A 57,671-nucleotide genomic window follows, 5' to 3' on the forward strand; every position below is an offset into this window, starting at 1 on the left:
TCGATGATTTCTTTACCAGTTCCGGCACCAACCACTAAAATGCACGCATCATCGTTCAGCGTGGTTGCTAATTGGGCTGCGGTTGCTTGATGTAATAGTTCATAACCTGGAACTAGGCGCAAAATGCGTTCGTCGTAGTGATTTGCTTCTTCGTGATTAAAAGTTGGCATGCTAATCCTTTAAATAACTGAGATGGTTGAATAACCACCTGGTTTTTTCGCTACATGCACTTGCGTGGCAACGCGTTCGGTCATTTCTGATACGTGAGAAATAACCCCTACTTTGCGGCCTTGTGCTTGCAGAGAATCAAGAGCATCCATCGCGATGCTTAACGTTTCACTGTCCAACGTACCAAACCCTTCGTCGATAAACAAAGAGTTTATCTGTACTTTATTCGACGATAACGAAGCAAGCCCAAGCGCTAGTGCTAACGACACTAAAAATGACTCACCCCCCGATAATGTATTAACAGAGCGCTGCTCATCGGCCATGTCTTTATCGATAATAGCGATATCGAGCGTTTGCCCTATGGCTGTTAATTTGTAGCGTTTATTTAGTGTCTGTAAGTGACTATTCGCGTAGTGCAGCAGTATTTTTAAGGTTTGCGTTTGCGCTAAATTACGCATGGTTTTGCCGCTGGCATCCCCGAGCACCTTATTGAGTAAATGCCAGTGCTCATAGCTTTTTTGCTGTTCAACCAATTGCTTTTGTTTATCAGCCAGCGCTTGGCTATTTTGTTGATGGGTTTTAAGCTCAGTCGCAACTTGCAATAATGCGTTATTCGCTTGTACTTGTTGCTCTGTGGCTTGATTAAGCTGTAATTGCAGCTCATCTTCACCGAGAGCTGGCTTGTCTTTTTGGTGCTGAGCCAGCGCCTGCTGTCGCTGTTTTAAAAGCGCCTCAGCGTCTTTTAAGCTACTCTCGGCGGTGTGGTAATCTGCCAGAGTTTGTTTAATTTCAGTGGGGCTTATCGTTAATAGCTGACTAACGGCTTGCTCATCCAAGCTTGGGTGCTGTGCTTTAAAATCATTAAACCAAAGGCTAAATCGCTCATTAAGCGCCGCTTGCTCAGCGGTGAGCTCTTTTTCACGCTCGTCAATATTGGCGATTTGAATGGCTTGTTCGTCACGCGCCTTCACCGCATTACTATAGTTTGTCTGGGCAAGTTGCAGTGTCTGCTGCGCTGAATCTATCGCCTTTTCAAGCTCTGCTATAAACTCATCTACAGATATCGCTGCGTTACTAAATAAGCCCTCGCGCTTTGATTTTATCTGCGTGAGTTCGTTTTGAGTTTGGCTTAGTTGCTCGTTGCACTGAGTTAAGTAGGTATGTGCTTCGTTTAGCTGCGGAGTTACATGTGCAAGGTGCTGCTCAATGGCTTTTAAGCTAGTTTTAAGCTCATCTGCCGTTTGCAGCGAAGCTTGATAAGCCTCAACGTGCTCTGCAATGTTCTCTAAAGAAATGCTTTGTGTATTGAGTGCCTGCCACCAAGGTGCACTAGTGAACTGTTGATTCAGTGTCGTATAAAGCTGCTGATACTCATCATTGAGCTCGTTTAAGCGTGTTTGCTGATTATTCAGCTGTTGCTGTAATTCGTTTAACTGCTGCTCTTTGTTATGTAGCGCTTGCCCTTGCTGATTATACTCAGCTTGCTTAGCCGAAAGCGTGTTTTGCAGCTGCTGTTGCTGTTCAAGGGTTTTGTAGTACTGCTGTTTTTGCAAGCTTAGCTGTTGCTGACACTCGTTTAACTGATCTTCGGTTAAATCATTTAGCTCAGTACGATTAGCTGCCATGGTTTCTTTGAGGCTCTGTTGTTGAGCGCTCAGTTCTGAGATTTGCCCAGTTAACGAGCTTATCTGCTGGCTGCATGCCGCCAGCTCATTACTTTTAGCTTGCTGTAATGCTTGCTGAGCTTTTAAGTGCTGTTTGGCGTTAGTTAACTGGTTGGTAAAGTCGTTAATAAGTTGACTAAATTGCTCGTTAACCATTTCTTCATGCATAAAGGGGTGCTCTTTTGAGCCACATACAGCACACGGCTCCCCTGCTTTTAAGGTGGCACGTAACTGGCTGACCCCTTCACTGGCTCTTAATTGCACTTGTTGTAAGTTTTGCTCACAAAACGAAACCTGCTGCTGTGCTTGCTCTGCACCTTGCTGCGCATCTTTTAATGCTGTTTGTAGTTGCTGCTCAGTTTGGCTTAATTTGTTTAGCTGGGTTTGCCAATTTTTTAACTGCTGATGATTAGTTTGCCATACTTGGCGCTTTTCAATCAGGTGCTTAATCGCCTCAAGCCCCGCATCAATATCCGCCATTGATTGGGTGTTTAAACTCGATTTAAAGGCGGTATCTTGATCAACTAAGCGCTTAATTTCTTGCTCAAGGGTTTTAAACTGGTTTTTGCACTGCTGCGCGGCTGTTTGCTGTTCATCAATTTTAGGTTGAAGAGCTTTTACGTTTTGCTGTGATTGGCTAATTGTGCGTTGTTGCTGGCTAAAGCGGCTTAACTCACTTTTAAAGAATGACCAGTCCTTTGCTAATGGTTGCCATTGTGCATGTGTTTCTAAATAGCTATTTATTTGCGCTTGTTGATCGAGCTGTTTTTGCTGCTCTGCTTTATGGCTATTTAGTTTATTAGTCAGCTCTTGATGATGGTGTTTCGCTTTCTCTGCTTGTACTTTTTGCGCCGCTGTTTGCTGGTTTAATACAGCAAGTTGCTTATCTAACTCTCGGGCCTGGCTAATAATAGGCTGCGCGTCTTTTTGTGCTTGCTTTGCTTGGTTTAGTTGTGCGGTTTGCTTCTCAAGCGTTTGCTCAGCGTCTTTGATCAGTGTTTTATGGTCAACGTTTAAAAGCTGTTCACGGTTTTTAATAAGCTGCCCATGTTGAGCAGCAATCGAAGTGACGCGCTCGCGGTTATCTTTTATTTCTAGGCATTGCTGGGCTTGTTTCGCTTCAGTGGCTTTTTCAGCAAGCGCGTGCATTTGTTGTTGTAACTCTTGCTTTGCTTGCTCTGCCTGGTTTAGTTGCTGTTGCTGCTGAGATGCTTGCTTGTACCACCCTTGGTACTGTTCAAATTGTTTTATTTGCTTTTGCAACTCAGCAAGTTTAGCCTCAAGCGCTTTTTGTTCTGCTTGTTTAGTTTCGACCTGTTCAGGGCTTAAAACCTGATAGTTACTTAAACTTAACTTTAACTGCTCTAATGCTTGCAGCTGTTCACGATGGCGTTCAAAAATTCGCTGACCAATACGGCTAAATTTATCGGTGCCTGTTAAGCATTCAAGTAGTTGCGCACGCTCATCCCCGGTTGCTTTTAAAAATGCTGCAAATTCATGTTGAGCAAGCAGCACAGCGCGTGAGAACTGTTCAAAGCTTAAACCGATAATACGCTCGATTTCTTTACTTGCAGCACTCCTATCAGCGATTAGTGTCTCATCGGGTAATGAGTACAGGCTATGTTGTGCGGGTTGTAATTTGCCATCGGCTTTATTACGCGCTCGGCTAAAACTTAACCTTGCTCGGTACTGCTGTTTATCTTGGCCAATGAAGTCAACTTCGGCATAGCCCTGCCCTGCCCCGCGGCGTAATAAGTTTCGCGAGTCATTGAGTTTGATATTGTCGCCGTTAAAGTCAATTTTATTGCCTGTATCGCCGCGTAACCTTGCGGTTTTATTATAAAGCGCTAAGCAAATGGCATCGAGTAATGTGCTTTTACCGGCGCCGGTATCACCCGTAATGGCAAACAGCCCTGCTTCTTTTAATGGTGAAGCGCTAAAGTCGACTTCGGCGTCTAAGATAGAGGCTAGTTGGTGAACACGAATCGCTAAAATTTTCATAGTAGGTCCTCTGCATTCAACTCATCGATCACTTGGCTTAGTAAGCTTTCTAATTCTTTTGGCACTGCCTGCCCTGCCATATCTTTATTGTTTGCAAATGCTTGCTCTAAAAGTGAATGTGGGTTTAGTGCTTCAATTTGCGAGACATCTTCAAATAGAGTTTGTTCATCGTCTTGCTGGTTGCCCTGCTGACGTACTCTTTCAATGCCACAAAACTTAACCTGCTTACCTTCAAGGGCTTGTTCTATTTGTTCTCTGAAAGTGGTGTCAGTGTCATGGGCGCTCAATTTAACCCGCAGGTATGGCGCTAAATCTTCATCTGTTAAGTCGAGTTTTTTTATAAGCTCACAGAGTTCGTTCAATGGCACACAGTCTTTTTCTGGTAGCAACATGACTTTACAAAAGCTAGGAATGTAAAGGGGGTTTACAGATGTACCTGAGTCACTAAGCTCGACTATCACAACTTGATGCTGATAGCGTCTTTCAGAAAATGACATCGGCATAGGCGTGCCACTGTAGCGAATAGTTTCTTTTTTCGCGACTGTCTGAGCTTTATGAAGATGCCCTAGTGCAACATAATCAGGTTGATCAGTAAATATGCTTGCCGATATTGCATCTTCACCACCAATCACTAAGTTACGTTCAGAATCAGATGAGATGTCTCCACCTTTTGCATGCAGGTGGCCCATAGCAATTAATGGCGCGTTTGGTAATTCGCTTGCTGCTTGTAATGCATCTTTGTAGGCAAGAGCAACGGCTTGGTTGTAACTTAACGGTTGCTGTTGTTGGCGGTTATAACTGCTTATATCACTGCTACGTAAAAATGGCATAGCAACAACATTCGCATCGCCATTTTTTGTGCTGATTGGCAGTACTACTTCATGAGGAGCATTGCTATCAAAGCGGCCAACAACATGGGTATCAAACTGAGCCAATAAAGGTTTTGCCGCCATAATACGATTTGCTGAATCATGGTTACCAGCAATAATCACTATGTGTAAGTCAGGGCAATGCTGCTTAGTGGTTTTAATAAATTGGTAGAGTTGGTTTTCTGCGCTGGCAGGTGGCGTTGCCGTATGATAAATGTCACCCGCAACCAGTAGTAAGTCGATCTGTTCTGACACAAGCGTATCGGTTAACCAAGCCAGAAATGCTTGATGCTCATCGAATCGGGAATGCTCGTAGAATTGTTGGCCTAAATGCCAATCAGATGTATGAAGGACTTTCATTAAACGCTCTTATTATTTATTAAGAGCGTCAATATACCTAAGCTGAGCCAAGATGCCCAGCCTGGTTTGTTAACTTAAGCTATACCAAGCAAAAACCACCATTGGCAATGCTAACAATGCCATTATCATAGGTACTTTAAGCGCTTTAGTTTGCTTAGCTTGTAAAATCTTAAGGGCATTTGTTTCATTACATGCCGCTACTTTGTCGATATAAAAATACCCTGAATCTAGGTACTGTTTACAATTTTGTTCGTCCGCTGGAATTGCAATTAGTTCTTGTTGTTTTTTTAGGATATAGAAATCCATACGCTCACCGAATTCTATGCTGATTACCAAACATTTTGGGGTTTAAAATGCATGCTTAGCAGACCCCAAAATCAAAAAAGTGGGCGATTTTAAATACAAATGGCAGTAAATTTCAATAGCAAATGTCGCAAAATTTAATTTATTGCAAAAATAATGGCAATTAAGGATAAAATTACCAGTGCAGTCGGGTAAATTAGCCACTTTTTAGACCCATTTACACTCGGGTTCGTGCGAGATAATGCATCTGACTCATCACAAGCTGCAATCACTTCGACAAATTCAAATCCGCGTTCTTTGTACTCGTTTAGAATTGATTCTTGAGCAGGAATGGCTGCTAAACGAGAGTCTTTTTTTACAATATAAAACTTCATCTAATCACCCTTTCATCATTAACTAGAATTTAAGCAGAGTATCTACTTATCAACTGTAATACTTTGGGATGAATTAGTGCTGAACTAAAATTAACCAGTGTTTTGTAAAGGGGGTTTACATGGTGTTAATCAAGGCAATTTTTTTGTGAAAAATAGGTCTTCAATAAAACATCGAATACTACCCGAAAAATCCCGCACTTTATCGTTATTTTATTGCAACTTTGTTAGCAGTTTGCGATGGTACGCTGGCAAATTAATTACAGGATTAACAATGAAAAAAGCAGTTCTCAAATTGAGTGCTTTGGTATTGCCTTTAGCAGTATCTTCAGCTGTGATGGCGTCATCTGTTGAGCAAACTAAAGGCTCATTCGTTGACAAGTTCCGTCAGCTAGATGAAGCACTTCCAACTCCAAACGTATACCGTAGTGCAGCCGGTGAACCCGCTGAAAATTACTGGCAACAGCAAGTAAACTACGACATCGATGTAAAGCTTGATGAAAAGAAACGCCGCTTAACAGCAAGCCAAACTATCGAATACAAAAATAACTCGCCGCACACGTTAAAGTACCTTTGGTTACAACTAGACCAAAATATCTTTAAATCTGACTCAATTGCTGAAATGACATCTACTTTCAATGGTAAAACATTGCAAGGTGACCCTCAGCCAAAATCAACTAAATTGAGCCTAGGTCAGTTACGTCGTCAGCAATTCATGGCCGACAACGAGCTGGGTTATCAAATCGCCAATGTTAAAGACGAAGACGGAAAAGAGCTTAAAGTTACTGTAGTAGATACCTTAATGCGTATCGACTTAAACGAGCCGCTTAAACCGGGTAAAGACGTTGAGTTCAGCATGGACTTCGCCTTTAACATTGTTGAAGAAGACGCCGTTGGTGCACGTTCAGGTTATGAACACTTTGAAGAAGATGGTAACGATATCTTCTTATTAGCGCAGTGGTTCCCTCGTCTTGCTGCATACACTGACTATGAAGCCTGGACTAACAAAGCTTTCTTAGGAAGCGGTGAGTTCACTCTTGAGTTTGGTGACTACGATGTAGAAATTACAGTACCTGCTGATCACATCGTATCGGCAACAGGTAAGCTTGATAACCCAAGCAGCGTTCTGACTAGCACACAGCGTAAGCGTCTTGAACAAGCTGAAGATGCTAAGCGCCCTGTTTTCATCGTGACTGAAGAAGAAGCGTTAGAAAACGAGAAAGAAGGCACAAACAAAACTAAAACATGGCACTTTAAAGCTGAAAACGTACGTGACTTTGCGTGGGCTTCTTCACGTAAGTTTATGTGGGACGCAAAAGGCTATCATCAAGGCGGTAAAGATCAGCCGTTAGTAATGGCAATGTCTTTCTACCCGAAAGAAGGTGGCGACCTTTGGAAGAAGTACTCTACTGAAGCTGTTGTTCATACAATGGAAGTTTATTCACGCTTCTCGTTTGACTACCCTTACCCTGTGGCTCAGTCTGTAAATGGTCCTGTAGGTGGTATGGAATATCCAATGATCACCTTCAATGGCCCGCGTACTGACCTACAAGACGACGGTACACGTACTTACTCACAAGCAGAAAAGCGTTTCTTAATCGGCGTTGTTATCCACGAAGTAGGTCACATTTACTTCCCTATGGTGGTTAACTCTGATGAACGTCAATGGACGTGGATGGATGAAGGTCTTAACAGCTTCTTAGATGGTGTTGCTGGTCGTGAATGGGACCACACAATTCCTTGGGGTGTTGAGCCTCGCGATGTTGTTGCATACATGAAATCTGAAAACCAAGTGCCTGTTATGACTCAGTCAGACAGCGTATTACGTTTAGGCCCTAATGCTTATACTAAGCCTGCTGCTGCACTTAACATTTTACGTGAAGTGATCCTTGGCCGTGAGTTATTCGACTTTGCATTTAAAGAATATGCACAGCGTTGGAAGTACAAGCGCCCTACTCCAGCTGATTTCTTCCGTACTATGGAAGAAGCATCAGGTGTTGACCTTGATTGGTTCTGGCGTGGTTGGTTCTACACCACAGATCACGTTGATATCTCTTTAGACAAGGTTTACCAACTTCGTTTAGATACCAAAAACCCTGATATCGACTTTAATCGTTTACGTGATATCGAAGCTGACAAGCCAATGCCGTTATTCGTAAAACGTAATAAAGAAGAAGGCAAAAAGCTGTGGGTTGAAGAAAACCCAGACGTAACTGACTTCTACGACGAAAACGACCGCTTCACAGTAACTAACAAAGAGCGCAACGCGTATAACAAATTCCTTAAAGGTTTAGAGCCTTGGGAACGTAAAACGTTTGAGCGTGCAATCAAAGAAGATAAAAACTACTACGTACTTGAGTTTTCAAACTTAGGTGGCTTAGTCATGCCTATCTTATTAGAGCTTACTTATGAAGATGGCACGAAAGAAGAGCAGTACATTCCGGCTGAAATCTGGCGTCGTAACCACAAGCATGTACAAAAGCTAATTGTTACAGAAAAAGGTAAAAACCTAGTGTCTGTTACAGTCGATCCACGCTGGGAAACAGCGGATGTTGATGTAGAAAACAACAACTACCCGCGTCGTATTATTCCATCACGCATTGAAGTGTACAAACGTGAGAAGAGTAAAGCGAAAGTTAGCCGCGATATCATGCAAGATATTAAAACTGAGCTGAAAAAAGACGACGATAAAGATGCTGAGGAGCAACAATAATGCGCTTTACAGCCATTATTTTTGCTTTATTACTGAGTGCGCCAACTATGGCGCACCAGTTAAAAGCGTCTGTGACTACCGTGTTATTTAACAAACGGACTAACAACATAGAGCTGATGCATCGTTTTTATTTACATGATACAGAACACGCCGTTGAACATTTGTTTGACGGCAATGCTGATATATTAAGTAATAAAGAAGATCAAAAGCGTTTTGCTGATTATGTTGAGTCACATATTGCTCTACAAACTTTAGGTGGCAAACCACTTGAACTTAAAGATGTGGGTGCGCAAGTTGATGGTAAATTCTTTTGGGTTTATCAAGAAGTCACGATACCAGAGGGAATTCATGGTATTCGTATGAGCAACGGAGCACTTCGTGACCTATGGCCAGCACAAGTAAATATGGTAAACATTGAAGGCAAAGGAAAGGTAAAAACACTGACCTTTAGCCAAGATGATACCTGGCTTGAGGCTAGGTTTGAGTCGGTCAATCCAGAGTAATACCAATCCAAAAGGATTAAAAAAGTTCCTTTTTTAATCCTTTGATCCTTTAATTAACCCATTTCGTAAACTATCTTATTAATGGGCTTCAAAATTTTCCCAACTCTCATATACAGGGATTTATATGACTATCCATGACAACAATATCCGTGGTGTAATCTTTGACTTAGATGGTACTTTGGTTTCATCAGAGTTGGATTTTTCGCTTATCAAAGCGCAGGTAGGCTGTCCTGTTGAGAATGACTTACTTGCTTACATTGCATCATTACCTTCGCCTTACATGCGTGAAGAGGCGATGAACATAGTTCATCAGCATGAACTCATAGATGCACAACACGCTCATTTATTGCCAGGTGTTGCTGAGGCAATTACTAGGCTGAAAGAAAATAATATCCCGATGGCGATTGTAACTCGTAACTACGACCGTGCAGCTGCTATTAAATTAAAGAATAACCCCTTACCAATAGAAACTGTGCTGACTCGCTCTGATGCGCCAGCTAAGCCTGATCCAAGTGCCTTGAATGCGATTGCTACATTATGGGAGCTTGATCAGTCTGAGTTACTATATGTTGGCGATTACTTATTTGATATTCAGGCTGCGCATAATGCCAATATGCGTGCTTGCTTGTACGCACCAGATGAAATTCCTGAGTATGCGAATCAGGCCGATTATGTAATGCATCATTTTTCAGAACTACCTACTTTGGTTGACTCATTCCAAGAAAATAAGGTGTTATGTTAAATAGCTTTGTTTTTTATTTTTCCTGAGTAATTTTGTTAGTTTTTTATTTTTCAAAATGTCCTAGTACTAGCCCAAGCCGTCATGAGTTGCTAAAATATCGGCAATTATCAAATGTATTCATAGAGGCATAAGATGGGCAGAGCATTTGAAGTCCGCAAAAACGCCATGGCTAAAACAGCCAATGCAAAAACTAAAGTAAATTCTAAGTACGGTAAAGAAATCTACGTTGTTGCTAAAAATGGCGAACCAGATCCAGAAGTTAACCAAGCGCTAAAACGTATTATTGAGCGTGCAAAAAAAGACCAAGTTCCAGCACACGTAATCGATAATGCAATCAAAAAAGCAGCCGGTGGAGCAGGGGAAGACTATTCTCCAGCACGTTACGAAGGCTACGGCCCGGGTAACTGTATGGTAATTGTAGACTGTTTAACTGATAACCCTAACCGTACTATCAAAGATGTACGTTTACCGTTTACAAAAACAGATTCAAAAATTGGCACACCGGGTTGTGTAGCGCATATGTTCGATCACTTAGCTGTTTTAGGCTTTGAAGGTGATGACGACGAAGTTGTACTTGAAGCGCTAATGATGGCTGATGTAGACGTAACGGATGTAGAAGTAGAAGATGGCAAAGTGTCAGTTTTCGCTCCACATACAGAGTACTACAAAGCAAAAACTGCTCTTGAAGAAGCATTTGAAGGTATTAACTTTGAAGTAGACGAAATCACGTTTGTTCCACAAGTTCATACTGACATCACTGATCCAGATGATATCGCAAACTTTGAAAAGTTTATTTCTATGCTTGATGACTGTGATGACGTGCAAAACGTTTATCACAATGCGATTGTCAAAAACTAATTTTAAAAAAATTAGTATAAAAAGGGGCATTTGGTAACAAATGCCCCTTTTTTAATAGATTTTTATTATGTAGTGAATGATGAGTATTCACTGTCGTTATGAGTTCAATTGATATTAGTCAAAAAAAAGCAGCCCTTAGGCTGCTATGAACGACACATGAAACTCGAAGGAGAGTTGTGTAGTGGCTAATTTAACGACTTATATTTTATACGGAACGCATGCAATAATGGTTCAGTATAACCACTAGGTTGTTTAACTCCCTCTAATACAAGGGCTAAAGCTGCTTGATAAGCAACACTTTGTGCTAAGGTTTCGGCTGAATCAGCCATATTTTTGTAAGCCGGATCACCTTCATTTTGTCCATCAACAACTTTCGCCATGCGTGCCATGGTTTTTCTAATTTGCTCTTCAGAACAAACCCCATGATACAGCCAGTTGGCCATGTGCTGGCTTGAAATACGCAGTGTGGCACGGTCTTCCATCAAGCCTACATGGTTGATGTCTGGTACTTTTGAGCAACCAATACCTTGGTCAATCCAACGCACAACATAACCTAAAATACCCTGTGCATTGTTATCAAGTTCGGCTTGAATATCTTCTTTGCTTAAGCTGCTGGCATCTTTCATAAGCGGCGGAGTGAGTAAGCTGGTAAGGCTTGCTTCTTTGCGGTCCATAAGCGCTTTTTGACAGGCAAATACATCAATATCATGATAATGCATAGCATGCAGTGTTGCAGCAGTAGGAGAGGGCACCCACGCGGTATTTGCACCACTTTTCGGGTGACCACTTTTTTGTTCCATCATTAACGCCATTTTATCTGGCATTGGCCACATACCCTTACCAATCTGTGCTTTACCACTAAGGCCAGTTGCAAGACCAATATCTACGTTGCGATCTTCGTATGCGCTGATCCAAGGTTCAAGTTTAATAGCGCCTTTTGGCAGTACTACACCTGCTTGCATTGAAGTATGAATTTCGTCACCAGTGCGGTCTAAGAAGCCGGTATTGATGAATACAACACGCTTTTTAGCTTCGAAAATACAGGCTTTTAAGTTAGCTGATGTACGGCGTTCTTCATCCATAATACCCATTTTAATGGTGTTTGCTGGTAAGCCTAGCAGCTGCTCAACGCGGGTAAATAGGGTATTAGTGAATGCCACTTCTTCTGGGCCATGCATTTTTGGTTTAACAATGTTAATGCTATTAGCCGTTGAATTTTTGAGGGTGCTTGTGCCTTTTAAATCATGAAGCGCTGCGGTGCTGGTGATAATGGCATCCATAATGCCTTCAAACACGTCATTGCCTTCACTATCTTGGATAGCTGGGTTAGTCATTAAATGGCCAACGTTACGCACAAACATCATGCTACGGCCTTTTAGCGTGATTGTTTCCCCATTTACACCTTGATATTGGCGGTCTTGTGCTAAACGGCGCTCAATGGTTTTGCCATCTTTGTTAAATGCTTCTACAAGGTTTCCTTGCATTAAACCAAGCCAGTTTTGATAAACATTTACTTTGTCTTCGGCATCAACGGCAGCAACGGAATCTTCACAGTCCATAATCGTTGTAAGGGCTGCTTCTAGTAGTACATCTTTAAGGCCTGCTTTATCTGCTTGGCCGATTGGGTGATGATGGTCAATTTGCAGCTCTACATGTAAGCCATTATTTTTCAATAAGATAGCGCTTGGGTTTTGCGCTTCACCTTGGTAGCCAATAAGTTGTTCAGGATTTGCTAAACGAACCTGACTACTGTCACGTAATGTGATTAAAAGCTCATTATTTACTACTGCATAGCTGGTGCTTTCGATGTGTGAGCCATTTGCTAAAGGCAATGCTTTATCGAGGAACTGGCGGGCATAAGCCATTACTTTAAAGCCACGTACAGGGTTGTATGTAGAGCCTTTCTCTGCGCCGTCATCTTCACTCAATACATCAGTGCCGTATAGCGCATCATACAAAGAGCCCCAGCGAGCATTCGCTGCGTTTAGAGCAAAGCGTGCATTGCTTACTGGCACAACAAGCTGCGGCCCAGCTGTACTTGCGATTTCAGACTCTACTTGCTCTGTTTCTATGCTGAAGCTAGCGGGTTCAGGAACGAGGTAGCCAATGTCTTCAAGGAATGCTTGATAGTTAGTTGCATCCCATACCGGCTGCTGCTTGTGGTAGTCATCAATCTTAGCTTGAAGTTGTTCGCGTTTTTCTAAAAGTGCACGATTGATTGGCGTTAGTTCATTGACGATATCAGCAAAGCCTTGCCAAAAGGTGTCTGTGCTAATGCCTGTTCCAGGTAAAAGTTGCTGTTCAACAAACTGTGCAAGTTGTTGATCAACGCTTAAACCGTTAAGTGAGAGAGTGGTCATAATAATGTCCTTTAAACGAGCTTAATTTGATCATTCATGGTTCAACCATATCGTAAAAAAGGCTAATAAGCAGGCTATTTGCCATTCACTAAAAATATAGTGGCAATAACAACTATAAATTTACTAAATCCAAAAAATCCGCCTAATGTTGAATTAAGCGCTACGAAGCAAATGCCAAGTAGCCACTCTCACTAACAAAAAATAGATAACCCGTTCGAAGGATTTTTATTATGACAACATATCAACGCGAAACAGATAACCTAGCTACTTTATGTCAAACACAAGGCAAAACGTGGCAGTCAATCAACCCTGAATACGCAAGCCGTATGCGCTTACAAAACCGTTTTCGTACGGGTCTAGACATTGCTCAATACACTGCAGACATTATGCGTGCAGACATGGCAGCTTATGATGCTGACCACAGCCAATACACACAATCATTAGGTTGTTGGCATGGTTTCACTGCACAGCAAATGATGATGGCAATTAAACGTCATAACAAAACAACTAAACGCAGCTATGTATACCTAAGTGGCTGGATGGTTGCGGCACTTCGCTCTGAGTTTGGTCCATTACCTGACCAAAGTATGCATGAAAAAACATCTGTTCCAGCGCTAATCGAAGAAATCTACACTTTCTTAAAGCAAGCTGATGCACGTGAACTTGACCACCTTTACAAAGACCTAGACGAAGCGAAAGCAAACGGCGGTGACGTTCAAGCAGTGCTAAATAAAATCGATAACTTTGAAAGCCATGTTGTGCCAATTATTGCTGATATCGATGCGGGCTTTGGTAACGAAGAAGCAACTTACCTACTTGCTAAAAAGATGATTGAAGCGGGTGCATGTGCTATCCAAATCGAGAACCAAGTATCAGACGCAAAACAATGTGGTCACCAAGCTGGTAAAGTAACTGTACCGCATGAAGATTTCCTAGCAAAAATTAACGCTGTTCGTTACGCTTTCTTAGAGCTTGGTATTGATAACGGTATTATCGTTGCTCGCACAGATTCATTAGGTGCAAGCCTTACTCAAAAAGTGCCAGTATCTAAAACACCAGGCGACCTTGCTAGCCAATACACGTCGTTCCTTGAAACAACACCTGTAAACAGTGTAGATGACTTAAATGAAGGCGACACAGCAATGAAGCTGAATGGTCAGCTTTGCAAACCAACACGTTTAGATAATGGTTTATACCAGTTCCGTGAAGGCACAGAGAAAGACCGCGTAGTTCTTGATTGTGTAACTAGCTTACAATCAGGCGCAGACTTACTGTGGATTGAAACAGAAAAGCCAAACGTTAAACAAATCGCTGAGCTTGTAAACCGCGTTAAAGAGCAAGTACCAAATGCTAAGCTGGTATACAACAACTCACCGTCGTTCAACTGGACACTTAAATTCCGTGAGCAAGTATATGCTGAGTGGCAAGAACAAGGTAAAGACCTATCTGCTTACCCAAGCATCGATGACAATAAAGCATTAATGGCGCCAGAAATGGATGACACAGAGCTTGCAGCGGCAGCAGACGTACTTGTACAAAACTTCCAAAAAGATGGTGCACGTGAAGCGGGTATCTTCCATCACCTAATCACGCTACCAACTTACCATACAGCGGCGCTAAGCACTGATATTCTATCAGAAGGCTATTTCGGCGACCTAGGTATGCTAGCGTATGTTCGCGACGTACAACGTCAAGAAATCCGCCGTGAGCAAGCATCAGTGAAACACCAAGACCTAGCAGGTTCAAACATTGGTGATACTCATAAAGAGTACTTCTCTGGTGAAAATGCGCTTAAAGCCGGTGGTGAAGCAAATACTATGAACCAGTTCTAACCAAGTTGTAATTTCCTGCGTATACCCAGGCTACGTGAAGATGTAATTTTCAGCGCTATCACAGGGGTTTCAATACAAGGCGTGACAATGAAGGAATGTAGGTACCTTTCGATTTGTCACAACGTAGTAGTGGAGCCCCTGTGAAGCGCCCGAAGGGCAAGGCTAAAACGCATTTATACTGCGTTATTGATTTTAATAAGGGAACCACCATTATCTGCAATCAATGCCTTGTCTAAATGCGTTTTATCTCTTGCTGAAACCTGCATCTCCACGCAGCCTGGGTATAAAATTCAATAATGTTGTTAGGGGTCTTCGGGCCCTTTTTCATTTGTAGCCATCAGCTTTCAGCCGTCAGCCATCAGACTCGCATCTCACATCTCGAACCTCGCACCTCGCATCTCATATCTCGCATCTCGCATCTCGCACCTCGCATCTCGCATCTCGCATCTCGCATCTCGCACTTCGCATCTCGCACTTCGCATCTCGCATCTCGCATCTCGCATCTCGCACCTCGCATCTCGCACTTCGCATCTCGCATCTCGCATCTCGCATCTCGCATCTCGGATCACTCTTTAACCAAGTCTTGGATCAGCCATTTACTAGCTTTATAAAATACAGATCACGCATTTACCAGCTTAAGAATTTTAGATCAGGATTTAACTACCTCCGCCTCATGAGCCTTAATTTAGGGCTTATTGGCAGAGCACAGCCTCTAGAATGGCCAAAATTAGGTCATATAAACGGCAATTTAATGCTGTTTTGTAAAATCTTGCGATTTACAAACCGATTTTTTATTAACTCACCCAAGCTATAAACCGATTTTTTACCAACTCAACATCCTCACAAACCAAAATTTTACTAACTGAAGCTAGGTTTTTAGCGGCACAAACCGATTTTTTACTAACTCAAGTTACTGATTTTGGCTATAAACCGATTTTTTACTAACTGCTTTTGGATTAATGTCCGATATTTGATAAATGTATGTAAGGAGTTACTCACATTTTGACTGTAAAGGGGGTTTACAGGAAAAGAGAGCTATCAGCTTTCAGCCGTCAGCTATCAGATTGAAATTCAAAAGTTAGCAAGAATAAAGTTAGAAAGGGGAAAGTTAGCAAGAGTAAAGTTAGAAAGTAGCAGCGGGTTTACCCCGCGTTATGGTTTTATTAAATGACGCGGCATAAAGCTGCTGCTACAGGTAAGTGTGAAACTATTTTATGTTTTGTGTATGGCGCGGCATAAAGCCGCACCTAAACTATTGCTCGCAACTCGCAACTCGCAACTCGCAACTCGCAACTCGCAACTCGCAACTACTTACTATGTTTATCAAACCACCATTGAATATAGGCTACTTTGGTCATCAGGTTTGATGGGCGCGCGGTAATACCATGTGAGGCATTAGGAATACGCACCATCGCTGTATCAACACCTTGTAGCTTTAACGCTTGGTAAAATTGTTCGGTTTCAGAAATCGGGGTGCGATAGTCTGATTCACCGGTTAACAGCATAGTGGGTGTTTTTACATTGCCCACATAGCTAATTGGAGAGCGCTTCATATAATGCTCAATATTGTCCCATGGCTTACCTGGGAACCAATAGTCAGCAAAGAAAGGGTAGAAGTCAGCAGTTAGTACAAAGCTGATCCAATTGATAACAGGTTTAGCAACAACAGCGGCTGCAAAGCGGTCTGTATGACCCACAATCCATGCAGTTAAAACACCGCCACCTGAACCGCCGGTAACGAATAGTTTGCTTTCATCAATAAAGCCTTTATTGATGACAGCATCAACACCTGTCATTAAGTCATCAAAGTCATTACTTGGGTAGTTATGATGAATTGTTTGCGCAAACTCTTTACCGTATGAGTCACTGCCGCGCGGGTTCATATAAAGTACAACATTACCTTTGGCTGCGTATAATTGTACTTCAGGGCTAAAGTGAGGACCGTAGTTTGCAACAGGACCGCCGTGGATCTCTAAAACAAGTGGGTACTTTTTGTTTTTATCAAAACCCGGTGGGTAAGCAATCCAACCTTGAATAGCCAAACCGTCGTGGCTTGATTTAACCCAAATTTCTTCAACCTTAGCCAGCTCTTTGTCACCCAGCGCATCTTCGTTTAATTGTGTTAAACGCGCGGTTTTACCGCGCTTAATTAATGCTACATCAGCTGGGCGCTGGGTATCTGCAAGTGTGAATGCAACTTCACCATCTTCGCTCACATCAAAGTCACCACCTGAATACGGACGACCAAAGGCAACACTACCAATCTCTGAGGTAATCACTTTATGTTTACCACTACGCGGCTGGTAAGCTAGGTGTGTTTTGCCTTCGCTATCGTAGCTAAAATAAAGACCTCTGCCGCTATCATCCCATTTTATATCTTCGACACTGCGGTCTAATTCAGCAGTGAGTACTGAGGTTTTTCCTGATTTCAAATCAAGTAAATAAATGTCGCTGTTTTCATAGTTAGTCTTTTTGTCGTCATAGCCTGTGTATGCCAGATAACGACCACTTGGCGAGACTTTTGGGCGTGAATCTGGGCCTTTACGGTCTGTTATTTGGGTAATTGAACGATCCGCTAAGCTAAGTTTATAGATTTCAGATTCAGTTGGGTGTAATTCATTATCTTCATAACGATTAGCCGAAAAATAAAACGCATCGCCTTTTTCGTTAAAGCTAATAGCACCACCATGATCAAAATCACCAGAGCTTAATTGACGTGCATTGCCGCCCGTTGCACTGATGATAAAAAAGTGACGATAACCTTTTTCAGAGTAGCCACCGCCATCGGCACGGTAATAGGTATCGTCAATATATTTAGCTGGCTCTGCCCACTTAGCGCCTTCAGGCTTACCCGGTAAAGAAACTGGGCTTGCTGATTTTGCAGGCACAAACTGGCTAAACACCAATTGTTTGCCATCTGGCGTCCAAGTTAATCCGCCAGGGCTTTGCGTTAGGTTACTAATTTTTGCTACGTTACCGGTTTTTAACCATTTTACATAGATTTGGCTGCTACCGTCTCGGGTAGAAATAAACGCTAAACGAGTTTCATCTGGTGACAATACCGGAGAGTAATCCATATGCACGCCAGACGTTAGCGGTAGCATGGTTTTACCATCTGGGTTTACTGACCAAATATTGCTGACTTTACGGTCGCTTTTGATATCCATGCGATTACGCACAAAGTAAATTGTATCGCCATTTTTTGTCATTTCTATTTGGTTGGCGTATTCAAGATCAAAAACATTTTCAAGTTGGAAGGTATTGCTAGCTCCTGCATGGCTGTAAAAGCTGGCTGCTGCAAGCAGTGCTAAAGACGTTTTAAACTTCATTTTATTTCCTTGTTAGTGAGCAGTGATTAACCTGTTATAAAGTAACAACCATCAGAAATATAGTCCATTGCGATGAATGGAGAAATCAATAGACAGATGGTCATTTCCCTTTTATGTTGAGTACAGACACTTTTAAACGTAAGGAGCACACAATGATAGGTTACATCATGTTAGGCACTAACAACCTAGCTAAAGCAGTAAAGTATTACGATGAATTGTTCGCCACTCTAAACGCCGAGCGCTTTTTAGAAACTGACCGCTTTGTCGCATGGAGCACAGGTCAAGATAAGCCCGGTTTTGCGGTTACCAAGCCTTATAACGATGAAAAATCTACAGTGGGTAACGGCACTATGATTGCTCTGGCAGTCGAAACCCCAGCCCAAGTAGATGCCTTTTATAAAAAAGCCATAGAACTAGGTGGCACAGACGAAGGCGCCCCCGGCCCACGTGAAATGCCCGGCTTTTATGCGGGATACTTTAGAGACTTAGATGGTAACAAACTTAATGTGTTTTGTTTTACGCATGGGTAAAGAAAGTTAGCAAGGGGAAAGTTAGAAAGAGTAAAGTTTACAGGCGCTAGGCTCTAGGAAACAGGGCCTAGCTTATGTAGTCGAGGTTTTAGATAATAAAGAGTAAGTTTCACCAGCTTAGAACATTATGGCTCATTTAGACTGGTTTTCAGGTAGCTATCAGTAGAACTCTTACACCTTTGTAAAGTATGCATGCTCAAAATTGACAAGCTCCGGTGCTTTATATACATGCTAGTGATAGCAATTCATTTAAAGTAAATGTGCAGAATTATGAAAAAATTAGTGTATCTCATTGTCTCTTGCTTAGTTTGGCATCCCGTATACGCAGAAGAACCTGACGATCTTTTTGGCGCCTTGAGTGGCTTATACTGGTGTTTGAAGAAAGAAATTCCAACAAGCTTAGAGCAGATTGATTCCGCGTTTGGATTTGAATTACCAGCTAGTGCAACCAAAGCCAGTTTTGATGATTGGTATAAAAATGTAAGTTTAACCGTTGAAAATGAGGAGCTTTTAGTGACTCGGAAGTTAGATAAAACATCAAAAAAATCGACTGTTAATTGTGAATCTGTTTCAAGCACTAACTAGAACAATAGATCTCATGGTAAGCAAAGCGAGCTTTTTTAGAAAACGCGCTAAAGCACGACCTACAATTCGCAAAAAGTTGCGCGAAATAAATTTCACGCCTACAAGAAAGTAGTGGGGTTATCTTAAGTAGTGATGAGGCAGTTGTTGTTCGGCGCTAAAGCACCTCCTACCTCACATCTCGTACCTCGCATTTCGCACCTCGCATCTCGCACCTCGCATCTCGCACCTCGCACCTCGCACCTCGCATCTCGCACCTCGCATCTCGACTCTCAACCTGATGGCTGACGGCTGACAGCTAGAATCTCTACCAACTTCCGCTTATTTTCATTACACTGCTCCAATACAAAAATAATTATAAAAATTGAGAATGATCATGACGTCGAAATTGCTTAAACCTCTTTGCTGTGTATTTGCACTAAGCCTTGTGGGCTGTGGTGGAGGTGAGGTGTTTACTGCCCCTGCTAGTAGTGAGTTTGCCCATGGCAATGAGCTACTAAGTGCCTCGGCGCTAACCGAAGATGCGAGTCACGCATTAGTGGCAACTCAATCTGAGGTGTGCGTTTGGGATAATCAGTTAAAAGCGCGTTTATACGATTGTATAACAGGGCAGGGCGCTGAACATGTTGAGCTTGTGGGCTTTAGCGCTAACAAATCTCGTTTTTTCATTTCAAATCGATTATCGGTGACTTTATACGATACTCGCACTGGGCGTAGTATTGGTACTTGGCTTACCGGGCAAGAAATCGCTAGAGACATCGCTATTTCAGCCGTAGGCGATACTTTGGTTATCGCTTATCGTAGCGGCAAGGCTGAGGTAATAAATACTCGCACAGGTGATACTAAGCGTTTTGATATTCATCGCTTAGATATTAATAGCGTGGCGTTATCGGCTGATGGTCAGTGGGCGTTTACCGGCTCAAGCGACAAATACGTTAAGCTTTGGTCAACAAGTGATGGTAGTACTCGCTTTGAAGAGCGTTTAGCGACCAGAGTAAATCACGTTACTCTAAATAAAACAGCAAGCTTGGGCTTTGCAATTGACTCGGTAGATGATCGTGTATTTTTTGATTTAGCCAATCAAAAAGAGCTATCAGAAGTGGCCTCATACTCTAACTTTATTGAATTCACTGCATCGCAATTTATTAATCAAGATAAATGGCTATTAACGGGATCACCAAAAATGAAGATGCGTTTATATCGCGTTGCAGATGGTGAATTAATCGCTGAATACGAAGCTAAACAACAGCGCCAACGTACGTCAGTACTGAGTGTGGCTTACGATGGTAAGCAACTATATTCAGAAACCAGTGATGGCCTATTGCAAGCTTGGCCATTTGATAAAATAAGCACTAAATAACAGCTAAAACAAAAACGCCTACTTTAAGTAGGCGTTTGTTTTAAATGGCGATGAAATTAGTAATCAAACTTATGCTTGGTAAACAAGCTTTGCACTTGTTGCCAAACTGCACCAGGTTTACCATCGCCTACTAACTTGCCATTTACTTTTACAACTGGGCCAACCTCTTTAGTGGCGCTGGTGATCCATACTTCGTCGGCATCAAGTAACTCGTCTTTACTAATAATGCGCTCTTGCACGTTAAAGTCACTGTAACTGTGAAGAATATTGAGGATTAACCAGCGGGTGATCCCCGGTAAAATTTGGTTATCAAGTGGTGGCGTACTGATCACACCATCTTTAACAATAAACACGTTACTTGAACTAGCTTCGGTAATTTCTTCTAAGCGGTTAAATAGAATGGTTTCTTTGTTACCTGCTGCTGCACCGTGCTGGTAATGGATCACGTTGCCAAGCAGTGCCGTTGATTTAATATGGCAGCGTTGCCAGCGACGGTCTTGCTCAAGCGATACAGTGTAAGTTGTTGCATTGTCGATATCGCCTTGTGGCTCTGCTGGAATTTCAAAAGCAAACGCGAATACGGTCGGGGTAATATTAGTTGGGTAACCGTGGGCACGCTTAGTGTCGGCGCCGCGGCTAACGTGCAAATAAATCCCTAGATTATCACCTTGGTTTTTCTCGCATAAATCATTACAGATTTTACGCCACGTATCGGCACTGTAATCGAGCTTAATTTCAAGTTCGTTTAAACCGTTATTCATACGCTCAATATGTGCGCCAAAGCCAAGCATTTTGCCTTGGTATGATGGGATCACTTCATAGATGCCATCGCCAAATAAGAAGCCGCGATCCATGGGTGAAATCTTTGCTTCATCAGCGCCAAGGTATTCACCGTTTAGGTATACCGTGCCCATTGTTAAACCTCATTCTCTGTCGTAAAGCCGCCAAGTTGGCGAAGCCGAGTTATTAATTGTTGACCATGCATTGCATGCAGGCCGTCTTCGGTGAGCTCATTTTTATGGGTGACGCCATCGACACTACCGCGCTCACTTAGGTAATGTAAAATGTTGAGTGGCTCAATATCAGCCAGCAAATCAGTGTTATGCCAGCGACTTAAAAAGGCAATGAGCCCGTATGCTGCCCAGTTAGATACATCGGCAAGTAACAGCTCATCACAGGTTGTTAAACAAGGTGTGATGTTTAGCGCTTGCATATGCTGTGCAAGGTTACCCATGCCTATTTCGTTACCGCCATCACCAATCGCTATGGTGGGGCAAGGTGCTTCTGTCACAAAAAAATCAAAGCAGCCGCAATGCTCAGAAATATCAATACCGCGCATATTATAATAACGCTGATGCTCGTTAAGCCCCGGGCGTTCTATTGATAAAACACAATCAGGCTTTAGTTGCGCAAGGGCTTTAATGCTAAAAGTGTGCGCATTATCAACGCTATTAATTGGCAGCTCAAAACAGTTAAAGTCATTTTTTAGGGCACTGTAAAGGGGGTTGCCAGTAACCAAAATAGGCTGTTTACCAAGCTTTTCGAGTACCTTGTAAAGTGCAATTGCACCAACAGGACCATCGGTTTCGAAAGTATTGTTAACCGCAAAGCCGGTACCTATCAACACAGTACCTTGTGCTTTATAAAGGTATTTTGCTGCGCGTAAATACGTCCCCGTTAGTTGTTTTGCGTATAAATGCTGCATTCCACGCGGGTTTTGTTCAACCATCATGGTTTCAATTTGTTGGCTGAGCGCTGCGTCGCTTAGGCTTGCTGACATAGTGCTTTGATCTCTTGAATGAGCGCAATACCCGCTTCATTATCGCCATGCACACACAGGCTATCGGCATTAAGTGCCAGCTGCTGACCACTTCGCGTTGTAACTGTGCCATGTGCAACTAACTGTTTAACTTGCGCTATTAGTGCCGCTTTGTCGTGTACGCTGCCCGCTAAAGAGCGTGCAACAAGTTTACCTTCGTCTGTGTATTGACGGTCGGCAAACGCTTCTAAAATGAGTTCTAGTTGAAGATCGTTTGCTTGTACTTTGTGTTTGGCTGCTTGGTTGGTAGCTAAAATCATTAATTTTAATGGCTTTGCATAACTTGCCACTGCACGCATAACGATATTCAGCGTTTGCTCGTCACTCATCATATCGTTATACAATGCACCATGTGGCTTAACGTATTCAAGCGTTAAACCATGTACAGCAGCCATACCATCAATTGCAGCAATTTGATAATGCAGGCAATTGGTCAGCTCTTTTTCGCTCATTGCCATTGAGCGGCGACCAAAGCCTTGCTTATCTGGGTAACTTGGATGTGCGCCAACCATTACTTTGTGCTGCTTGGCGAGGGCTAGGGTGTTTGCCATCACATCGGCATCGCCAGCATGAAAGCCACAAGCAATATTTGCCATATCAATATGTGGCATAACTTGCTCGTCTAAGCCCATTTTCCACATGCCAAAGCTTTCGCCAAGGTCGCAGTTTAGTTTCATCGTCATTTATAACGCTGCCATTTTACTATTTGGAATATCGGTGATCAGCATGTGCCCTGGGCTATGCGTGATACAAAAATCAGGAGCCGCGTTGGCAATCGCAACTTGTGGAGTAACACCACAGGCCCAAAATACTGGTACTTCGCCTTCTTTAATGGTTACCGCATCACCAAACTCAGGTTTGTTGATATCTTTAATGCCAATTGCTGCAGGGTCGCCAAAATGCACTGGTGCACCATGTACACTTGGAAAACGGCTGCAAATTTGGATCGCGCGAATGGCATCGGCAGGTTTCATTGGGCGCATGCTTACAACCATATTGGCGTGAAAAATCCCTGCACTTTGGCAAGCCATATTGGTCACATACATTGGCACATTTTTTTGTTCGCTGATGTTTCTGATCTCAAGGCCCGCGGCAATCAGCGCTTCTTCAAATGAGAACGAGCAACCAATTAAAAAGGTGACTAAATCGTCGCGCCAATAATTCGTAATATCGGTAACCTCTTCAACCATTTGGCCTTGTTTAAAGACGCGGTAACGGGGTAAGTCGCTACGAATATCAATGTCTTCACCAACAGTTGGCATATCGGTAACGCCCGGTATACGGCTAGTTGCAATGATTGGGCAAGCTTTCGGGTTTGCTTGGCTAAACTGCAAAAAATCAAACGCATATTGTTTAGGTAAAATCACTAAATTAGCTTGCACAAAGCCCGGTGCAAAGCCCGATGTATTGCCCGTGTAGTCACCCTCGCGTACCATTTTACGAATAGCCGCTGGTGTGGTTAAAGATGCATTTTTTTGCATGTGACTCTCCTTGAAATTAACACTTGCCCATTGTTGCTACAATAACACTCAGTTCAGGTCATTAATAGTAACGGGCAGCTGCCCTTTAGCAGGGGCTTTCCCTAGTAAAACGTGTGCCAGCGCTGTAAAAGCAGGGCCAGCAATCTTTTCATCTGTATCTACATCTATATTGTAAGCATAGGTGGCAAGTACAGCATCGCCAAATTTTCCAAATTGGGCAATATCGTAAGGGGCTCGTAAGCTGACAAATACGGTCTTTTTATGGGCTAATTTTGCTTGTTTTAACAATGACTCTAATGCCGCTGATTGATCTGCTTTAGCAATTGCAAACTCAGGGTTATCAGCTAAATCATCCATCCCGCCGACTTCAACAGCACTTTGTTTTGGTGATGCATTTGCGGCAATAATTATATCTGCTTCGTTAATTTCTTTTAATGTTGCAAGCGGCTCATAACCTTGCAAACTAGTACAGCTAAAGCTGATTAGCTTATCGGTGTTATCAATTAACGCCTGCTGCAGAGCATAGCATTTGCGGGTGTCTGGCATAATAATATGCACTTTGCTGCCCGATTTAATGCTAAGCGGTAGGGTGTTTTTCTCGTTTTTCACTTCGGTGATAGCTGCCAATGCTAATTCGGCTTCTACTTTTCTATGGCTTTGATCACCCAGTAGAAGCTGCGCTTTTTTGATGGCTGCTTCGTCATCAAGTGAAGAGGTAAGTTTAAACTTTTCTTTAAGTTTTAAAATACGTGTTGCAGAAGCACTCATTTCGTTGGCATTTAACGTGCCACGTTGTACTTCTTGCTCTAATCGCTCAATCAGGGCTTCAAGTACTGCTAAGTCTTTAGGGCTTCTGATTTCGATTGGCATCAGGGCAATATCAACACCCGCTGCAAAGGTATTTACTACCGCTTCGATTGGTTCAAAAAAGTGGCTGATCCCCGCCATATCGAGGGCATCTGTGATCACCACACCTTGATAACCAAGTTCATCACGTAATAAGTCGGTGATGATTTTGCGCGACATCGTTGCAGGTTTGATCATGGTTTTGCCTTCTTTACTGACAAACGTGCTGTCGTCTAGGGCAGGGTATTGAATATGTGCAGTCATGATCATACCCGGTTGTTGGTTTTTAATAATTTCTTTAAAAGGGGGGAGATCTTGCTGCCAAATGGTTTCTTTATCATGCATTACTTTTGGCAGGCCTGTGTGGCTATCTACGTTCGTATCACCATGCCCCGGAAAGTGCTTCAATGATGAAATAACGCCGTTGTTTTCAAAACCAGCTACTTGGGCGCCACCTAGTTTTGCAACCAATTGCGGATCTTCACCGTAAGAGCGCACGTTAATAACTGGGTTATCTGGGTTCATGTTTACATCGACCGTGGGTGCATAGTTAACATTAACACCCAGTGCCAATAGCTCGTCGGCAATGATGCGTGCAGATTCAGTTGCGAAGTGGGTACCATGTTCTTTATAGGTCGCGCCAATCGACATGTTACCGGTAAACGACGTACCTACATCACGAGGAATACGGGCAACTCGGCCACCTTCTTGGTCTATCGAAATAAACAGCGGTAAGCCTAACTCTGACTTAGCAGCGGCTTTTTGTAGGTCATTATTAAGTTTGATCACTTGCGGCACGGTATCGATATTTTCTGCAAATAAAATCACCCCACCAATATTATGTTTAGTGATGATATTCGCTAAATCGGCCGGCAGCTCTGTCACCGGTGTACGGCATTTTTGTTCACCTGGGTCTTGCTCGCAGTAATAACGTAGGTCAAGCATGAGCTTTTGCCCTAACTGTTGTTTTAAAGTTAATGCAGACTCAGCAAATGATGATTGTAATGGCATGAAACATCCTAATCCGATAACCAGTGACGATAGTGCAAACTTATTTAACACAGCAAGCTCCAAAGCAAAACGCTTATTTAGTTTTTAGAATAAATTATTCTTGATGTTAATGGGTTTTTAAATATAAATACAGTATTTTTTTGCTACCCTAACGGTTTTTGAGTCCGACTGCAAAAAGCTAAGTTAGATCACTAAATAGGGCTAATAGGCTTAAATAACCAAACCTTTATACTGATAAAAAGCGTGGCAAGTTGATAATTTATCAATTTAATGGGTCGCTTTTTAGTACAATTTAAAGTAATAATATATTCCATAATCATCAGCGTAAATATGACAAGCCTGGGGGCAAGATGGCTTTAACTCGATTACACGCATTTAAACAGCAAATTAAACCTTTTTTACCAGAGTCAGCATTAATAGAAGATTACTCGCGCCGTTATGCGTACGGAACAGACGCCAGCTTTTATCGATTAATCCCTGAGTTAATTGTATTAGTGAGCAATCAAAATCAAGCACGACAAGTGATCATTGCTGCCAACGAGCAACAGGTACCCATCACATTTCGCGCCGCTGGAACGAGTTTATCTGGACAAGCAATTACCGACTCTGTATTGGTTTTACTTTGCGATAGTTGGAGCAAGTTTGAAATCCTTGATGACGCTGAGGCAATACGCTTACAACCGGCGATCATTGGTGCTCGAGTAAATCAAGTATTAGCCCCGTTTGGTAAAAAGATTGGCCCAGATCCCGCTTCAATTAATAGCTGCAAAATAGCGGGGATGGCGGCAAATAATTCATCAGGCATGTGTTGTGGAGTGGCGCAAAACAGCTACCACACAGTAAAAGATATGACCCTCATTTTTGCCGATGGCACAGTGCTTAATACGGCTGATAGCCAAAGCTGTAATGCCTTTTTGCAAAGCCATAGCCCATGGGTTGATGAGCTAATGAGCTTAGTTGATAGCATAAAGCAAAACCCTGATTTGAGTGAGCGCATCGCCCATAAATATCGTTTAAAAAATACCACAGGCTATGGTCTAAACGCGCTGCTGGATTTTTCTGATCCAATCGAAATCATCAAGCACCTCATTATTGGCTCTGAAGGTACGTTAGCCTTTATCGCCGATATCACCTATCACACTGTGGTTGAGCATAAGTACAAACACACAGGTTTCTTTATTTTTGACGATATCAGCAAGGTGTGTGAGCTGGTACAAAGGCTGAGTGAGCTTGATGTTGCTGCTGTTGAGCTACTAGATAAACGTGCTCTGATCTCGGTGTCCGAGCATGCCATCATGCCAAAAGAGGTGGCTAGTTATCCGGAGCAATCAGCGGCACTGTTAATTGAGTTAAGAGCTGAAAATGCACAGGCTCTCGATGCGCTCACTAAGAGCACTGAGCAACTTCTTGCCGAGTTTAAGCAAAGCCAACTGGCAGCGATTGAGTTTTCAGCAGACAGCGCCCGTAATGCGGCACTTTGGAATATCCGTAAAGGTACGTTTCCTGCGGTTGGCGCAGTGCGCGAAACTGGCACTACTGTGATAATTGAAGATGTTGCCTTTGCCCTTGATAAATTAGCTGATGGCGTGAATGCGCTGCATCAATTATTTATTAAATATGCTTATGATGAAGCCATTATTTTTGGCCATGCCCTTGCCGGAAATCTACACTTTGTATTCACCCAAGCTTTTGACACACCAGAGCAAGTAAGCCGATACGAGCAATTTATGGCCGATGTGGCGAACTTAGTGGCGGTTGAACTAAAAGGGTCATTAAAAGCTGAGCATGGTACAGGGCGTAACATGGCGCCGTTTGTTGCCACCGAATGGGGAGACGATGGCTTCGCGGTGATGGTTGCGCTTAAAGCACTATTCGATAAACAAAATATTCTTAACCCTGGGGTTATTATTAATCACGACAAAAATGCCCACACTCAGCATTTAAAAGTCATGCCAAAAAGTGATGATATTATCGATACCTGTATTGAATGTGGCTTTTGCGAAGTGGTTTGCCCATCAAAAGGACTTAGCTTAACACCGAGGCAGCGTATTACTTTATGGCGACACCGCACAGAGCTACACAATCAATTGCTAACAACCGATGATGTAGCAAGCAAACAGAAGTTAAATCAAAAGCTCAGTGTTATCGAGGCCGACTTTAAATACCTTGGAATTGATACGTGCGCGGCAACGGGTCTTTGCGGTCTTAAATGCCCGGTGGGGATTAACACGGGCGAATTTATAAAATCGCTCAGAGCAAAGCAAGCCTCATCAAGCAAGGTTGCGCTGTCATTATCACGCTTTGCTAGCAAGCATTTTGCGGTTGTTGCTACGGGTGCACGGTTTGGTTTAACCGTGATGCAGGTGCTCGAAAAAGCAATCGGCAGCAGTAACCTAAGAAGCCTGAGTAAACCTGCTAATAAGTTGCTTGGTACACCGCTGTATTACTCGGCATGGCCAAGAGCTGAACAACCAATTAATAGAAAGCTTCAACAACCCCAAAAAGCGAAAAAGTTGGTGTATATGCCAAGCTGCGCAAGCCGGATTTTTGCGGCTGATAAACTTGCCGATGATAAACGCCCACTGCTAGATGTTATTTATTCTCTTGCTGCCAAAGCAGGTTATGAAGTAGTACTTCCGAAACAGGCAGATTCACTTTGTTGCGGTATGCCATTTGCTAGCAAAGGCTTTAATAAAGAGTCTAAAAACAAAAGTGAGCAGTTACTTACTGAACTCGAGGCGCTTTCAAATAATGGCCAATACCCTATTGTTTTTGATGCCAGCCCTTGTGCACTTACTACTCTTAATGCCGCGCAAAATACGGCACTTAAAATTTATGAAAGTGCCGATTTTGCAGCGCAGCATTTACTGCCTAATTTGCAAGTCACGCCCGTAAATGAGCCGGTGATGCTCCATGTTACTTGTAGTTCTAAGCGATTAGGTAAAGAGCAAAGCCTAGTATCACTTGCCAAGGCATGTAGTAATGAAGTGATTATTCCAGCTGATATAGAGTGTTGTGGTTTTGCCGGTGATAAGGGCTTTAACTTACCAGAACTCAATGGCAACGCGTTAAAAACCCTTAAACAACACGTGCCAAAAAACTGTAGTCGGGGTGTGTCTAATAGCCGTAGTTGCGAAATTGGTTTAACTGAGCACAGTGGCATTAGTTATCAGTCTATTTTGTATCTACTCGATAAACAAAGCCATGCAATATAACAGACTTAATTGCTAATTTGATGAGACAGTGATTGACTGGCTCATCAATTTTAAAGCCTACACTTTCCAAAAAATGCCTTTGCGGTAGCAGCTGTACATGACACCATAAGACATCACTAAAAACAGCAGTGAAAAGCTAAAAGAAGCGAGGTGATCATTGCTGATCACTAATTGTATTAAGCCATAAATACTGCCTTTTAAACTGCTATCGCCGAGCGGGATCATAATTAATAGCCGTGCAAACACGCCTGCAAACATAAAAAATAATATCGCATTTGCACCAAATACAATAAATGGAGCGCCCCAGTTGCGCAGCTTATAAATATCTAAAATAGCACTGCACAGTGCATAGAAAATCGCTGCAAGCCCTGAGCTGAGGAACACATAGCTCGGCGTCCATAACGCTTTATTGATAGGTGTTATTGGCGAAATAGCATAGCCGGCAATAACAGCTAATGTACCCAGTAAGATAAGTGTACGAGCTTGTTTTTTAAGGTCGGGTTGCTTAGTTAAATAAACCGCAGTCAACATACCGCTAAGCGCACTCGCAGTGGCAGGTAGTGTTGAGAATAGCCCTTCAGGGTCAAATGGCAGTGGCTTAGCATTGGCATAATACAGGTGATGACTACCAAGTACGGCATTGTCTATGTAGGAACTTAAGTTATTGCCATGTAACCATAAGCCACTGACTACCTCGCCGTTTGGCAAGGTATACGGGATATAAAGCATGGCAGCGCCATAAAACAATAAAAGAGCGATGCAAGTAATGGCTATTTTCTTAGGCGATAAATAGAGATAACAACACAGAGCGACTAAATACACCAAACCGATACGTTGCAGCACACCCAACACACGCAGCTGCAATAACCTGTCATCAACCCAGCTAAAAGAAGGGTCTCGAAAGTTGTAATAAAACAAGGCTAAAAACCAACCGAGGGCAATGAGTTTAATGGTGCGAATAACCCCCGCTTTTAGTATGTGTTGATCACTGACCCTTTTAGCACGCAAGCTATTTACTGAAAGCGTGATAGACATGCCGACAATAAAAATAAAAAACGGAAAAATTAAGTCGGTGGGCGTCCAACCATGCCACTGTGCATGTTTCAAGGGCCAATACATCGCTCCCCAACTACCTGGGTTATTCACTAATATCATGGCGGTAATAGTCAAGCCCCGCATTACATCTAACGCCATGAGGCGATGTGAAGGGAGTTTATTGATGATTTCAGCACAGTGGTGACGCATAGGAAAACTTTATTGTTATTTTGTTTTTATAGTGTAATAAATTATTACATCAAAGCAAGCTGCTTTTTAAACAATATAAATCGCATAAATTAGCCATTCCTCTAACTCTATAAAGTTTATAGTTTATTAAATTCAATATGTTAAACCGCGAAGGTTGTTGGTAAGTGACTTTGATGTTGTTCATATTCAACGAGCGCTTGGTAGCTGAAGTTTTAAACAGAGTTACTTTAATTAATTAGAGTAATTGCACTCATTTGTTTGCGCTAAATCAAATTATGACAAAAGTTCTATAGAGGTACATAGAACATCTTGCTAGTATAAAGGTATTAGATGTACCCGATATGGACTTTGGGCCTGTATGTGAGAAATATCGTGCTTAATAGTCTTAGCCATGGTTTAAACCTACGCCGCTTAATTTTAGTGTTAGCGTTTTCTACAACGCTTATTACCTTTCTAAATAGTTATTACTCGAGCTATCAAGTTCAGAAGCAACAACTAATAGATAAAACCCTAAATAACCATAAAGCATACGCCGCTAAGTTGGTGTCGGCGACCGATAACTTTTTACTGACTGCTCAGCAACAGCTTGCTTATGTTGGAAAAATACTTGAAGACGATTTTAATAATCAAGGCTTAATTAATTCTGAGGCTGACCGACTAAGGCTACAAACCAATAGTTTTAATTCGACCATTATTGTTAATGCACAAGGCGATATTTTAGGCGTTTCTCCAAAGTCATTGAAACTACAAAACCGTAAAGTAGATAGCTTTGGCACTAAAGCGGCTTTGTCGTATCGTACTCCAATGATCAGCGAGCCGTATATTTCGATGGCGGGCAATTTACTGATTTTTATGTCGCAGCCTTTATTCGATAAACAAAGTAACTTCATTGGTTATATTGGCGGCACTTTGTACTTAAAACGTGCCAGTATTTTAAATGAATTGCTGCAAGTTCATTATTATCAAGATGGCTCTTATCTGTATGTGGTTGATGAAAACCATCGCTTACTCTATCACCCAGATAAAAGCCGTATTGGTGAGCAAGTGTTTGATAACCAAGTAATTGAAGAAGTACTAAAAGGAAACGCCGGCACCCAGCTTGTTACCAACAGCAAAGGCGTTGAGATGCTTGCAGGCTACGCTCCTATGACAGTTGCTCCATGGGGAGTCGTCACTCAGCGCCCTCTAGAAAGCACGCTTGCACCGCTTGATAATTTAATGTGGCAAGTGTTTATCAAAACCGCCCCAATAGGTGTACTCACATTTATATTGATTTGGGTGTTAGCACGTTTAATTGCTCAGCCTTTAAGGCAGTTAGCCGAAACTGCAAATACGTTAGATCGCCCTTCAACGTCACTTGAGCTGACACAAATTCGCTCATGGTACTTTGAAAGTAATGAGCTCAGAAAAGCCATGTTAAAAGGGGTCGGGCTATTACAAAGTAAAATAGGGCTATTGCGCCAAGAAGCGCAAACTGATCCCCTCACTTGCCTGCATAATCGCCGTAGCCTCGATATGCAAATTAGCCATTTGATAGCTCAACGTTGCCCTTTTGCTGTATTGGCTATCGACATCGATCACTTTAAACGGGTTAACGACGAGTTCGGTCATGACATTGGTGATGTGGTTCTACAGTCGTTAGCTAAAATTTTGTTAGATGTTACTCGTGATAGTGATGTGGTTGCTCGTACAGGTGGTGAAGAATTCATTGTGATTATGCCAAGAGTGGAAGCAAAACGTGCGTATCAGCTGGCTGAGCGTTTGCGTATGCGGGTGTCAGAAAGCTACATTGACCCGGTTGGCTGCATTAATGTATCGATTGGTATTTCGGGCTGGCCAATTGAGCAATTAAGCATTGATGAAGTATTTAAGCTTGCTGACCAAGCTTTATATCAAGCTAAAAAAACCGGTCGTAACCGCTCAGTTGTCGATGCCACATACAGCCAAGACCTTGCTCCAGTTTCTGAGCCTTCAATCTTGGAATAAGTTATTTAATGTGCAATAGTGGATGCTATTAAGTTATTTATGGAAATCAAAATGGCATTCACTTTTTTGGCTCGTTTAACTAAATCCACTTCTTTGTTAGGTATTGCGCTTATGAGTGCAAGTACTGCTTATGCCAACCCAAGCGATGATAAACGTAGCGAATTTGTGGATGTAGGTGCTTTGCTACCGAATGCTGTGTTAGATATCCGTTATTTTGGTCATCACAACTTTGTTGGCAAACCAGTTGATGGTTACAACGCACCTAAATGTTTATTGCATAGCACTGCTGCTGCGGCTCTTAAAAATGTGCAAGTAGCAGCGCAAACCCAAGGTTTGAGCTTAAAAATATTTGATTGTTATCGCCCGCAGCGCGCCGTTGATCACTTTGTACGTTGGGTTAACGATTTAGAAGATACCCGCACTAAAGCTGAGTTTTATCCAAACTTAGGCAAAGACAAGCTGCTTGGTGATTACATCGCCGCTAAATCGGGTCACAGTCGTGGTTCAACGATTGATTTAACGTTAGTTGATTCAAAAGGCAAAGAGCTCGATATGGGCTCACCGTTTGATATGTTCGACACTCTTTCTAACACCGACGACCCGCGAATTAGTGCAGAGCAAAAAGCCAATCGATATAAACTTAAAAGCCTGATGACAGAGGCCGGTTTCGCCCCTTATTCAATGGAATGGTGGCATTTTACCTACCAACCGCAAGCATATCCCGCCACCTATTTTGATTTTGTGGTGGAGTAGGTAAAACAGCTTTAAGCTTTCAGCTGTAAGTTTTAAGCCGAAAAGTGTTGTTTTTGAATGTTGAGTTAGCTTGATTAAATGGCGTTGAATGTTAGACACGCCATGCAAGCATGACGCCTACGGTTTGATGTAGGCGTGAAACTTGTTTCACGCGTCTGACGGCTGATAGCTGAAGGCTGACAGCTCCTTCTAGAACCTATCGCATGATGACGCGGGATAAACCCGCTGCTACAAGTAGGCGTGAAACTTGTTTCGCGCGTCTGACGGCTGATAGCTGAAGGCTGACAGCTTCTACATCACCTCTTTAATCGGCGAATAATCAACTTTAATTTCAACAATATCGACATTGGCATTTTGTTTAAAAGCGTTTTGCACTTTTAATAAATCAGTGTCTTTTTCAGCAAGGTAGCGATAGCTTTTGTTGGTCATTTTTTTCAGCGTATATTGGCTGCTAAACGCTACTGGTAAGCTGTTTTCTTTTAGCGTTAAGTAAATTGCACCCGTTGCGATGCCGCGCTCTTGCATTGCATGATTAAAGACTTCTGTGCCCTTGGTTAAAGTAGGCGCATCAAAGGTAATTTTTTCGCCATTATTACTAAAAGCGTTCGTCGATTTTTGCTTGTTGATTTCGACTGCTTTTTTAACATCTTTAACTGAAGTTTGTTCTTTTTGTGAACTGGTTGTTGGCTGCTGTGTTGTATTTTGCTCGCTTATTTCATTTTTTTGACAGCCTGATACTAGTGCTAATGTTATTATAAGTGCTTGTATCTTAATTGTTTGGTTCATTATGTTCCTGCTTGTTTGTTACTTTTGTTTACAATTAATTCTGTTTTTTAATTGCCATATTGGGTACATTGGCAGCGGTTATGATTGTTAACCGAAAATAAAAATATAACAATAGGGAACGTAAGGAATGTCTCAATTTAAAGTAACAGCAGTTGCTACCATGGTAACGGCTATCTTGGCATCATCTCAAGTACAGGCAAGTGAACAAACTCGCTTTTATAATGCTTCAAGCGTTAGCTCTCAAGTACAATTTAATCCTCAAGTATCTCAGCAACGTGCATTAGCTGAGCGTCGCACTGTATCGGGTCACAAATCTATTTTCGATGCGCAATTAGGTAAAGCTACTTTCCTATGGAATGCAGTAGGTCAAGCTAAGCCTGATATGGCAATGGTGCTTCCTGAGCAACGTAATGCTTACGCTGCAGATTTTTATTTAAATGCCTTAACAGGTGTTAGCACAGCTAAAAAAGGTGTATCAAGCGCTGTATTAGCAGATTTATCTGAGCAAAAGCTTGGCTCAATCACAGCTAAATACAAGCAAAAAGTTCATGACATTGAAGTATTCAACCGTGAATACAACCTGATCATGGATAAAGAATATAACCTAGTTGCTGGTTCTGGTTATTTCGCTAACACAAGTTCAAATGCAACGCAGTCGTTCGCGCCACTTGCTGAGTTTGTTGGTGCTGAGCAAAGCATTAAACGTGCAATTAAAGAACTTGCTGATATCAATGTGTCGTTAACTAAATCAACTGAGCAAGGTGACTATGTTAAGTACACTGTGTCTAACCAAAGTGGTGACAAAGTTGTATTAGGTCAGCCACGTGCTAAGAAAGTATTCTTTGAAGTGGCGGGTGAGCTGCAATCTGCATACTATGTTGAAGTAGAAGTTGCTGATAAAAACAGCCTAGAAAGCGATTACTTCAGCTACGTTATTGGCGCGCAAAACAGCAAAGTTTATTTCAAGAAAGACTTAAAAGCACACGCTGCAGACTTTAACTACCGTGTATGGGCTGACGAAGATGGTTACCCGTGGGAAGGTCCACACGGTGACGTGATCCCAGCTGATGGCCCAGATCAAATTGATGAAACTGAAATCCTAGATGCACCACTTGTAAGCTTGTCTTACTATAAAAAATTAAGCACGATGGATCCGTGGCTTGCTGATGACGCTACAACAACATCAGGTAACAACGTATTTGCTTATGCTGATGTAATTGCACCTCAAGGTTACACTGAAGGTGACTTCACTGCTGAAACTACTTCAGATTACACATTCGATTACCCTTACCAAGTTGATCAAGTAGCAAACAGCTACGACAACCGTAAAGCGGCAATTGTTAACTTGTTCTACATGAACAACTTCTTACACGATTTCTTCTATGACCATGGTTTTGACGAAACATCAAATGTTGCACAAGTATCAAACTACGGCCGTGGTGGTGTAGAAGGCGACCCAATCGAAGCACAAGCGCAAGATAATAGCGGTTTAAATAACGCTAATATGGCAACACCTGCTGACGGTGCAAGCCCACGCATGCAAATGTACTTATACAACTCGAAAGATGCGAAAGTGGGTGTAGATTTCGGTGTGGTTGTAACATCAGATGAAACAATTGGTCTACTTGAGTCTTCTAAAGTATCTGGCTTTGGTCAAATGCAATTTGCTGATATCGCAGGCGAAGTTGTTCGTTTAGTTGACGGCAATGATGTAGATTCTGGTAGCGTAACAGACGGCTGTGAACCTGCAACAAATGCAGCAGAACTAGCTGGCAAAATTGCGCTAGTCGATCGTGGTTCTTGTAACTTCACAGCAAAAGTACTACACGCTCAAGAAGCGGGTGCAATTGGTGCTATCGTTGTAAACAACAACCCAGATACAGATGAGCCAGCGCCAATGGGCGGTGAAGACGATGCAGTTATCATTCCTAACATGGGTCTGAACTATGCTGACGGTCACGCACTTTACGATGGTATCGCTGCAGGCGACACTGTTACTGTTAATATGTTCAACAAAGCAACGTTAAAAGACGGTACGCTAGATAACGGTATTATTGCTCACGAATGGGGTCACTACATCAGTAACCGTTTAGTGGGTAACTCATCAGGTCTTATCAACTTCCAAGGCCGTGCGATGGGCGAAGGTTGGGGTGATTTCCACTCACTGATGTTCATTGCTAAAGCTGATGATATTAACATTCCAGGTAACGACAAGTTCCAAAAAGCCTACGGTAGCGGTACATTCGTAGAAGATTTCTACTATGGTATTCGTCGTGTTCCATATTCAACCAATATGGAAGTAAACCCGCTGTCTTTCCGCCACATTACTGAAAATGAAGGTGCTGATGTAGGTATTGCTCCAACTAATGTTGGTTCACCACACGCAGCAGGTGAAATTTGGGCAACTATGCTTTGGGAAAGCTATGTAGCACTTATCAACGAGCACGGCTTTGAAGAAGCTCAAAACCGTATGGCTAACTACTTAGTTGCTGGTTACAAGCTAACTCCAGTTGCTCCGCTATACACAGAAGCACGTGATGCTATCTTAGCTGCAGCGTACGCAGTTGACCCAGAAGATTACAAACTAATCTTAGGTGCATTTGCTAAGCGTGGTATGGGCTTAGGTGCTAAAGCGCCAGAGCGTTTCAGCGAAGATTTAACTGGTGTTGTTGAATCAGATAAAATGAAACTTGCCAGCTTCACATTCAAAGATGTGGCAATGGATCCAAACTACAACGGTGCAGAGCTAGGTTATTGTTCAAACGATAACGTGCTAGACAAAGGTGAAACAGGCACGTTAACAGTTAGCATCATGAACACAGGTAGTGAAGTACTAACTGGTACTCAAGCACAGTTAACGGTTGTTAGTGGTCACGATGTAACGTTCGAAAATGATGGTTTAATCACTTTTGACGATACAACTCCTTACGCTTCACAAACAAGCGCACCTATCACGTTTACACTAAATGATGCAGGCACTGCTGATACACTTGAAATCGAAGTGTCATTCCCAGAGCTTTCTGCAGATGACGAGATTGTTGAAGCTGCAAGCGATACAGTATCTTACCTTGTGAACATGGACTTTGAAGATAAAGCACCAGTTAGCTCACAAACTGCTGACGATATGGAAGTAGCAGGCGCTTCATTACGTGACTGGAAAGAAAACGTAATGACAGGTGATGACTTAGCTGTTGGCACACAAAGCATGGCAACTGGCGGTAATGTTAACTTCTTCAACAGCTTTGGCTTCGGTCTTGGCGAGCAAACCATGTACCTAAACAACAATGACTTCCAGTCAGATGTTGCGGTTGAATCAAGAGAGTTTGATATCGGTTTTGCTGGTGATTTTGAAGTTTCATTCTGGCACTTCTACCTAATCGAAAACGAATGGGATGGTGGTGTTGTAGAAATCAGCGTAAACGGTGGTAACTGGGTAGATGTTACTGAAATGGGCGGCACATTTGATGTTGGTTACGATGGCCCTCTAATCGAAAACGATGCACAAGCGCTACAAGATCGCGATACCTTCACAGGTAACAATGTTGATGGTAACGGTGTTTATGGTAACTACGAAACAATTCGTTTCGGTACTGAACTAAACGGTAACCGTGCAAAATTACGTTTCCGTATGTCATCAGACAGCGCAGTACGTGAGTTCGGCTGGTGGATTGATAACGTAACTGTTAGCAATGTAACGTCACCAATCTTCTCAAACGTAATTGCTGGTGATGCATTAGCATGTGATAACGCACTACCATTACTTTCTGTATCGGGTGATGAGTCTGTTTCTGAGTCTGCTTCAGGCACATTAACGGCAACAGCGTCAGACCGTAACAGTGATGACACGCTAAGCTACACCTGGACGCAACTAAGCGGCACAACAGCAACACTTACAGGTGCTGACACTGCAACTCTAGGCTTCACGCCAGGTGCTATCTCAAGCGATGACGAGTTAGTATTTGAAGTAACAGTAAGCGATGGTACAGACTCTGTATCAGAGCAGTTCACTGTTGCCGTAACTAACGAAGCTGAGCCAGTAGAAGAGAAGAAAGTAACTAAATCTAGCAACGGTAGCTTTGGTTTCTTAACACTACTACTTGCACCATTAGCGCTTATCGGCCGTCGCCGTAAACGTAAATAAGACTTTTAAATAGTGATAACAAAGCCCTTACAGCTCGCTGTAAGGGCTTTTTTGGTTTTAAGTTAGTGAGGGAAAGTTAGCGAGGGGAAAGGGGAAAGTTTCGAGATGCGAGATACGAGATATGAGATGCGAGATGCGAGATGCGAGGTAGCAGCGATTTTACATCGCGTCCTAGCGCCTAGAGCCTAGCGCCTTTTTGTAGGCGTGAAACTTGTTTCGCGCGTCTGAACGCTGATAGCTGACGGTTGACAGCTCTTTTTACTATCGTTGTGGGGTCATCAATACTCGATAACCCCACATTTCTGACTTACAGCTTAAAGCTTAAAGCTCAAGGTAAACTATTGAACCGTTGCTTTTAGGCCGCGGCGTTTTAATAACGCTGAGGTGTCTGGCTCTTGACCACGGAATGCTTTGAACGATTCCATAAGGTCACGAGAGTTACCCACTTCTAAAATTTCTTTGCGGTATTTATCACCCATTTCGCGGGTTAAACCACCTTGCTCTTGAACATAAGCAAAGGCGTCTGCCGCTAAAATTTCACTCCACATGTAAGCGTAGTAACCCGCTGAGTAACCGCCGCCCATTGAGTGTGAGAAGAAGGCTGACTTATAACGTGGTGGTACAAACGGTACATCAACACCATGTTTTGCAAGCGCTTGTTGCTCAAACTTTTCAATGTCTTGTAATGGTGCATCAGCAGAAAGTGAATGCCACTCCATATCAAGTAATGCAGCTGCAACGTACTCTAGGGTATCAAAACCTTGGTTGAAGCTACGTGATTGAATTACTTTTTTCAGTAGCTCATCAGGAATCGGCTCGCCAGTTTTATGGTGTTTTGCATAGTTAGCGATAACTTCAGGGTACATGGCCCAATCTTCCTCAAATGTTGATGGGAACTCAACGAAGTCGCGTGATACTGAGGTGCCAGATAGAGTCGGGTACTTCACGTTTGAGAACATGCCGTGTAAGCCATGACCCAGCTCGTGGAAAATTGTTGTTGCTTCATCATAACTGATAAGCGTAGGTTCGCCATTCGCGCCTTTTTGAATGTTCATAACGTTTACGACAACTGGCTTTTGTTCTTTAAGGCCAGATTGTTTAACGAATGAGCTCATCCATGCACCGCCACGTTTGCCTTCACGAGCGAAGTAGTCAGCAAAGAAAATGGCTAAGCTCTTTCCATTTTCATCAAATAACTCATAGGCTTTTACATCAGGGTGGTAAATCGGAATATCGTTACGTGGTTTAAAGGTGATGCCGTATAAACGGTTCATGGTGAAGAATACGCCGTCTTCTAAAACGCGATTGAACTCGAAATATTCTTTCACTGCATTTTCGTCAAGGTTGTATTTATCTTTACGCACTTGCTCTGCGTAGAATAACCAATCCCATGGCTGTAATTTAAATTGTTCACCTGACTCATCAATCTTAGCTTGAATAGCCGCCGCTTCTGCGTTGACGTTCTGCATTAATGCAGGGATCATGCTTGCAAACATATCAAATACAGCTTGTGGTTTTTTCGCCATTTGAGACTCTAAACCAAAATCAGCCCAGCTGTCGTAACCTAATAGTTTCGCTTTTTGAGCACGTAACTGAGCAAGTTCTGCCACGATATCACGGTTACTATTTTCGCCCGATAATGCACGCTCAGCCGATGCACGCCATACTTTTTCACGTAAATCACGGTTTTTCAGTGTTGCCAGAATAGGCTGACGCGTGGTGTTTGTGATCTTAATTAGGTATTTACCAGGGTGACCTGCCTCTGCTGCGGCATTGGCAAGCTGCTCAATTTGACCTGCTGGTAAGCCCTCAAGCTCTGCTTTGTCATCCACTAAAACAACATTTGTTTTAGTCAGCGCTAATAAGTTTTGTGAGAACTGAGTTGTTAAGCTCGAGTGCTTTGTATTGATATCACGAATTTGTTGTTTTTGCTCTGCACTTAATTTTGCACCAGCACGCACAAAACGTTTGTAGTAAACGTCTAATAAACGCTTTTCTTCAGCAGTTAAGGCAAGGCTGTCAGCTTCGCTGTGAATAGCCGCTACTTTCTCAAAAAGTGCTTTATTTAAGAAAATGTTGTCGCTATGAGCCGCTAGTTTTGGCGCTAACTCTTTTTGTAATTCACGACGTGCCGGGTTTGAATCCGTACCCGCTAGATTATAAAAAATACTGCGTGTGCGTGTTAATAGCTCACCACTTTTCTCGAGCGCAACAATCGTATTGGCAAAATCAGGCTTTGCTGGATTGTTGATAATAACCTGCACTTCAGCCATTTGCTCAGACATGCCTTTATTAAATGCCGGCATGAAATGTTCATCTTTAATCGCACTGAAATCAGGCGTTTCGTATTGTAATACGCTTTTCACAAACAGTGGGTTAGCTTGCTCTTTTGCAGCAACAGGTGCTGATTGCTCTGATTTAGGCGTTGATGTTGTTGTTTGAGGTTCTGAACAGGCTGTGAGTAACAGCGCAGAACTGATCGCGGTTGCGATTAGGTGTTTCATAGTTTTTCTCTTGTCATTTTTAAAATTAAATTGTGTCGATATAACCTTGCACTTACGCTTTATAAGCTCTTGATTTCTATAGCAGTTAAAGCGAATTACAAAAAGATGCTACAAAAAATCAATTATATGAGGCAGGTATCACCATGTGATCAATGAGCCCAGCATACTGTGTCTTATTACAATTGACCTCATACGTTGCGATAAGGTGATTATTGGCTGCGATAAGCCGTTAAAATTCTCTAAGATCGGAAAGCCACTTATTACTTTGCAGCTTAAATATAAATAGTCTGACCTAATAGATCTTTTTGACTCATAACAGTGTCCAAATAAAAACTTTGTGGTATGTTATATTGTAACAATTTAATCTGCAATCAATCTTGCCATGGAGTGCATTTTTTTACGATAAGTTGCAAATGTTGCTGAATAAGCAAGGAGTCATATGGCTATCATAATTAAACATGCCTGCGTTGTTAATGAAGGACAGCGCGAAATAAACGATGTACGAATTGTTGGTAATCGAATCGGTGAAATTGCTAAAGATATCAGTGCCAAGGCCAATGATGAGGTAATTGATGCAAGCGGTTTGTTGCTATTACCTGGCATGATCGACGATCAAGTTCACTTTAGAGAGCCAGGCCTTACCCACAAAGGCACGATCGCCAGTGAATCCGCCGCCGCAGTGGCTGGTGGCATTACAAGTTTTATGGAAATGCCCAATGTTTCACCACCGACTACCACGGCAAAAGCACTTGCAGATAAATACGCGATAGCGGCGCAAACGAGCGCTGCGAATTATGCGTTTTACTTTGGCGCAACCCCAGACAACCTCGATGAAATTAAAGCCCTTGATACCAAAAAGGTATGTGGTGTTAAAGTGTTTATGGGAGCATCAACAGGCGATTTACTGGTTGAACACCCTCATGCCCTTGAAGCCATTTTTCGGGAAAGCCCAGTACTCATTGCCACCCATTGTGAGCAAGGCGAAGTTATTCAACAAAATCAGCGCCGTTTAGCAAAGCGCTATGGTGAGTTACGTATCGAACATCACCCATTTATTCGCGATGAGTTAGCGTGTTATGCATCTTCATCGTATGCCGTATCGCTGGCAAAACGCTATGGCTCACAGTTACATGTTTTACACCTTACAACAGCAAAAGAACTAGAGCTATTTAGTAACGCACCCATAGAGCAAAAGCACATAACTGCCGAAGCTTGCGTGCATCATTTGTGGTTTAACCAAGATGATTACGCAAACTATGGCAATCAAATTAAATGTAACCCTGCCATAAAATCAGAGCAGGACCGCCAAGCGCTACTCGCAGCAGTACGCGATGGTCGCATTGATATTATTGCCACCGATCATGCCCCTCATACTTGGCAAGAAAAACAGCAACAATACAGCGCTGCACCTGCTGGTCTGCCATTAGTCGAACATGCATTACTGTCGTTACTTGAACAGGTAAAACGTGGTGCGTTGAGCCTTGAGCAAGTCGTTGAAAAAACAGCGCATAACGTGGCAAAGCGATTTGCTATCAAAGAGCGGGGGTTTATCAGAGAAGGCTACTTTGCTGATTTAGTCCTGGTTGACCCAAACGCAGAAAAGCACGTTGAGCATACAAACACACATTACTTATGCCAATGGACTCCTTTCAATGGCATTACTTTTTCACACCGAATAACACATACCTTTGTAAATGGTGAGTGTGTCTTTGATGGGCAACAAGTGACCCCGCACAAACAGGCCGCTATGGCCTTAACATTCAATCGTTAAAAGAAGTCGATATGCAATTACCCGATATTACCTCGCACTCTAATGTAGATTTTCAGTCACCTTTAAAATGGGTCGGCATGGAGAAAATAGCATTGCCTTTGAAGCTTGCACAAACTCATGTTGATGTGCACTTGAATACCAAAGCTGATGTGTTCGTTAGCCTTGATAGTGATGCTAAAGGCATTCATATGTCGCGTCTTTATTTACTACTTAATCAGCTACTGGCTAAAAAAAGTTTAACGACTCAGCGTGTTAACGAGTTTATGCAGGCTGTTTTAGCATCACAAAAAGGCTTAAGTAAAGGCGCAAAACTGGTGCTGCATTTTGATTTACCCGAGCTAAAACCAGCGCTACTTAGCGACAATGCAGGTTACAATGCTTACCCTGTCGTTTTAACTATTACAAAGCAGCAATCACTTACCATTAACTTAAAAGTCGATATTGCCTACAGTAGCACGTGCCCGTGTTCAGCGGCATTATCGAGGCAGCTTTTGAGCGAGGCAGTCGATAAGCAATTTAGTGATGAGCATATAGATAAAGCCTCTTTACTCAATTGGCTTGCAAGTGAACAGGGCTCAATTGCAACTCCCCATAGCCAGCGCTCTTATGCTTATATTGATGTCACTTTTAGTAGTGAAAAGCTACCAGATATTAGCGGCTTTATCACATTATGTGAGCAAGCCATAGGCACCCCAGTACAAACCGCCGTAAAGCGTGAAGATGAACAAGCATTTGCTGCCCTTAACGCAAAAAACTTACTGTTTTGCGAAGATGCAGCAAGGCGATTGAAGCAGTGCTTCGAAACCATGCCGAGCATTGCTGATTACCAATTTAAGGTTGAACACCAAGAAAGCTTACATGGCCACAATGCCGTGGTTTATGAGTCTAAATATTAGGTTCATGAACCTAAAATGGTTTACAAATTTTGACATTAGCGGTCGCAAAATATTGCTATTCATTTTCACAATGATAATGATACGAGCGCTAAAAATGATAAACATAATAATATAAAGGACGACTATGCGTTTTAAATTTATTGCTGCTGCAGTGGGTCTCGCTGTAGCAAATGTTGCTGTTGCCGACGAAGGCATGTGGCAACCTCACCAGCTACCAGAGCTTGAATCAGTGTTAAAAGCGAAAGGCTTGAGCATTGATGTAGAGTCAATTTCAAAATTAACAGAGTTTCCGATGAATGCGGTAATTAGCCTTGGTGGCTGTACAGCTTCGTTTGTTTCACCAAAAGGCTTAGTTGTCACAAATCATCACTGTGCCTATGGTTCGATTCAATATAACTCGACTACCGAAAACAATATTTTAGAAAATGGCTTTTTAGCTAAAACAACAGGCGAAGAAGTGCCAGCTGCGCCGGGTTCTCGTGTTTTTGTAACAGAGCAAGTAACCGACGTTACAGATAAAGTAAATAAAGGGACTGAACAGCTAACCGGTAAAGCACGTTTTGATGCAATTCAAGCAAATGAAAAAGCACTTGTTAGTGAGTGTGAGCAAGACAAGAGCTACCGCTGTAATGTGTATACTTTCCACGGTGGTCTTGAGTATTACCTTATTAAATCGCTAGAAATTAAAGATGTACGTTTAGCGTATGCACCTGCTATGGGCGTAGGTAAATACGGCGGTGATATCGATAACTGGATGTGGCCGCGCCACACAGGTGATTTCTCGTTCTATCGCGCGTATGTTGGCAAAGATGGCAAGCCAGCTGAATATTCAGAAGATAACGTGCCGTATCAAAGTGATGCGTTTTTAAAAGTAAGCGCTAAAGGTGTTCAAGAAGGCGATTTTGTGATGGTTACCGGTTATCCGGGCAGCACAAACCGTTACCGTATTTCGCCTGAAGTTGATTACGTGTTTAACACAGCTTACCCATTAGCGCGTAAATATAACTCTAAATATGTCTCGTTAATTGAAGAAAATGCGCCTGAAGGTTCAGAGGCACGTATCGCTTATGAAAGCACGATTGCGGGTTATAACAACTACATTAAAAACTATGGCTCAATGATTGAGAGCTTCAATAAAGGGTCAATGTATAGCCGTAAGCAACAATTCGAAAAAGATCTCACTGCATGGATCAATGAAGATAGTAAGCGCAAAGCCAAATACGGACACGTACTTGCTGATTTATCTGCGCTAGTTGCACAGTCGCAAGAGCATAACCAGCGCGACCGCATGTTAGGTTACGTACACCGCTCGCAAATGATCTCAACTGCTCGACGTTTATACCGTTTAGCTTACGAGAAACAAAAGCCAGATGCTGAGCGCGAAAGCGGTTATCAAGAGCGTGATATGCCACGTATCGAGTCTCGTTTAAAAAGCATGAGCCGTCGTTATGATGAAGCCGTTGATAAGGCTATTTTACTGTACTTTATTGATCAATACGCTGCATTACCTAAAGACGAGCGAGTTGCAGAGGTTGATAAAGCACTTGGCCTAACAAACGGTTTTGATAAACAAAAACAGCAAGCCTTGCTTGATGATATGTATGCTAAATCGGTTCTTGCAGATGAAAGCAAACGTTTATGGATGGCAGATCTTGACCTTGCTCAGTTAAAGCAAAGTAGCGATCCATTCATTCAGTATGCGCATGCAATATTTGCAGTCACAAAAGATATTGAAGATGCGAAAAAAGAACTGGCTGGTAAACAGCAAGCTGCTCGCCCTGCATTAATGGAAGCAATCATCGCTTATAACAAGGCACTTAATAAGCCAGTTTATGCTGATGCTAACAGCACCCTGCGTGTAACTTACGGTACGGTAGGCGGCTATTCACCGCAAGATGGCTTAGTGGCAACCCCCTTTACATCTTTAGAAGGACTACTTGCTAAAAACACCGGTGTTGAACCATTCAACTCACCAGAGAAACAAAACGAGTTAATTAAGCAAAAGCTTTATGGTGATTACACCGGCGGTATGAATACGGTTCCGGTTAACTTTTTATCTAATGTAGATACCACTGGTGGTAACTCAGGCTCACCAACGCTAAACGGTAATGCTGAGCTAGTTGGTTTGTTATTTGATGGTGTTTACGAAAGCATTATTGGTGATTGGGATTACGATGAAAACTTAAATCGCTCAATTCACGTTGATTCACGATACATGTTGTGGGTAATGGATAAAGTTGATAATGCTCAAAACCTACTTAAAGAGATGACTATCGTTAAGTAATCTAAGTTAAACGCTAATTTAAGCATTAAAATGCCAGTCTAACAGACTGGCATTTTTGTTTTTTATAAAAATAAAATCATTTAATTTCATAAGGTTGAAAAATATTTATAAAAATTAATTTTTCTTAAGTTTTATTTAAGTTTCGCTCGATAAATTTTACACATAACCTAAGTGGAGCGAACAATTATGCTTTCAGTTCAACAATCACATCAAACTCAAGTTCAAGAGCCTGCCTTTGTTTGCATGCGTGAAGGAGGCCAATTTCGTGACCGCCTTGAGCGTAATATTAAGCAAGGTTTTGCTGCAGCCTATGACGCGAAAATTTCGCAGTTCATGCCGCTTCTTTGTGAGCTTAATGTTGATGATGAAGTATGTACCTTAGGCCTTCGCTCTGCATCACAACCTTTGTTTATTGAACAATACCTCCCTGCGTCTATTGAGCACTTTGTTGGTGCCAAGCGTGAGCACATTTTTGAGCTAGGTAATTTATGCTCAACGCACCGAAAAGCCACCTTGGCACATTTTGTTTTAATGAACGAAGCACTCTATCAAGCAGGAGCAAATTATTTAGTGTTTTGTGCAACCCGCAAAGTGAGAGCGCTATTAAAAATGCTGGGTGTCAATTGCAAAGAAATCGGTGTTGCAAATGCGCAAGCACTTCAAGATCCAGCAAGCTGGGGTAGCTATTACGACAATCAACCAACCATCTGTGTGGTTGACCTAAACGAAGCTCATCAGCGTGTATTAAATACCCCCGTTTTATTCAATATCAAACAGCAGTGTTTACAGTCATCGCTTGAGCTTGCTGTATTTTTGGAGGCGTTATGAGTTGGTTAACACAGTTACCACATAAAGATAGCGATACCTTAATGGTTTGCCACAAAAGCGATGGTGTGCGCTCACTAACTAAACAAGAATTTACTGAACAAGTGACTCGCTTGCTACCTACCTTGGCAGAATTTGATGCCCAAGGTGTGGCTTATCAATTAGATAACACACCTGCTTGGTGTGTATTAGAAGCTGCGCTTAGCGAGCTTAAAAGAGTGGCTATTCCGCTACCAACGTTTTTTACTGCTCAGCAAATTGCGTTTGGTTTACAAAACAGTGGGGCAGGTTTATTTGTTTGTGACCGTGCTTACGAAGGCGAGCATGCTAAATTAGTGGCGTTAGTAGATGTATGTAAGCATTACCCTTTATATGTTTACCAATTGAGTAATACACAGCCTGTGCCATATTTTGCAAACACGCAAAAGATTACCTTTACGTCTGGCTCAACGGGCACACCAAAAGGCGTGTGTTTATCGCTTGAAAGCCAATTGCAGGTGGCAACATCACTTTATCAAAGCATTGGTTTAGAAAAACCAAACCATTTATGTTTACTGCCGCTACCTGTTTTGCTTGAGAATTTAGCCGGTGTGTATGCGCCGCTATTAGCGGGTGGCACGGTTAACTTAGTGCCTTTAGCTGAACTTGGTTTTTCAGGTGCACAGCTACTTGAACCACATAAATTAATAGCCGCAATTGAACGTACTGAGCCAAACACCCTTATTTTAGTGCCTGAGCTACTGACTTGTTTAGTGGCTTTTGCAAAGCAAGGCTGGCAAGCACCTAAAAGCTTAAAGTTTATTGCAGTAGGTGGCGCAGTTGTAAGCCAAGTGCTTATTAAGCAAGCTCGTGAGCTCGGTTTGCCGGTTTATCAAGGTTATGGTTTATCTGAATCTTCATCGGTGGTGAGTTTAAACACTCGCGATGATGATGACATTGACACCGCAGGGCGAGTACTTAAGCACATTCAATACAAAATTGAAAATGGCCAGCTTTATATCAAAGGCTCATTGTTTTTGGGGTATTTAGGTCAAGCAGCACAAGATGCTGATGACTGGTATGCAACCGGTGATCTCGTTACTGAGCAAGCAGGTCGCTTGGTTATTCAGGGCCGCTTGAAAAATCAGCTGATCACCAGCTTTGGGCGCAATATCAGTGCCGAGTGGCCAGAGTCGTTATTGCTTAGCCACAGCCAGGTACAACAAGCGGTGGTGATTGGCGAAGGTCAGGCATTTTTAGCCGCGCTTATCTATGCAAACGAAGCGATGAATGACGCTGAACTTGCTACCCATATTAGTGCACAAAACGCGCAACTACCCGAATACGCACAGATCAGAAAGTGGCATCGAATGGCAGAGCCTATGAGCCACACGCAAGGTTTATTAACCAGCAATAATCGCCCTAAACGCGATGTTATTAATCAATTTTTTGCTACAGAGATTTCAGCACTTTATCAAGAGGCGACCAGCATGAGTCAATTTTTCAATACATTACAAGCCGAAACACAGAAAGAACGTGACTACCTTTTAGCTGCGCCGATTATTGGCCGCGTTTTTAAAGGTGAAGTAAGCCTAAGTGAATATGCATCGTTCTTAACGCAAGCTTATCACCATGTTAAGCACACAGTACCACTGCTGATGGCAGTCGGTGCAAAGCTGAGCGATAAACAAGAGTGGCTGCGCGAAGCTGTTGCAGAATACATCGAAGAAGAGTTAGGCCACCAAGAATGGGTGCTAAACGATATTGCAGCCTGTGGTTTTGATAAAGAGCAAGTGCGTCATTCTCGTCCACAGTTTTCGACCGAATTAATGGTGTCGTATGCCTATGATGCAATTAATCGCGGAAACCCATTAGCATTCTTTGGCATGGTTCATGTGCTCGAAGGTACCTCGATTGCATTAGCCGATAATGCGGCGGGGCAAATTCGTGAGGCTGTAGGCTTACCTAAAAAGGCGTTTACCTACCTTACTTCGCACGGTGCACTGGATATTGAGCATGTGAAGTTTTTCGAAAACCTCATGAACAAAATTGATAACGAGGACGACCAGCAAGCCATCATTCACGCCGCAAAATGTTTTTATAAACTGTACGGCAATATTTTCCGTGACCTCGATTCAGAACCTTTCTTTAGCGAGGCTGACTTGGAGCAAAGCGCATGAGTAGCCCAGTTTGTGTGCTAACCGGTGCAACAGGGGGCATTGGCCGTGCTATTGCCCTTCGCCTTGCAAAAGAAGGTTGGCGTTTATTACTCGTTGGTCGAAATGTGAAGGAACTTGCTGCACTGCAATTGGAGTGTGGCAATGATGCTGAGTATTTTCAGGCCGACCTTAGTAACAGTGAATCTCGCGATGACCTAGCTAAGTTTGCTCAGCAAATTGGCGGGGCAACGTTACTAATCAATAACGCAGGCGTTAATGTAATGCAGGGGTTTAGTGAAATTAGCGAACAGCAAATTGATCATCTGTTAAATATTAACCTACATGTGCCTATTAAGTTGTGTCAGCTGTTTTTACCACAAGTGACCCGCAATAAAGGCACGGTTGTCAATATTGGTTCATCGTTTGGCAGCATTGGTTATCCGTATCAAACCTTGTACTGCGCAAGCAAGTTTGGCCTAAGAGGGATGACCGAAGCCCTTGCTAGAGAGCTAAGCCACAGCGATGTGAAAGTATTGTATTTAGCGCCTCGTGCCACCGATACCGCGATTAATTCGCCGCAAGTACGTGCGATGAACAAAGAGCTGGGTAACACCATGGATCCGCCAGAAAAAGTGGCTGATGCATTAATAGATTTAATTAAATCAAAAAAACGTCGTCGTTTTATTGGTTTTCCAGAAACATTATTTGCCCGTATTAACGGCGCATTTCCATCACTCGTTGATAACGCAATAGCAAAACAACTTCCTAAAATTAAAAGTTTTTTTGCCAACTAAATTGATCAAGGTGAATGATTATGACTAAACTAAATTTAAAAGCCCTAATGATGTTAGGTGTTATCATGGCTGCGCCTGCAAAAGCCGACTTTAATAGCGATTTAAGTTCGGTGCAAAAGCAGTGGGCAGTGGTTAATTACGAATTAGTTGACGATGCGCAGTTAGATGCATTCGAAAAGTTAGCGAGCGAAACCGCAGAGTTTAGCAAAGCCAACGACCAGCAAGCAGCCAGCCATATTTGGTACGGTATTGTGTTATCGAGCTATGCAGGTGCAAAAGGGGGCTTAGGCGCGCTAGGTCTTGCAAAAGATGCGAAAGCACAATTTGAAAAAGCGCTAAGCCTAGATCCAAAAGCGCTTGATGGCTCGGCATACACAAGCCTTGCAACCTTATACGGTAAAGTACCAGGTTGGCCTATTGGTTTTGGTGATGACGATGAAGCGAAAAAACTGTTTAAGCAAGCGCTTGAGCTAAACCCGCGTGGTATCGATAGCAACTATTTATATGCGTCATTCCTATATGACGAGCGCAAGTATAAATCAGCTAGAGAGTTTTTATTAGTTGCACAGCAAGCGCCAGCGCGCCCTGAAAGACCCAAAGCAGATCTTTACCGCCAACAAGAAATTACTAAACTATTGGCTAAGGTAGAGAAAAAAATAAAGAGATAAGCTATGCATTTATTGCTCGTTGAAGACGACCATTTAGTGGCAGAAGGCCTGTGTCGCTCTTTACGTCAACAAGGATACAGTGTTGAACATAGTTCGACCGTTAAGTCAGCGATGCAATGGCTGCAAAATGATGAAATTGAGCTGGTAGTCCTCGATTTAGGGCTACCAGACGGTGATGGTATCGACATTTTAAAACACATCAAAAAGCATCGTAAAAACCTGCCCGTGGTGATTTTAACTGCTCGGGGTAGTATTGATGATAAAGTCATGGGGCTTGATTTAGGTGCTGATGACTACCTAGCAAAGCCATTTGATCCCGCAGAATTATTTGCCCGTCTTCGGGTTGCCAGCAGGCGTGTGACCCAAGCACAAACCAGCACTTTAAAAGTTGGTGATGTTGAAATGGACACCGCCGCTTTTACCGTGAGCTTTCAAGGTGAGCCAGTAAACTTGCCGCGCAAAGAGTTTATGCTCCTTAAAGCCTTGCTAGAAAACCAAGGTCGCGTGCAATCAAAACAGCAGTTAGAAAGTAAACTGTACGAATGGGGCGAAGAGGTGGGGTCTAATACCATCGAAGTACACATTCATCACTTGCGTAAAAAATTCCCAAAAGAGTTTATTAAAACCTTGCGCGGCATTGGTTATGTGGTGGGTAAACGCTAGTGTCAATTCGTAAAAGGCTGACTCTACTTATATTGTCTATGGTGATCTTAACCTGCTTTTTGGCATTTACTAAAGGTTACCGTGAAAGTATGAATCAGGCTGAAGCACTGCTCGATAACGAGCTGGTAACGCTGGCACATGTGTTAATCGAGCAGCCACTCAGTAAAGAAACCCCAGCTTATACCAGTGATTTACCGCAGTTATTGTTTCAAGTTTGGGTTGATGATAGCTTGGCCTCAAGCTCAAAATCATTGCAGCAAAATCTTAGCAATCAAAGTCAGTGGCAAACCGGGTTTAGTGTTGAGAACTTGGCTGGGCAACGAGTCAAAGTGTATCGCTTAAGCGAAGGCAATAAGCGAGTGCTTATTGCAGAGCCTTTGAGCAAACGTGTGGCACTAACCGAAACCGTGATTTTGTCGGCCATGACGCCGCTGTTATGGAGTGTGCCTATCCTTGCCCTTCTTATTAGTGTATTTGTAAAACAAGGGCTTGCACCACTAACACGGTTATCAAATCAACTCAAACATCGTCAAGCAAATGATTTTACAGCTATTCCTTGGCAAACCCCAGAGCAAGAAATAAAACCCGTAATTAGCCGTTTAAATGATCTATTCAAACGAGTTGAAAGTGCTTATTTACGAGAGCGCTTTTTTGCCTCTGATGCGGCCCATGAACTGCGTACCCCGCTCAGTAGTTTAAAAATCAATGTGCATAATTTAGTAGCTCAAGGTATTGAGAGTATTGAGCTTGATGCGATGGAAAAAGGCGTTGATAAGCTGAGCAATATCGTTGAACAAATGCTGATTTTGGGGCGTACCTATCCAGAGCAATGGCAAGCGCAATTTAGCCCCGTGTCGGTGTTAGAAATTAGCCAGCAGGTTGCCTCACAACTTTATGATCGTATTGACGAAAAAGAGCACACAATTAGCATTGATGGCGATGATTTTATCATCGCCGGTGACGAATTCACCTTAGTTACTTTGTTTGGCAATTTACTGAGTAACGCCATAAAATATACCCCAGCTGCGGGAGAGATTTGTATTACTCTGAAAACCGAAAACAATCGTTTTATCTGGCAAATAGATGACTCGGGCCCCGGTATTGATGAAGCTCAAAAACAGCGTATTTTTAACCGTTTTTACCGTGTGGGTGGCGATAAACATCCATCAGGTGAACAAGGAGCCGGGCTTGGTATGGCCATTGTTGAACACATAGTGTCGATTTATAACGCTGATATTGCTTTAGCTGACAGTCACCTTGGTGGCTTGCGGGTGAGTGTCTCTTTTATGCAAGGAGATGTCAGTGAATAAATGGATTTTGGCAATTTCTATGTTGATACTATATATGTCGTCTTGGCTTGCCTATGCCAAAGAGTACAAGCTGATTTTAAAAGATCACTTGTTTTACCCCGCTGAAATAAAAGTACCTGCTAATAAAAAACTGCGGCTTTTGATCGAAAACCAAGATGACACGCCAGAAGAGTTCGATAGCTTTGACTTAAACCGCGAAAAAGTGCTTTATCCGGGGCGCACAAGTGTCATTTATATCGGACCGCTCAGCCCTGGGCGTTATGACTTTTTTGGTGAATTTTCGCCTAATACAGCCAGAGGAACTGTCGTGGCTACGGAGGTGAATGATGCTGATAACTAGTTTATTAATGAGCATTAATCAGCTTTTGCCTGTGGTGATTTTAGCCGTGCTTTTGAGTTTAATTGTGCCTTTAAGTCAGCGCCAACTGAGTATTTATGCAGTGATTGGTACGCTACTAAGCTTAGTGTTTGTGCAAGGCGCTGCTTGGCTGAGTCAGTTATTTGATCACAGAGGCTTAGAGTTTATTCAAATGCTACTGTGTATTGTCATCTTTATCGCTGCATTAATTAGCTGTCAGCAACGAAGCATAGCTGCTGCGCTGGCCTTGATTGCAACCATGACGTTGTATTTAAGCCATTATATGATTTATTTAGTCAGTTTTTGGCACAGTAAAGATACTGCTGAGCCATTGATACTGGGTACATCTTTAGGTGTGGGCATTTGTATTAGCTTTGGCGTGTTGTTGTTCTTTTTGCTTGAGAGTATTGCTAAGCGCGTAGGCGAGCAGCCATTGGTTGTGTTGCTTGCCTTAAATGCAACAGCAAAGCTATTGATATTTCTTGATTTAGCAAGTCAGATCGATTTACTCGATGTGACCTCAAATTATTTAGATTGGCGTGGGTTTTTAGTTGAAAACTCAGAGCTTGGGCGCGTATTAAAAGCCTTAGTAGGTTACGAAGCTACGCCAAGCAAAACCGCGCTATGGGTGTATATCGTTTTTACATTCGCATTTATCGCCTTAGCCCACGTTTTAAAAACTAAAAAGACCAAGGAGCCAGTATGCGGTTCTTAATAGTTAGCTTAACTTGTTTGTTGTTAGCAAGTATCAGCCAAGTCGCTCATGCTGATGGCATGGTGGTTGATAAAGTGTACCACCCTTATGTATTGCCTTTTGAGCGCGAAGTTGAGTGGCGTTTGGTGTCTAGGCAAACTGATAGCGGTAATGTGCTTGCACAGCGTGCAGGCTTTGGCGGCGCAATTAACGACACCATGAGCCTTGAGGGCTACTTAGTTGGCGAGCGCGATGATAACGGTGACTTTGGTTTATCTTCGTATGAAGTAGAATTACGTTGGCAATTGGTCGAGCAAGGTCGTTTGTGGGCCGATTGGGGAGCATTATTTGAGCTTGAAAAACAGCATACACTCGATGCTTACGAAGCGACGACAGGTTTTTTATGGGAAAAAGAGTTTGGCCGTACAAGCCTGACTATGAACGCATTTTTAGTGTATGAATGGGGGGCTGATATTGAAAACGAGTGGGAAAGTGAGTTTCGCTTACAGTATCGTTATCGCTATCGTTCGGCTTTTCAACCATCGATCGAAATATACGCGGGTGAGGACTTTATTGGAGTAGGTCCTGGCTTTACTGGCTTACACAGATTTAGCCCTAAACGCCAGTTAAAATGGGAAGCAGGTTTTATTAGTGAGCTTAGCCAATCAGGCAAAGATCATAGCTTTCGCTTGGCTTTAGAGTTTGAATTTTAATGTCGATAGTGTTTGACTTATCAAACTAACTCTATATAGTGGGCACCAGCTAGAAAGAAAGCGTGTAATTAATAAATCTTTATTTCGTTGTTGTATAAGTAATACTTGTAGTACCGTCCTGAAGTTTTTAAGTACCATCTCATTTTTTGCTACACCCGCCCACTAGGGCATGTTTAATTTTTTATATCAGGAATAATACTATGTCTAACATCGTATCAGGTACAGTTAAGTGGTTTAACGAATCTAAAGGTTTTGGTTTCATCGAGCAAGAAAATGGTCCAGACGTTTTCGCTCACTTCAGCGCTATCAAAAGCGAAGGTTTCAAAACTTTAGCTGAAGGCCAACGTGTAGAGTTCACTCTTTCACAAGGTCAAAAAGGTCCTCAAGCGGATAACATCACTCCGTTATAATTTTTACTTTTAGTAAAAGTTAAGAAGAAGCAAGCTACGGCTTGCTTTTTTTATGCCTAAAAATTGACTGAGCTAGTGAATATTTCTATATTTAATGCAGCTATGTCATTAGAGTGTATTAATTATCTTAAAATATTTGTTGTTAGCATGCCTAAGCTTTGCACCTGTAGTATTGGCAAAAGATAGTGTCACCATCTACACCGAGCAATTTCCGCCGTATAACTTCTCAAATAAAGGGCATTTAGAAGGCATAAACCTCGAGTTTGTTAAAGCAATGTGCGTTGATGCAAACATTGAATGCCAATTCGAGCTCTTACCTTGGTCTCGGGCGTATCACCTAGCTCAGCAAAAGCCGCTGTCAGGTCTGGTCTCTACAGCACGTATTCCCGACCGTGAAGAGTTATTCAAGTGGGTTGGTCCAATGGCTTCCTCTCGTAACTTTTTTTATCGCTTGCAATCAAATGACCGCATTAATCCCATCGACTTATCGCAAGTGAAAGATCATAGCCTGTGCGTAGTAAGAGATAGTATTTACGAAAAGTTTGTAGAGAGTATTGGTTTTCGCAGTGATAAAAACCTTCTTAAAGTGAGTCACTATTACGAGTGTATTAACTTATTTTTCAAAAACAAAATAGAGCTCATTATTGGCTCGGAGCTGTCGTTTAAATACCAATTAATGCAGTATGGTCACCAAGGCAGAGAAGTGGTTAAGTTGGTTGAGTTGCCACTTAATGGTACGGTTGGTAATTTTCTAGCACTCAATAAGGCCTTACCCGAAGAGCTTGTAAGCCGATTACAGGCAAGTTATGACAAGCTCAGTAAACAAGGGTTATTAGAGACTTATATTGAGCAATACAAAGCGAATTAAGGTCGCTGCGCGAGCATCATCACTGCATTGTATCTTGGTGTGCTCATTACCTCATTAAACGCTGCTTTTAGGGCATTTACATAGCGCTCATCGCTATTAATATTTGCGGCGAGATAGCCTTTCATGGTTAAAAAATCGATTGCATGAGCAAAGCTGAAACGAGTTTCATCCAGCGCTAATTGCTCAGCCATAGCCGCAATATAGTTCTTATCATCAATGATTAAATCAACCTTGCCCGACATCAACAGTTGATACGACTTATTGATATCAGAGGTATATACCACTGTATAACCACGCTCTGTTAAGCGCTGCGCCGCTAGGTCATGACGCTGAACCGCTACTTTATATTGCTTAGCTTGCTCGTTTGCAGTGATGTTTATATCGCTGCGAGAGCTCAACTTAACAAAGCCCATTTGGTAGGTTGCCACTTCACCAATCCAATGAAAATGTTTTTCGCGTTCAGCAGTTTTCGCCATACTATAAATAAAGATATTCGGTTTCTTCAGTGCCATATTGTAAGCACGGGCCCAAGGGTAAAGCTCTATATTCGCGTTCAAATTAGCTTTAGCAAAAATGGCTTTCACAAGCTCGGTGCTCTCACCGGCAACTTGGTTATTGATTAGAGTTTGATTAGGTGGCGACAGTTCAGTCACAACGGTTAGGGTCGGCTTACTCAGTGCTGGCCAACTAAAGAAAAGAATTAGCAAATAAAGTCGTAAATAGTTCATTTATGTACTTAAAAGGACTTAGTAATTAAATCTTAGCACATAAAACGATAAAAGGGCCTTGCGGCCCTTGGTGAAGTATCGTTCAAGTCAGATAGACCTTTAACCCCTTAAAGTCCTATCCTATTGTTTTGCAACTACGGCTCATCTCATTAAGTTTCTAAGCTAGCGAGAGGAAAAAACCTGCAATTGCTGCACTCATGAGGTTAGCCATAGATCCTGCTAACACTGCCCTGAGCCCTAAGCGTGCGATATCCTTTCGCCGACTAGGCGCCATACCGCCTAATCCACCTAGTAAAATTGCTATCGATGATAAGTTAGCAAACCCACATAACGCGAATGTGACAATCGCTTGTGTGTGCGCACTTAACGTATCGCGATAATTAATAAAGTCGAGGTAAGCAACAAATTCGTTAACTACAACCTTCTGACCTATAAAACTGCCTGCGATTACTGCTTCGTTCCACGGTACACCTAATAACCATGCAACTGGAGCGAATACGTAACCTAAAATTTCTTGTAGCGTTAATGTTGGATGATCAAACCAACCACCAATACCGCCTAATAACCCATTTAGAAGTGCAATAAGTGCTACGAAAGCAAGTAACATCGCACCTACGTTAAGTGCTAGTTGCATCCCGTTTGCGGCACCTGATGCGGCTGCATCAATTACGTTAACCGGTTTTTCTTCTTGTACGTCTAAATCAGCTAAATCTTCTTTCGGTGTTTCGGTCTCTGGCACAATCATTTTTGCCATTAAGAAACCACCTGGTGCCGCCATAAAGCTGGCTGCAATTAAGTATTTAAGCTCTACACCAATTGTTACGTAACCTGCCATAACAGAACCGGCTACAGTAGCAAGGCCACCAACCATTACCGCAAATAGCTCTGACTTAGTCATGCTGGCGATAAATGGTTTAACAATCAATGGTGCTTCTGTTTGGCCAACGAAAATATTGGCGGTCGCAGAAAGCGATTCAGGGCGCGAGGTTTTCAATAGCTTTTGTAAGCCACCGCCTAGAATCTTGATTATCCAATCCATCACCCCGATGTGATACAACACAGCAACGAGTGCTGAGAAGAACACGATAACGGGCAATACTTGTATCGCAAAAATAAACCCTAAAGTATCTTGCGATGCCAGTGAGCCAAATAAGAAGCTAATCCCGTCATTGGCATAACCAATAACTGATGAGACTCCTCGCGACATACTTGCCAGTACGTTTTTGCCCACTTCAAAGAACAAGACAAAGCCACCAATTAACACTTGAAGTAAAAAGGCGATGCCTACAGTTCTTAAATTAATTGCTTTACGGTTCGTTGAAGCCGCAAAAGCAATGCCTAGTAGCACAACAATGCCTACTAAGCTCATAAATGTTGTCATACTGACTGTTTCCCGTTGTTATTGTTGCAGTAAATATTTTATTTTACTTTTAATTATATCAATGGCAACGCGATTCATACCGCCGCGTGTGACTACGAGATCAGCTTTGTGCTTAGATGGCTCAATAAACTGATAAAACATAGGTCGCACTGTCGCTTGATATTGATCAACAACGGACTGTAATGTTCTGCCACGCTGCTCCATATCTCGTTGCATACGGCGCATAAGGCAGATATCTAAAGGTGTATCAATGAACACCTTAATATCAAATTCTTTTCGAAGTGCCGGATCACTCAATAGCAAAATACCTTCAACGATAAGTACTTTTGCAGGTGCAACTCGACGCGTTTCATCGCTACGGGTATGCATTGCATAGTCATAAGTTGGTACGTCTACTGATTTTCCAGCGCGCAATTGAAGTAAGTGCTCATGCAAAAGCTCATGCTCGAAAGCATCAGGATGGTCGTAATTGGTTTGCGTTCGATGGTCAAACGGCAAATGCGACTGGTCTTTGTAATAAGCATCTTCTTCGATCACTGCGATCGCGCCCGGTTCAAGCTCATTGACTAATTCGTTATAAATTGTCTTGCTAAAAAGAGACTTGCCCGACGCAGATGCGCCAGCAATAGCTATAATTGTTCGTGTCACTAAAGTTCTCGCCCACACAGAAGGAAACATTGTTAGGTAGATCACAATAGCAAAAAAGACACGATTAATCTCTTTTGCTTCGCTTAGAGATGCAAATTTATAATGTTTCTGTTTTATGAAACAGGACTTATGTCCTGTACCAAAAATTCGAAGAGCATATAAAGTATTCACATATTGATAACGAGGTACC

At 42.5% G+C, this 57,671-nt stretch carries 44 protein-coding genes and 1 pseudogene (1 of these 45 only partly in view); 27 read left to right on the plus strand and 18 right to left on the minus strand.

The features are described from left to right. The 5 genes from J8Z28_RS18395 to J8Z28_RS18415 form a co-directional block, all read right to left on the minus strand. Positions 1–170, minus strand: the 5' portion of a protein-coding gene (locus J8Z28_RS18395; protein ID WP_250660711.1) for a class I SAM-dependent methyltransferase. It extends 493 nt beyond the left edge of the window; 170 of the gene's 663 nt are visible here — the first part of the coding sequence; its start codon is at positions 168–170; the stop codon falls past the left edge of the window. A 9-nt stretch (positions 171–179) separates the two neighbouring features. Beyond that, entirely contained in the window at positions 180–3,833 is a 3,654-nt protein-coding gene (locus tag J8Z28_RS18400) for an SbcC/MukB-like Walker B domain-containing protein (RefSeq protein ID WP_250660712.1), read from the minus strand. Continuing rightward, the gene (locus tag J8Z28_RS18405) at positions 3,830–5,062 is read right to left on the minus strand and encodes an exonuclease SbcCD subunit D C-terminal domain-containing protein (RefSeq protein WP_250660713.1); all 1,233 of its coding nucleotides are present in this window, start codon (positions 5,060–5,062) and stop codon (positions 3,830–3,832) included. The genes J8Z28_RS18400 and J8Z28_RS18405 overlap by 4 nt, the downstream gene beginning before the upstream one ends. A gap of 69 nt (positions 5,063–5,131) precedes the next feature. Beyond that, positions 5,132–5,368: a hypothetical protein gene (locus J8Z28_RS18410; RefSeq protein WP_054553375.1), complete on the minus strand. Its 237-nt coding sequence runs from the start codon at positions 5,366–5,368 to the stop codon at positions 5,132–5,134. Positions 5,369–5,502: 134 nt separating this feature from the next. Continuing rightward, positions 5,503–5,739 (minus strand): hypothetical protein, encoded by a 237-nt coding sequence (locus J8Z28_RS18415; RefSeq protein WP_054563150.1) that lies wholly within the window; start codon positions 5,737–5,739, stop codon positions 5,503–5,505. A gap of 271 nt (positions 5,740–6,010) precedes the next feature. On the opposite strand from J8Z28_RS18415, the gene J8Z28_RS18420 reads away from it, so the two are divergent. The 4 genes from J8Z28_RS18420 (at position 6,011) to J8Z28_RS18435 (ending at position 10,552) form a co-directional block, all read left to right on the plus strand. Beyond that, positions 6,011–8,449 carry a M1 family metallopeptidase gene (locus tag J8Z28_RS18420; protein ID WP_250660714.1) on the plus strand — a complete coding sequence of 813 codons (2,439 nt, stop codon included), beginning with the start codon at positions 6,011–6,013 and terminating at the stop codon, positions 8,447–8,449. Next, positions 8,449–8,952: a DUF6702 family protein gene (locus J8Z28_RS18425; protein ID WP_250660715.1), complete on the plus strand. Its 504-nt coding sequence runs from the start codon at positions 8,449–8,451 to the stop codon at positions 8,950–8,952. Before J8Z28_RS18420 ends, J8Z28_RS18425 begins: the two co-directional genes overlap by 1 nt. Positions 8,953–9,076: 124 nt before the next feature. Beyond that, positions 9,077–9,694: an HAD family hydrolase gene (locus tag J8Z28_RS18430; protein WP_055021253.1), complete on the plus strand. Its 618-nt coding sequence runs from the start codon at positions 9,077–9,079 to the stop codon at positions 9,692–9,694. A 132-nt stretch (positions 9,695–9,826) separates the two neighbouring features. Continuing rightward, positions 9,827–10,552, plus strand: a complete 726-nt coding sequence (locus J8Z28_RS18435; protein ID WP_054553380.1) for a YebC/PmpR family DNA-binding transcriptional regulator — start codon at positions 9,827–9,829, stop codon at positions 10,550–10,552. A gap of 185 nt (positions 10,553–10,737) precedes the next feature. On the opposite strand, the gene J8Z28_RS18440 is transcribed toward J8Z28_RS18435, so the two are convergent. Next, positions 10,738–12,912, minus strand: a complete 2,175-nt coding sequence (locus tag J8Z28_RS18440) for a malate synthase G (RefSeq protein ID WP_502934624.1) — start codon at positions 12,910–12,912, stop codon at positions 10,738–10,740. Between the two features lie 230 nt (positions 12,913–13,142). On the opposite strand from J8Z28_RS18440, the gene J8Z28_RS18445 reads away from it, so the two are divergent. Continuing rightward, positions 13,143–14,744 carry an isocitrate lyase gene (locus tag J8Z28_RS18445; RefSeq protein ID WP_054563156.1) on the plus strand — a complete coding sequence of 534 codons (1,602 nt, stop codon included), beginning with the start codon at positions 13,143–13,145 and terminating at the stop codon, positions 14,742–14,744. A gap of 1,307 nt (positions 14,745–16,051) precedes the next feature. Here the strand turns inward: J8Z28_RS18445 and J8Z28_RS18450 are convergent. Continuing rightward, the gene (locus tag J8Z28_RS18450) at positions 16,052–18,073 is read right to left on the minus strand and encodes a S9 family peptidase (protein ID WP_250660716.1); all 2,022 of its coding nucleotides are present in this window, start codon (positions 18,071–18,073) and stop codon (positions 16,052–16,054) included. Positions 18,074–18,225: 152 nt separating this feature from the next. Between J8Z28_RS18450 and J8Z28_RS18455 the strand changes: the two genes are divergently transcribed. The 3 genes from J8Z28_RS18455 to J8Z28_RS18465 all read left to right on the plus strand — a co-directional run bounded on the left by J8Z28_RS18455 (position 18,226) and on the right by J8Z28_RS18465 (position 20,545). After that, complete coding sequence (locus J8Z28_RS18455; RefSeq protein WP_250660717.1) at positions 18,226–18,603, plus strand: VOC family protein; 378 nt, start codon at positions 18,226–18,228, stop codon at positions 18,601–18,603. 270 nt (positions 18,604–18,873) lie between these two features. Next, on the plus strand, positions 18,874–19,188 hold the full coding sequence (locus J8Z28_RS18460) for a hypothetical protein (RefSeq protein ID WP_130167478.1): 315 nt from the start codon (positions 18,874–18,876) through the stop codon (positions 19,186–19,188). 373 nt (positions 19,189–19,561) lie between these two features. After that, a complete protein-coding gene (locus J8Z28_RS18465) occupies positions 19,562–20,545 on the plus strand; it encodes a WD40 repeat domain-containing protein (RefSeq protein WP_250660718.1) in 984 nt (327 codons plus the stop codon). A gap of 56 nt (positions 20,546–20,601) precedes the next feature. Here the strand turns inward: J8Z28_RS18465 and J8Z28_RS18470 are convergent, their stop codons facing one another. Genes J8Z28_RS18470 through J8Z28_RS18490 form a run of 5 tightly spaced genes read right to left on the minus strand, consistent with a single transcriptional unit; the run spans position 20,602 to position 25,702 of the window. Further along, positions 20,602–21,459 (minus strand): aminotransferase class IV, encoded by an 858-nt coding sequence (locus tag J8Z28_RS18470; protein WP_250660719.1) that lies wholly within the window; start codon positions 21,457–21,459, stop codon positions 20,602–20,604. A 2-nt stretch (positions 21,460–21,461) separates the two neighbouring features. Then, complete coding sequence (locus J8Z28_RS18475) at positions 21,462–22,325, minus strand: glutamate cyclase domain-containing protein (RefSeq protein ID WP_250660720.1); 864 nt, start codon at positions 22,323–22,325, stop codon at positions 21,462–21,464. Beyond that, entirely contained in the window at positions 22,310–23,041 is a 732-nt protein-coding gene (locus J8Z28_RS18480; protein WP_250660888.1) for a 5-oxoprolinase subunit PxpA, read from the minus strand. The genes J8Z28_RS18475 and J8Z28_RS18480 overlap by 16 nt, the downstream gene beginning before the upstream one ends. Before the next feature lie 6 nt (positions 23,042–23,047). After that, positions 23,048–23,845 (minus strand): putative hydro-lyase, encoded by a 798-nt coding sequence (locus J8Z28_RS18485; RefSeq protein ID WP_250660721.1) that lies wholly within the window; start codon positions 23,843–23,845, stop codon positions 23,048–23,050. Between the two features lie 48 nt (positions 23,846–23,893). Then, positions 23,894–25,702: a glycoside hydrolase family 3 protein gene (locus tag J8Z28_RS18490; RefSeq protein ID WP_250660722.1), complete on the minus strand. Its 1,809-nt coding sequence runs from the start codon at positions 25,700–25,702 to the stop codon at positions 23,894–23,896. A gap of 350 nt (positions 25,703–26,052) precedes the next feature. Between J8Z28_RS18490 and J8Z28_RS18495 the strand changes: the two genes are divergently transcribed. Next, positions 26,053–28,917, plus strand: a complete 2,865-nt coding sequence (locus J8Z28_RS18495; RefSeq protein WP_250660723.1) for an FAD-binding and (Fe-S)-binding domain-containing protein — start codon at positions 26,053–26,055, stop codon at positions 28,915–28,917. A gap of 57 nt (positions 28,918–28,974) precedes the next feature. On the opposite strand, the gene J8Z28_RS18500 is transcribed toward J8Z28_RS18495, so the two are convergent. Next, complete coding sequence (locus J8Z28_RS18500; RefSeq protein ID WP_250660724.1) at positions 28,975–30,162, minus strand: acyltransferase family protein; 1,188 nt, start codon at positions 30,160–30,162, stop codon at positions 28,975–28,977. Between the two features lie 330 nt (positions 30,163–30,492). Here J8Z28_RS18500 and J8Z28_RS18505 point away from each other — a divergent pair, with 330 nt between their 5' ends. Both J8Z28_RS18505 and J8Z28_RS18510 read left to right on the plus strand, forming a co-directional pair. Further along, positions 30,493–32,148, plus strand: coding sequence for a sensor domain-containing diguanylate cyclase (locus J8Z28_RS18505; RefSeq protein ID WP_082710898.1), 1,656 nt, complete (start codon positions 30,493–30,495; stop codon positions 32,146–32,148). Positions 32,149–32,199: 51 nt separating this feature from the next. Next, entirely contained in the window at positions 32,200–32,901 is a 702-nt protein-coding gene (locus J8Z28_RS18510) for a M15 family metallopeptidase (protein WP_250660725.1), read from the plus strand. A 291-nt stretch (positions 32,902–33,192) separates the two neighbouring features. On the opposite strand, the gene J8Z28_RS18515 is transcribed toward J8Z28_RS18510, so the two are convergent. Next, positions 33,193–33,687: a serine protease external chaperone gene (locus J8Z28_RS18515; protein WP_250660726.1), complete on the minus strand. Its 495-nt coding sequence runs from the start codon at positions 33,685–33,687 to the stop codon at positions 33,193–33,195. A gap of 127 nt (positions 33,688–33,814) precedes the next feature. On the opposite strand from J8Z28_RS18515, the gene J8Z28_RS18520 reads away from it, so the two are divergent. After that, entirely contained in the window at positions 33,815–37,828 is a 4,014-nt protein-coding gene (locus tag J8Z28_RS18520; RefSeq protein ID WP_054563170.1) for a rhombosortase-dependent M36 family metallopeptidase, read from the plus strand. Between the two features lie 338 nt (positions 37,829–38,166). Here the strand turns inward: J8Z28_RS18520 and J8Z28_RS18525 are convergent, their stop codons facing one another. Next, positions 38,167–40,332 carry a M3 family metallopeptidase gene (locus J8Z28_RS18525; protein ID WP_250660727.1) on the minus strand — a complete coding sequence of 722 codons (2,166 nt, stop codon included), beginning with the start codon at positions 40,330–40,332 and terminating at the stop codon, positions 38,167–38,169. 439 nt (positions 40,333–40,771) lie between these two features. On the opposite strand from J8Z28_RS18525, the gene J8Z28_RS18530 reads away from it, so the two are divergent. From J8Z28_RS18530 to J8Z28_RS18600, 15 genes and pseudogenes are all read left to right on the plus strand, one after another. Continuing rightward, a complete protein-coding gene (locus J8Z28_RS18530; protein ID WP_250660728.1) occupies positions 40,772–42,103 on the plus strand; it encodes a dihydroorotase in 1,332 nt (443 codons plus the stop codon). Positions 42,104–42,114: 11 nt separating this feature from the next. Beyond that, a complete protein-coding gene (gene folE2, locus J8Z28_RS18535) occupies positions 42,115–42,999 on the plus strand; it encodes a GTP cyclohydrolase FolE2 (protein WP_250660729.1) in 885 nt (294 codons plus the stop codon). Between the two features lie 124 nt (positions 43,000–43,123). Next, positions 43,124–45,283, plus strand: coding sequence for a S46 family peptidase (locus J8Z28_RS18540; RefSeq protein WP_250660730.1), 2,160 nt, complete (start codon positions 43,124–43,126; stop codon positions 45,281–45,283). Positions 45,284–45,469: 186 nt separating this feature from the next. After that, positions 45,470–46,111, plus strand: a complete 642-nt coding sequence (locus J8Z28_RS18545) for a thermostable hemolysin (RefSeq protein ID WP_442961418.1) — start codon at positions 45,470–45,472, stop codon at positions 46,109–46,111. Continuing rightward, a pseudogene (locus J8Z28_RS18550) lies at positions 46,108–47,565 on the plus strand (AMP-binding protein); the annotation flags it as partial. The gene J8Z28_RS18545 and the pseudogene J8Z28_RS18550, both read left to right, overlap by 4 nt. 12 nt (positions 47,566–47,577) lie before the next feature. Continuing rightward, positions 47,578–48,267 (plus strand): iron-containing redox enzyme family protein, encoded by a 690-nt coding sequence (locus J8Z28_RS18555; RefSeq protein ID WP_250660890.1) that lies wholly within the window; start codon positions 47,578–47,580, stop codon positions 48,265–48,267. Next, entirely contained in the window at positions 48,264–49,040 is a 777-nt protein-coding gene (locus J8Z28_RS18560) for an SDR family oxidoreductase (protein ID WP_250660731.1), read from the plus strand. Before J8Z28_RS18555 ends, J8Z28_RS18560 begins: the two co-directional genes overlap by 4 nt. Positions 49,041–49,060: 20 nt before the next feature. Next, complete coding sequence (locus J8Z28_RS18565; protein WP_062565412.1) at positions 49,061–49,708, plus strand: tetratricopeptide repeat protein; 648 nt, start codon at positions 49,061–49,063, stop codon at positions 49,706–49,708. A gap of 3 nt (positions 49,709–49,711) precedes the next feature. Beyond that, the gene (locus tag J8Z28_RS18570; RefSeq protein WP_063528423.1) at positions 49,712–50,371 is read left to right on the plus strand and encodes a response regulator transcription factor; all 660 of its coding nucleotides are present in this window, start codon (positions 49,712–49,714) and stop codon (positions 50,369–50,371) included. Then, positions 50,371–51,681: an ATP-binding protein gene (locus J8Z28_RS18575; RefSeq protein ID WP_250660732.1), complete on the plus strand. Its 1,311-nt coding sequence runs from the start codon at positions 50,371–50,373 to the stop codon at positions 51,679–51,681. Before J8Z28_RS18570 ends, J8Z28_RS18575 begins: the two co-directional genes overlap by 1 nt. Before the next feature lie 13 nt (positions 51,682–51,694). Then, a complete protein-coding gene (locus tag J8Z28_RS18580) occupies positions 51,695–52,021 on the plus strand; it encodes a cupredoxin domain-containing protein (protein ID WP_350338402.1) in 327 nt (108 codons plus the stop codon). Continuing rightward, complete coding sequence (locus J8Z28_RS18585; RefSeq protein WP_250660733.1) at positions 52,005–52,754, plus strand: iron transporter; 750 nt, start codon at positions 52,005–52,007, stop codon at positions 52,752–52,754. Before J8Z28_RS18580 ends, J8Z28_RS18585 begins: the two co-directional genes overlap by 17 nt. After that, positions 52,742–53,446: a hypothetical protein gene (locus J8Z28_RS18590; RefSeq protein ID WP_250660734.1), complete on the plus strand. Its 705-nt coding sequence runs from the start codon at positions 52,742–52,744 to the stop codon at positions 53,444–53,446. Before J8Z28_RS18585 ends, J8Z28_RS18590 begins: the two co-directional genes overlap by 13 nt. 200 nt (positions 53,447–53,646) lie before the next feature. Then, positions 53,647–53,856, plus strand: coding sequence for a cold-shock protein (locus J8Z28_RS18595; protein ID WP_004587186.1), 210 nt, complete (start codon positions 53,647–53,649; stop codon positions 53,854–53,856). 172 nt (positions 53,857–54,028) lie between these two features. Continuing rightward, positions 54,029–54,724, plus strand: a complete 696-nt coding sequence (locus J8Z28_RS18600) for a substrate-binding periplasmic protein (RefSeq protein ID WP_250660735.1) — start codon at positions 54,029–54,031, stop codon at positions 54,722–54,724. Here the strand turns inward: J8Z28_RS18600 and J8Z28_RS18605 are convergent. From J8Z28_RS18605 to udk, 3 genes are all read right to left on the minus strand, one after another. Continuing rightward, positions 54,721–55,452 carry a substrate-binding periplasmic protein gene (locus J8Z28_RS18605; protein WP_250660736.1) on the minus strand — a complete coding sequence of 244 codons (732 nt, stop codon included), beginning with the start codon at positions 55,450–55,452 and terminating at the stop codon, positions 54,721–54,723. The genes J8Z28_RS18600 and J8Z28_RS18605 overlap by 4 nt on opposite strands. A gap of 157 nt (positions 55,453–55,609) precedes the next feature. Then, positions 55,610–56,833: a NupC/NupG family nucleoside CNT transporter gene (locus J8Z28_RS18610; RefSeq protein WP_054563193.1), complete on the minus strand. Its 1,224-nt coding sequence runs from the start codon at positions 56,831–56,833 to the stop codon at positions 55,610–55,612. An 18-nt stretch (positions 56,834–56,851) separates the two neighbouring features. Beyond that, positions 56,852–57,481 carry a uridine kinase gene (udk, locus tag J8Z28_RS18615; protein WP_054553619.1) on the minus strand — a complete coding sequence of 210 codons (630 nt, stop codon included), beginning with the start codon at positions 57,479–57,481 and terminating at the stop codon, positions 56,852–56,854. Between the last annotated feature and the right edge of the window lie 190 nt (positions 57,482–57,671).

It is taken from the genome of Pseudoalteromonas sp. SCSIO 43088 (genome assembly GCF_023650795.1).
In the GTDB taxonomy this organism is placed as follows: Bacteria; Pseudomonadota; Gammaproteobacteria; order Enterobacterales; family Alteromonadaceae; genus Pseudoalteromonas; species Pseudoalteromonas shioyasakiensis.

Coding starts and splice junctions, on each gene's coding strand:
- J8Z28_RS18435 (WP_054553380.1), top strand. CDS start 9,827: ATGGGCAGAGCATTTGAAGTCCGCAAAAACGCCATGGCTAAAACAGCC.
- J8Z28_RS18400 (WP_250660712.1), bottom strand. CDS start 3,833: ATGAAAATTTTAGCGATTCGTGTTCACCAACTAGCCTCTATCTTAGAC.
- J8Z28_RS18495 (WP_250660723.1), top strand. CDS start 26,053: ATGGCTTTAACTCGATTACACGCATTTAAACAGCAAATTAAACCTTTT.
- J8Z28_RS18420 (WP_250660714.1), top strand. CDS start 6,011: ATGAAAAAAGCAGTTCTCAAATTGAGTGCTTTGGTATTGCCTTTAGCA.
- J8Z28_RS18415 (WP_054563150.1), bottom strand. CDS start 5,739: ATGAAGTTTTATATTGTAAAAAAAGACTCTCGTTTAGCAGCCATTCCT.
- folE2 (WP_250660729.1), top strand. CDS start 42,115: ATGCAATTACCCGATATTACCTCGCACTCTAATGTAGATTTTCAGTCA.
- J8Z28_RS18605 (WP_250660736.1), bottom strand. CDS start 55,452: ATGAACTATTTACGACTTTATTTGCTAATTCTTTTCTTTAGTTGGCCA.
- J8Z28_RS18590 (WP_250660734.1), top strand. CDS start 52,742: ATGCGGTTCTTAATAGTTAGCTTAACTTGTTTGTTGTTAGCAAGTATC.
- J8Z28_RS18410 (WP_054553375.1), bottom strand. CDS start 5,368: ATGGATTTCTATATCCTAAAAAAACAACAAGAACTAATTGCAATTCCA.
- J8Z28_RS18480 (WP_250660888.1), bottom strand. CDS start 23,041: ATGAAACTAAACTGCGACCTTGGCGAAAGCTTTGGCATGTGGAAAATG.
- J8Z28_RS18530 (WP_250660728.1), top strand. CDS start 40,772: ATGGCTATCATAATTAAACATGCCTGCGTTGTTAATGAAGGACAGCGC.
- J8Z28_RS18540 (WP_250660730.1), top strand. CDS start 43,124: ATGCGTTTTAAATTTATTGCTGCTGCAGTGGGTCTCGCTGTAGCAAAT.
- J8Z28_RS18515 (WP_250660726.1), bottom strand. CDS start 33,687: ATGAACCAAACAATTAAGATACAAGCACTTATAATAACATTAGCACTA.
- J8Z28_RS18445 (WP_054563156.1), top strand. CDS start 13,143: ATGACAACATATCAACGCGAAACAGATAACCTAGCTACTTTATGTCAA.
- J8Z28_RS18565 (WP_062565412.1), top strand. CDS start 49,061: ATGACTAAACTAAATTTAAAAGCCCTAATGATGTTAGGTGTTATCATG.
- J8Z28_RS18555 (WP_250660890.1), top strand. CDS start 47,578: ATGAGTCAATTTTTCAATACATTACAAGCCGAAACACAGAAAGAACGT.
- J8Z28_RS18475 (WP_250660720.1), bottom strand. CDS start 22,325: ATGTCAGCAAGCCTAAGCGACGCAGCGCTCAGCCAACAAATTGAAACC.
- J8Z28_RS18450 (WP_250660716.1), bottom strand. CDS start 18,073: ATGAAGTTTAAAACGTCTTTAGCACTGCTTGCAGCAGCCAGCTTTTAC.
- J8Z28_RS18500 (WP_250660724.1), bottom strand. CDS start 30,162: ATGCGTCACCACTGTGCTGAAATCATCAATAAACTCCCTTCACATCGC.
- J8Z28_RS18465 (WP_250660718.1), top strand. CDS start 19,562: ATGACGTCGAAATTGCTTAAACCTCTTTGCTGTGTATTTGCACTAAGC.
- J8Z28_RS18430 (WP_055021253.1), top strand. CDS start 9,077: ATGACTATCCATGACAACAATATCCGTGGTGTAATCTTTGACTTAGAT.
- J8Z28_RS18505 (WP_082710898.1), top strand. CDS start 30,493: ATGTACCCGATATGGACTTTGGGCCTGTATGTGAGAAATATCGTGCTT.
- J8Z28_RS18470 (WP_250660719.1), bottom strand. CDS start 21,459: ATGGGCACGGTATACCTAAACGGTGAATACCTTGGCGCTGATGAAGCA.
- J8Z28_RS18595 (WP_004587186.1), top strand. CDS start 53,647: ATGTCTAACATCGTATCAGGTACAGTTAAGTGGTTTAACGAATCTAAA.
- J8Z28_RS18405 (WP_250660713.1), bottom strand. CDS start 5,062: ATGAAAGTCCTTCATACATCTGATTGGCATTTAGGCCAACAATTCTAC.
- J8Z28_RS18440 (WP_502934624.1), bottom strand. CDS start 12,912: ATGACCACTCTCTCACTTAACGGTTTAAGCGTTGATCAACAACTTGCA.
- J8Z28_RS18490 (WP_250660722.1), bottom strand. CDS start 25,702: ATGCCATTACAATCATCATTTGCTGAGTCTGCATTAACTTTAAAACAA.
- J8Z28_RS18510 (WP_250660725.1), top strand. CDS start 32,200: ATGGCATTCACTTTTTTGGCTCGTTTAACTAAATCCACTTCTTTGTTA.
- J8Z28_RS18485 (WP_250660721.1), bottom strand. CDS start 23,845: ATGCAAAAAAATGCATCTTTAACCACACCAGCGGCTATTCGTAAAATG.
- J8Z28_RS18560 (WP_250660731.1), top strand. CDS start 48,264: ATGAGTAGCCCAGTTTGTGTGCTAACCGGTGCAACAGGGGGCATTGGC.
- J8Z28_RS18520 (WP_054563170.1), top strand. CDS start 33,815: ATGTCTCAATTTAAAGTAACAGCAGTTGCTACCATGGTAACGGCTATC.
- J8Z28_RS18545 (WP_442961418.1), top strand. CDS start 45,470: ATGCTTTCAGTTCAACAATCACATCAAACTCAAGTTCAAGAGCCTGCC.
- J8Z28_RS18610 (WP_054563193.1), bottom strand. CDS start 56,833: ATGACAACATTTATGAGCTTAGTAGGCATTGTTGTGCTACTAGGCATT.
- J8Z28_RS18570 (WP_063528423.1), top strand. CDS start 49,712: ATGCATTTATTGCTCGTTGAAGACGACCATTTAGTGGCAGAAGGCCTG.
- J8Z28_RS18460 (WP_130167478.1), top strand. CDS start 18,874: ATGAAAAAATTAGTGTATCTCATTGTCTCTTGCTTAGTTTGGCATCCC.
- J8Z28_RS18425 (WP_250660715.1), top strand. CDS start 8,449: ATGCGCTTTACAGCCATTATTTTTGCTTTATTACTGAGTGCGCCAACT.
- J8Z28_RS18455 (WP_250660717.1), top strand. CDS start 18,226: ATGATAGGTTACATCATGTTAGGCACTAACAACCTAGCTAAAGCAGTA.
- J8Z28_RS18525 (WP_250660727.1), bottom strand. CDS start 40,332: ATGAAACACCTAATCGCAACCGCGATCAGTTCTGCGCTGTTACTCACA.
- J8Z28_RS18585 (WP_250660733.1), top strand. CDS start 52,005: ATGATGCTGATAACTAGTTTATTAATGAGCATTAATCAGCTTTTGCCT.